Origin of the sequence: Providencia sp. wls1914, from assembly GCF_009706645.1 — a bacterium.
Classification (GTDB): domain Bacteria; phylum Pseudomonadota; class Gammaproteobacteria; order Enterobacterales; family Enterobacteriaceae; genus Providencia; species Providencia zhijiangensis.
The window spans coordinates 1,095,758-1,153,428 of sequence record NZ_WLUN01000016.1 but is presented as its reverse complement, the minus strand read 5'-3'; the positions used below and the strand labels follow the sequence as shown (position 1 = coordinate 1,153,428).

The window sequence follows — 57,671 nt, the reverse complement described above, 5'->3', positions numbered from 1 at the left end:
TGCGCCAGAGCGAGTCCATGCTTGCAGCATGTCGCTAAATGCAGGTAAATCAAAGAAAAAGTGTTCAGTTTCACGGATAACTGGCGTTGCACCTGAAACCACTGAGCGTGGGTTAATCAGGTCAGTTGGGCTATAGGTTGCGCTACAAACTTCACAGTTATCGCCGTATTGGTCTTCCGCTTTACATTTCGGGCAAGTACCTTTGACGAAACGGTCTGGCAGGAACATGCCTTTTTCTGGGTCGTAAAGCTGTGAAATGGTTTTGTTTTTAATAAAACCATTGCTTTTTAATTTGCCGTAAATCAGTTCAGATAACTGTTTGTTCTCTTCGCTATGGGTTGAGTGGTAGTTATCGTAGCTAATCTGGAAGCCTGCAAAATCGTCCTGATGCTCTTGGTTCATTGCAGCGATCATGTCTTCAGGCGTGATGCATAATTGCTGAGCTTTTAGCATGATCGGTGTTCCGTGCGCGTCGTCAGCACAGATGAAATGAACCTCTTTGCCGCGCATTCGCTGATAACGGACCCAAATATCAGCCTGAATGTGCTCCAGAATATGACCGAGATGGATTGAACCGTTAGCATATGGTAACGCACAGGTTACCAGTAATTTATTCGCGACTTGAGACATAGTAACTTTCTTACTTCCATTATTAATAAAGGGTCTTTGATGTTAACCGATCAATAAAAATGTCGCTAGGGCAATAAAATATTAATCGGCAATTATTAGGAAAAAACGCTAGGTGGAAACAAATTTTTACTGTTTGTGGTTTTTCATTCGCTAGGCGGTCACTATTTTTTTCGTTCTCTGCTATCATGCAACGTAGTCAAAAATGTGTAGTTACAAAAAAGAAAATAAAGGAGCCGGGATGAACGATAAATCCCCCGAGCAGAACAAACCAGAACTGCTGACTGAACAAGTCTCCACTGTTTTGGCTTCATTTACACACCCAACTCTCAAGCGCAATCTGATTTCAATCAAAGCATTGCATCGTTGTGCGCTGTTGGACAATGTGTTGCATGTCGAATTAGTTATGCCATTTGTCTGGAAAGGCCCATTCCAAACGCTGATCAGCGAAAAAACAGCTGAGTTAAAGCAATTGACGGGTGCTCACGCCGTAGAATGGAAATTACGCCACGATATTACCACTCTGAAGCGTGCCAATGATTTACCAGGCATCAACGGTGTACGTAATATTCTTGCGGTGAGTTCAGGTAAAGGCGGTGTGGGTAAATCCAGTACTTCCGTGAACTTAGCGTTAGCGTTAGCGCAAGAAGGCGCAAAAGTCGGTATCCTCGACGCGGATATCTACGGTCCTTCAATTCCGAATATGCTGGGAACGACACTGGAGCGCCCAACGTCTCCAGATGGTCAGCACATGGCACCGATTATGGCGTATGGCTTAGCTACTAACTCCATTGGTTACTTAGTCACTGACGACAACGCGATGGTATGGCGTGGTCCAATGGCGAGTAAAGCTTTGATGCAGATGCTGCAAGATACGCTATGGCCAGATCTGGACTATCTCGTTATCGATATGCCACCGGGAACGGGTGATATCCAACTGACTCTGTCACAAAATATTCCAGTGACAGGTGCAGTGGTTGTGACCACCCCGCAAGATATTGCCTTAGTAGATGCGATGAAAGGGATTGTCATGTTCAAAAAAGTGAACGTGCCAGTGCTGGGTGTTGTTGAAAACATGAGCGCACATATTTGTAGTAATTGTGGTCATGTGGAGCCTATTTTCGGTACCGGTGGTGCAGAAAAATTGGCTGAGAAATACAACACTAAACTGCTAGGTCAGGTTCCGCTGCATATTTCATTACGTGAAGACTTAGACCGTGGTCAGCCAACCGTAATGCGCGACCCTGAAGGCGAGTTCGCTGATATCTATCGCGAAATTGCGTCTAATATCTCTGCATTGATGTATTGGGAAGGGGATAAGATCCCGACGGAAATCTCTTTCCGCGCCGTGTAATTAAATGGCATCGATAAAGGCTATTTGGTCAGTAATGACTAAGTAGCCTTTTTTATTGCCATAAAATCCGATTCTTTGATTGTTCTGATTTATTCTCAAACTGTTCCTTTATTGTTGTAGGCTGCGTAGAATGACGCATAAGTGAATTTCCTAGCCTGAAAATTAACGATATAGAAAATTCAGTCTTTATTCCGTTGGCGAATGCCTAAAAGGTGATTATGAAATTTTTAATTTTTATTGTCGTATTGGTGCTGATTGTTATTTATTTTTATAACCGCATCGTTGCATTACGTGAAGCAGTCGTTTCTAGCGAAACTGAGATCTCTGTTCAATTAGATCGCCGCGGTAAAGTTTTTGATAGCTTACTGGCGACGGTCAAAAAATATTTAAGCCATGAAACAGAAGTCTTCACTAAAATTACAGAGCTCAGAAGCCAAGCACAAAATGCGACGGGGGATAAAGCTCGTGAAGCGGAAGATGCGCTGTCCAAAATGGTTAGTAGCGGTGCCATCAATGTGGCAGTTGAAGCGTATCCAGAGCTAAAATCTGATGCGATCATGGCAAATTTACAAGAAGAGATCGTCTCTTCTGAAAATAAACTCTCTTTTGCTAAACGTGGTTATAACCGTTCATTAGAAACTTATAATGCGTATATCGCTTCTATGCCTGCTGCATTAATTGTTGGCATTATTCCTAGCTTGAAAATTAATAAAGAATATTGGCGTTTAGACGAAGCAGACATCAAAACTGAAGAGTCTCGCCGTATTAATTTCGATTAAATGGATGTTGCCATTGGCAGGGTTTTATTATGGATTTTAGAAACGTTATACGTAAAAACAATATCCGTACTCGGTTAGTTGTGTTGAGTTATATTGTGTTGATGCTAGTGATAGGTTTGCTTGCGGATACCGCAACCCATCCAGATGAGAGAATGGATTTTACCTCGAACCTGATAGCATTTGCGACATTACAACAACTGCCTGTGGCAACCTTTATTATTCTTGGTCTGACATTTCTAGGTTTACTTTATATTCATTTCTTTGGGCATAAATTGATGCTTGCAGGAATGAATGCGAAGGAAATCACCCAAGAAGGGGCTTCAACCCCGGAAGAAAGACAGCTATTCAATATTTTGGAAGAGCTGAGCTTAAGTGCGACATTAGGTTATGTACCGCGCCTGTATATTTTAGATACTGACGAACCTAATGCATTTGCGGCTGGCTGGAATTCTCGTAATGCTTTAGTCGGCGTCACGCGTGGTTTATTACAAACGCTAAATCGCCAAGAAGTTCAAGCGGTAATGGCCCATGAAGTGGGGCATATTATCCATGGTGATTCAAAATTAACGCTGTATGTGGGGATTTTAGCGAATGTTATTTTGACGGTAACGAACGTTTTTGCTCAAGTGTTTATTCGCTCAGCAGGACGCAGCCGCAATAATTCAGCGAATAAAGCACAAACCATTTTATTATTGATGAATATCGTGTTGCCAATCATTACCAAAGTACTCTATTTTTATTTATCGCGTACCCGTGAATATATGGCGGATGCGGCAGCGGTGGATTTAACTTCTGATAACCAAGCAATGATAAGTGCCTTGAAGAAAATTTCAGGGGATCATCAAAAGCATGATTATGATGATGAAAGCACCGGACAGGCATACAGACAGGCGGCATATATTTTTAACAAGGGTGATTCTGTATTTTCAACGCATCCTTCCATAGAGAACCGAATTGCGGCTTTGGAAGGGCGTAAACAGTTTTAAACTTATTGCGAAGCTTGCGCTTTGAAGAATAAAAAATTGGGTGCGTTTTTTTATCAGTCTTTGACGAGATAGACTGGTACAGCGCACCATTACACCCTATAATTCCCGCCAACCATAACACTATGATGTTATGCACTTCATTTCTAAAATTTTTAACCAGGTTACCATTTTATGACTGACACATCGCATCACTGTACCATTGTAGGTATATCGGGCGCTTCTGCATCTGGCAAAAGCCTAATTGCAAGCACCTTATATCGGGAGTTAAGAGAAAAGGTTGGTGATCATAATATCGGTGTTATTCCAGAAGACTGTTACTATAAAGATCAAACAGATATTCCAATGGAAGAACGACTCAAAGTGAATTACGACCATCCAAATTCAATGGATCACAGTTTACTTTATGAACATCTCAAAGCACTGAAAAGTGGTCAAGCCGTCGAAATTCCTCAGTATGACTATGTCGCTCATACTCGCAAACAGCAAACCGTCAGTTTTAAACCAAAAAAGGTCATTATTATTGAAGGTATCCTATTATTAACAGATAAGCGTTTACGCGAAGAGATGGATTTTTCTATTTTTGTTGATACACCGCTGGATATCTGCTTAATGCGCCGTATCAAACGTGATGTTAATGAAAGAGGAAGAACATTAGACTCGGTTATTGAGCAGTACAATAAAACGGTTCGTCCAATGTTCTTACAATTTATTGAACCATCGAAGCAATATGCCGATATTATCGTACCTCGTGGCGGTAAAAACCGTGTGGCGATTGATATTTTGAAAGCGAAAATTGGTGAATTCTGTCAGGACTGATAGCATCAAATATCACCAGCGATAAGCTGCCATGAATATATAAAATAATGAAGGGGGAAAGTGATCATGCGTCTTTGTGACCGCGATATAATTCAGTGGATGGATGAAGGTCGACTTGTTATTAGCCCACGTCCACCGATTGAACGGATCAACGGAGCGACTGCGGATGTTCGTCTTGGGAACCAATTTCGTGTTTTTCGTGGACATACTGCAGCATTTATTGATCTCAGTGGACCAAAAAATGAAGTCAATGCGGCATTAGACCGTGTGATGAGCGATGAAATTGTTCTTAAAGATGACGAGCCTTTCTTCCTTCACCCTGGTGAATTGGCTCTGGCGGTTACGCTAGAATCCGTCACACTACCCGATAATTTAGTTGGTTGGTTAGATGGGCGTTCTTCACTGGCAAGGCTTGGACTAATGGTTCATGTCACAGCCCACCGGATTGATCCAGGCTGGCGTGGTCAAATTGTGTTAGAGTTTTATAACTCAGGTAAGTTACCTTTAGCATTACGTCCAGGCATGGTGATTGGTGCACTGAGCTTTGAACCGCTATCAGGCAGTGCAGACAGACCTTATAACAGCCGACAAGATGCAAAGTATAAAAACCAACAAGGTGCTGTTGGTAGCCGTATTAGTCAAGACTAATACAGCAAGATAGCGAACGGCCTCTTCTATGGAGTTTGAAGAGGTCTGCAATCGCTAGCGTCAAGGAATGACAGGCGAAAGATGTGACAAATAAAGTAAAAGAGAGGGATGCATGAAACGGTTTTTAACGACGCTGATTATTTTACTTGTGGTGGTAGTAGCGGGGCTAACAGCTTTAGTGATGTTAGTGAATCCGAATGATTTTAGAGGCTACCTCGTTCAACAAGTTGAGAAAAAAAGTGGTTACCAACTTGATTTCAAAGGTGATATGCGTTGGCATGTATGGCCAACACTGAGCATCATTACTGGCCCAGTCTCAGTCACAGCACCTAACGCCAGCCAGCCTGTTTTAAGTGCTGAAAATATGCGCTTAGATGTGGATTTATGGCCGTTAATCTCCCATCGATTATCTGTTGAACAAATTGTCATTGATGGCGCAGTCATTCGCAAAACACCTGAAAGTGAACCCATTGCGACGGTTAACACCCCAGTTGCCCCCGGCGGCAGCCAAGTACCTACTGACACAACAGATAAAAGCCAATGGTTACTCGATATCAGTAAAATTGATATCACGAATAGCTTAGTTATCTGGCAAACATCAAAAGATGAATACAACCTACGCAATATTAATCTATCACTGAAAAAAAGTGATAATAAACAAGTTGCGATGAAATTCAGCGGTAATTTAAATAAAAACCAACAAGAATTTAATTTTGATATTAAATCAGATATCGATTTATCTAAATTATCTCAGCAGGTAAGTGGAAAAATCACGCAATTTGATTACCAACTCAGTGGTGTTGATTTACCAGAAAATGGTATTAGTGGAAAAATCACCTCAGATTTCCTGTATACAAAAGCTAACTCAGGGGAGATTAGTCTTGAAAATCTCGCCATTCAGGCAAATGACAGCCAATTAGCAGGCACCATCAGTATCAATTTAACCGATATTCCTGATGTAACGGTGAATTTATCCTCGCCTACTTTGAATCTCGATACGTTAATTGGGCAAGCTCCCGCTCCCGGCAAATCAAATACAGTCAGTGCAGCTTCAGAAAATACCGTCAGTAATAATGAGCGTGTAGGAGTCAAACCAGTGATTTCTGGTTCCAACATGCAGAAGTATGATTTAACGGGGCTGAACGGGTTTACCGCCCAATTTAATGTCTCAATGGATACGCTGATTTACCGCGGTATGTCGATGACCGGGGTAAAAATTAAGGGTGATAACCAAACACCACGTTTAACCATTTCTCAGTTAGAGGGTAATGCGTTCGGTGGGCAATTCTCACTGCCTGTCACCATTAACTACAGCGCTATTCCTGCGCAGGTTTCGGCAAAACCTGTATTTAATAATATTAATCTTACTCCGGTATTAAAGGCATTTAGTATGCCTGAAAAACTGAGCGGGATTATCTCATTAAATGCCGCATTATCCGGTATTGGCTACGATGATTATGCGGTTAAAAATCAGTGGCAAGGGCCGGTTAATTTTGAACTACGCAGCGCTAAGTTGGCGGATTTAAATATTCCGCAATTGATCCAACAATCGGTGTCCCGTTTCACTAATAAAATCAATATGCCAACAGATACCAACAGCTTTACCGAAGTGGATTTATTCACTGTGTCGGGATATCTCAATAAAGGCAATATGAATATTTCCGCTCTTAAAGCAACGTCTTCACTGCTGAGTATTACTGGGCAGGGGCGTGTGAATATTCCAAAAGAAACCATCGATGTTAATTTAGGCGTAAATATTCTCGGTGGCTGGGCAGGGGATTCGCGCTTAGTTCAGCAGTTACGTAGTATGAGTATTCCACTACGTATTTATGGCGGTTGGAATAACTTACAGTACCAATTGGATGTGGAAAAATTACTGCGTAATGAGCTACGAACTCAAGCTAAAGAAGCTATTGGTAGCTTTTTGAAAAAAGAAGAAAATAAAGGGCTAAATGATTTATTGAATGCGCTTTAGTCATCATTAAAGAGCCGCCCATAGATGGATATAAACATGTGGGCGGTCTTTTAATCACTAATGGCGATAATTAGGTATAACCGTTCTCTATTCTGTCCTTCAGTGCTTGGTTTTTTTCTGTTATTTTCTCAAGATTACTTTTCACACCTTGTGTAGAGTTGGCGTCTTCCATCTTCTTATTGATGTATCCCAGTTTTCCTTCAGCTTTAACAATACTCGGTGCAGTCGCATTAATTTTGTTATTCAGTTCATTAATTGAAACTTGCTTAGATTTATGATGGTTGTAACTGGAAATATTTAACTTATCTTGATATTCAGTGACTTTATCTTGTAATTTGTAGAATTGAGAGCTTAGGTCACAGGGTGAGTTCCAGCGAGCGCTATTCGACATAATCGCCTTAATATTGGCACGGATCTCTTGTATGCCTGAATTGATCTCTTTCTTTAGGCTAGTGATATCTTTCAAATGAACGGTTTTTTGATCCGTGGTGATGATTCTTACATGTTTAGCCTTTTTAGGGGAAGAGGTATCACTGGTCGAGTTCGCCGTCTTCAAAATAGATTTAGGCATAGGGGTAGAGTCATTATTGACGCTTTTAGCCGAACGTGAAAATTCAGTGACATTGCCTTTAGGGTCGGTCGTACTCATACGGCGAAGTTGAACCGCCGGAGTATGATTAGTTGTGATCGCCTTCATGATGGATGCTCTCATTAAAAGTTAATTATTAAACTATTTAAATTATTCAATGAGCGAATGATTTTTTCTTTAAAAAAACGCGGTTACATTTGAGTAAGATGCATTTCCCCTCATTACGGGCAAAAAAATACCGGCTCAATATTAAGATAAAGGCCGGTATTTAGAATGTATTAATCGTGACTAGTTTTAGTCACACATTGTCTTAATCACACATTGTCTTAATCACACATTGTATTAAGCCAGATTAGTCATCCACATAATCGTAGCCATCGCCCACAGGTGCAGGTGGTGTAATCAAGACTTTATTAACGCGATGGCTATTTACCTCAAGAGGTTGGAAAATACAGCCATTGATTTCGACTTGCTCACCCACTTCAGGAACGCGTTGTAAATGTTCCATTAAAAGACCGGCAATCGTTTCATACTCACGCTTATCATCCAGCTCCATTGGGATATACATAATTAAATCTTCCAGTGGCATAAAGCCATTGGCAATCCATGTACCATCATCCAATTTTTGAATGTCATGGCGGGAGTCATTTTCTTCGTCGCCAACCGGTAAATTACCTGCGATAGTTTCCATTACGTCTGTTAATGTCACGATACCTTCGACTGAACCAAATTCGTCCACAACGAAAGCAAAGTGTGTATGAGCTTTTCGGAACTGTTCTAACGCTTTTAACAGTGATAAACCTTCAGGGAAGATAAGTGGCTGGGTGACCAGCGCACGTAAATTCAGTTGTTCACCACTAAGCTGCTGTTTGACGAGATCTAAGACATACACCACACCAATTGGGTCATCGCCGATACTTTCATCAACCACAACAAAACGTGAGTGTGGATTTTTCTCCATCAACTCAATCAGTTCAGATGAGGATTTATTAATATCCAGATAATCTACGTCATGGCGGGACGTCATAATACTTTCGACGTTGCGTTGCGCCATACCCAATACACGAGCAATCATTAAGCGCTCTTGTGGATCAAATACGGATTGATTATCGGAGATTAAATCAGAGGTTCTTGCGTCTAATTCACCACGCTCAGTTTTGCCACTTAAAATACGTAAGACAGCCTCTGCGGTACGTTCACGTAGAGGACGGCTACCTTTTAAGAATTTACGGCGGTTAAACTGCGCAAACTGGTTGAGCATCTCTATCATGATAGAGAAACCAATTGCCGCATACAGATAACCTTTTGGAATGGCGTAACCAAAACCTTCAGCCACAAGGCTGAAACCAATCATCAGCAAGAAGCTTAAACATAAAATGACGATGGTTGGGTGCGCATTAACGAAGCTAGTCAGTGGTTTACTTGCCCAGATCATTAACATCATGGCGATAGTCACCGCTGCAACCATAACGCCGATATGGTCAACCATACCGACCGCAGTGATCACGGAGTCCAATGAGAACACCGCATCTAATACGATAATTTGCGCGACAACCGCCCAGAAATTGGAGGTTTTACGTTGATTGTTGGTATGCTCGTCCTTTCCTTCTAACCGCTCATTTAGCTCCATAGTGGCTTTAAACAAGAGGAATATCCCCCCGATAAGCATTATCAGGTCTCTGGCGCTAAATGGATGCTCAAATAGAGTTAGGATAGGTTGGGTCAGCGTGATCAACCATGAAAGGCTGAATAATAGAATGATACGCATTACCAGGGCACACGTTAACCCTGTGATACGAGCTCTATCACGCAGTTTAGCTGGGAGTTTATCGGCCAGAATGGCGATAAAAACGAGGTTATCAATACCAAGAACGATTTCAAGAACGATTAGGGTAGCTAAACCCGCCCAAATCGAAGGATCTGCGATCCATTCCATACAGTTTGTTTTACCTTCTGATATGACGGCTTATACCGACTGGTGAATAATGAGGTTTGTTGACCTAAATATCAATAAAAATTCATTCAAGTAGCGTGATATTTGGCAAAAAATGATTCGATTAGTTTATCGATTGCATCAATAACTACCATGGAGCAGCATCCTGAGTTAACATGTGATCCCGTTAACAGAATGTCAGCACAATCGAGGCTGACTTGGTCCTAATCAGACAGGAGTTTTTCATGTCAAAGCAGCAGATTGGTGTTGTCGGAATGGCGGTCATGGGTCGCAACTTAGCCCTGAACATCGAAAGTCGCGGTTATTCAGTCTCTATTTTTAACCGTTCAAAAGATAAAACTGATGAAGTCATTGCCGAAAATCCAGGGAAAAAATTAGTTCCCAACTACACGATTGAAGAGTTTGTCGACTCTCTGGAAAAACCACGCCGCATCCTGTTGATGGTTAAAGCGGGTGAAGCAACGGACAAAACCATTGCTGCATTAACGCCACATTTAGACAAGGGCGACATTTTAATCGACGGTGGTAATACCCTGTATAAAGACACAATCCGTCGTAATCGCGAACTGTCAGAACAAGGATTCAACTTCATCGGTACAGGTGTTTCCGGTGGTGAAGAAGGCGCACTGAAAGGCCCTTCAATCATGCCTGGTGGACAAAAAGAAGCATACGAATTAGTTGCCCCAATCTTAAAAGAGATTGCAGCGAAAGCGGAAGGTGAACCGTGTGTAACTTACATCGGTCCAGACGGAGCTGGTCATTATGTGAAAATGGTTCACAACGGTATCGAATACGGTGACATGCAATTAATCGCTGAAGCTTACTCTTTATTAAAAGGTTCTCTGAACCTGAGCAATGAAGAGCTGGCGGAAACGTTCTCTGAGTGGAACCAAGGCGAACTGAGCAGCTACCTGATTGAAATTACAGCGGATATCTTCAAGAAAAAAGATGAAGAAGGTAAATATCTGGTAGATGTGATTTTAGATGAAGCGGCTAACAAAGGTACCGGTAAATGGACTAGCCAAAGTGCTTTAGATCTTGGCATCCCACTGACTTTGATCACTGAATCTGTCTTTGCGCGTTATATCTCTTTCCTGAAAGACCAACGTGTTGCTGCATCTAAAGTTTTAACTGGTCCAGTACTGAAAACGGTTGAAGGCGATAAAAAAGTCTTTATTGAGAAAGTACGCCGTGCACTTTACTTAGGTAAAATCGTTTCTTACGCTCAAGGCTTCCAGCAATTGAAAGCAGCGTCAGATGAGTACAACTGGGATCTGAACTACGGCGAAATCGCGAAAATCTTCCGTGCTGGCTGTATCATCCGTGCGCAGTTCCTGCAAAAAATCACTGATGCATACAATGATAACGCGCAGATCGCAAACTTACTGTTAGCACCTTACTTCAAGCAAATCGCAGATGAGTACCAACAAGCTCTGCGTGATGTAGTCTGCTACGGCGTTCAAAACGGTATCCCAACACCAACATTCTCAGCGGCTATTTCTTACTACGATAGCTACCGCTCAGCGGTACTGCCTGCGAACTTAATTCAAGCGCAGCGTGACTACTTTGGTGCTCATACTTATAAACGTACTGATAAAGAAGGCGTTTTCCACACTGAGTGGATGGAATAAAGATAAACCGTTAGGTTATCTTCCATAAGTGAAAAAAGGTGCTCAATTGAGCGCCTTTTTTATTTCTAGCTTTTTATACACTTTCAGACTTCGAGTATTTCTTTCCTCACGCTTTTCCCGTTGAATACTCTGACAAAAAATAGACTAAAAAAACAAAGTAGGTATTCCACAGCATGAAAGCCAAAATAATTATTCTTACAGTATTCGGCATTATTTTTATTTTATCTTGTGCATTTATATCCGGCATCGTGCTTTCTATGAACAAAGAGCCTAGTTCTGAGCTCCGCCATAATGGTGAGAAGCTCGGCTACAGTATTTACACCATTTATAATGATAAAGTGTATGCGAGTGTTCCAAGTAATGGCGATTATCTGATAGAGAATGCAGACCCTTCTAGCTTTACGTTATTACCTGAAAGTTCGCGTTATGAGCAGCAAGTGGCATTAGATAAAAATCATGTTTATTGTGGAAATTTAGCAATCCCTGCATTTAATCCTAACAGCGTGATAATCGTGGGGAATGACTATTTTACCGATGGAAATCAGACCGTATATTGCTCAATGGGCTCAGTAAGAAATTATGACCTTTCAACAATGGATGAATTATTTCAGTCTTGGTTATATGGTTGGGATTTAGGGAGTAAACCGCAAACCTATATTTATCCGATGAAGCCACTTCCCGCATCATCGACGCCATATCAAGCATTATTATCACGTTATTTGGCAACTGACGGGCAGCGTGTTTTTTATAAAGGCGAATATATGCCGGATGCTGATCCTGCGACCTTACAGGATATTGGTACGGTACAAGATGATAACTCTGTACGAGATAGCCTTCATTTTTACCGTGATAATCGGAACGTCTATTATGACCAATATAAATTGCCAATAAAGAGTCATTCTGGTTTATACAGCTTGATATTGGATGGGTTATTTCAAGAAGGTTATTTGATTGATCCGGAATCTGGCAATGTGGCGATGAATGATATTTTATTTCCTGAGCAGCATGCTCCTTACCAGCTAATAAGCCGTAATGGCCAGCATGTGAATCAAGCGTTATTTCTCTCTAAGGATGGCGTATTTTTCTATCATAGAGAAAAAGAAACTATTGTTCGCGCGGGAGCGAATCCATTTATTGACGGTGAATTAAAAGAAATTGCGCCTTTAGTGTTCACTCATAATAACCAAACGTATTATCTACAGGATTCCGAGATTTGGGGAACCAATAAAAATCCGGGGTTAATTTCACGGAGTACAAAAATTTATCGTTTCAATGAGACGAATAGCGCACCATGGGAAAAGGTGGGTGATTTAGATAATCGCAGATTTGGTCAGGTATGGAAAAAAGGGGATGAATATTATTATTTTGATAATTTAGGCTCCACTCAATTAATTCGATATACCATTTATCGGATTGATAACCAGCGTACCGTGTACCGTTTATTGAACGAAAAGTTATTACCAAGAGATATTCGTGTCTTGATTGATAATGATGATTTACAGCCGATAAGAGGCACCGAAGAGGTTCATGCAATTACCAAGTATCGATAAGATTCGATATCTATACAGAAATTCTGATATTATCGATAGCCATTTTCGAAATCGCTATCGATAACTCACCTGCTCAGAATCGGTCATATGCATAAATTTCTCGCTTTATTATTACTTTTAGTCCTATTAGGGCCTCTTGGGATAGATCTGTATTTACCGACTATTCCAGCTATCGCTAAAGATTTAGGGAGTAGCGAGTCTATAATCCAATCGACCATCGGATTATTTATTTTAGTCTTAGGGATTGGGCAGCTAATTTCTGGACCATTAGTCGATAGATTTGGTCGTAAGCCTATCGCTATCATTGGGTTAGCTATTTATCTAGCAGGCTCCATTGTGGCCGCATTTTCAACGACGGCAGGGTTATTTATTGCTTCCCGGCTGTTACAAGGAGTGGCTGTGTGCTGCACCTCTGTAGTGGCATTTAGTTGTGTCCGTGACCGTATGAATGGCACAGAAGCCGCGAGAGCATTTGGTTTTTTAAACGGAACACTCAATATTGTGCCCGCCTTGGCGCCTTTATTAGGGGGATTGCTGGCGGAAGCATGGGGATGGCGAGCGCCATTTTGGTTCTTGGCGATTTACGCTGTGGCAATTTTCTTGCTGATTCTATTTTTCCTACCAGAAACGCGCCCAGTCAGTTTACTGCAGGTTAAAAAGCTTCAATTTAAGAGCTATTTTCGAATTTTAACCAGCGAGCATTTTTTGATTTTTGCATTGGTAAATGCCGGCGCAATGGGCATGGCACTGACGTATGTCTCTCTAGCCCCTAGCGTATTAATGGGGGATGCAAAGCTATCGCCTCTCGCATTTTCGATTGTCTTTGGTGTTAATGGTTTCTGGATCATGCTGGCGAGTTATATCGCGAATTACTGCATTCGAAAAATGGGGCGTCCAGCGTGTTTATCAATCGGTAGTGTCATGATGGCACTTGGTTGCATCGGCTTATTATTCGGTTTGATGGTACTTTCACCTGAAATGCAAACCCATTGGTTAGTGTATATGTTGCCGGTTGCCTGCGCGTGTACAGGGCTTGCCTTTATGATGGGCACGGCGACAAGCTATGCGTTAGAGCCATTTGGCAATGAAGCTGGGGCGGCATCAGCCCTCGTGGGGTTTGTGCAAATGGCGGGTGGTGCTGTATTAGGGTTATGTGCAATTGCGTTACCGATAGCACCGAAATTGTCCCTTGCTCTAGTGATGCTAGCGGGATGTATTTTCGGATTAATTGCAAGAAAAACCAGTATAAAACGCGCTGCCATAATAGAGAAAATAGAGTAATCGTTATGGTTAATAATCCATTATTAAAGCAGCCGAGGATCGGTTAGCGGTGATGTAGTGTGAACGCAATTACATCGCCATAGAATGCGTTCTATGGTAATAAAATACTGATTTAAAGGTTATTTACCATGAAAAATAAACATTGGTCGAAAACGCAGTTATTACATGAAGTTGTTAAAAATCCCAATATCCATCTTAAAGGACGCCACAGTTATTATAGTGATTGTTGGGATGGCGGTTTTGAACAGTCTGTCGTGCGTTATTTACAAGGCGATGAACAGAGCCGAGATTGGCAATTAGCTTGGGATATCGACCAACTTTATATTGGCGATTATGTGTGTATTGGGGCGGAAGCCGTTATTTTGATGGGGGGAAATCATACCCATCGATTAGATTGGTTCTGTTTGTACCCTTTTCTTGAATATATTGAAGAGGCCTATATTGGTAAAGGTGATACCATTATTGGCGATGGCGTTTGGATTGGAATGCGGGCATTTATTATGCCGGGCGTTCAAATAGGGGAAGGTGCGGTGATTGCGGCAAACAGTGTCGTGGTTAAAGATGTGGCGCCTTACACCATTGTTGGTGGTAACCCTGCAAAGCCAATTAATACGCGCTTTTCCCCTGATGTAATCGAGCAATTATTAGCGTTGAAGATCTATGAATGGCATGAAGATAAATTCGAAGCATTGAAAGTGTTTATTTGCAATTCGGATTTTCAGGCCTTAAGAGAGGCTAGCGAGCAGTATGACGAAACTCATTAATCGGGAATAGTGCTTAAAATCTCTTTTTTCAATTTGAAGGGTTATCGCTCGATAGCCCTTTTTAGGATTAATTACCCATCATTTTGTGACTACCTTGGCTTATTTATTACCATAATACGAGTACGTTAATTAGGCAGTAAAGTGTTAGGTTTGCTCATGCAGTATCAAACTCATGCAGTTTTAATTTGAGTCAACGCCTATGAAAAAATTAACTTGTCGTATTTTTCATTTATTGGCTTCTCATCGTTGTATTTTGTTGTTTCCCATTATTAGTAGCTGTTTTTCCTCTTTTCTTTATGCTTCCTCGGAAAAAGCGGTCGCATATCCTGCACCGATTAATATTAGTCAGATTGAAATCAAATATAATGATCAACTGGATTACCCTGAGATAATTGGCAACATCACGAATGTTTCAAATGTTGTTTTATATCAGACCTATATTAGATTTGAGCTACTGAAGGATGGCGTGTTTATTGGGGAAACAAACCATAGAGTGACGAGTTCAATTAAGCCAAAACAAACGGTAAATTTTATTGTTACTATTCCAGATTATGATGTTATACCCAATGAGCAGATTGTTGTTGAAACCATCGCTGCCTATTATTTGGATAAACCGCGTTGAGTGTCATTTAGGAGCCAGCTGATGATGGAGGCTCCTAATCAATCAGTGTGATGAGTTATTCATCATTTGTGCGAATAAACTCGACTAAAGTGGGTGAAGCGATACGCTGGTAATCTTGGGTATTGAGAATAATTGAGCGTTCTAGGCTCCCCGCATTAAATGCGAGTTCATCAAAGCGGGTGAACAGGTAGGGATCCGCGATAAGCTTCAACGATGGATGAAAGCTAAATGGCGGGATAGCGCCGAAAACACAATGGGTGAGTTCATCGACTTCCTTTGGGCTAGCTAATGAGGCTCGAGTACCGCCAATGGCTTTGGCAATCTTACCTAAATCCGCTTGTTGATCAGCAGGTAAGATGGCTAAAACATGCTGGCGAATGCCATTTCCTTTCACATGACAGACTAACCCTTTAGCACCTTGACCTAGCTGTGTGCCGCGGATTTTTGCCACTTCTTCAGATTTCCCCGCAGTTGGATGCTCCATCACGCGATATTTTGCATTTTGGCTATTCAGTAATTGGGTTAACTGTGTAAAAACGTCATTGTCAGACACAATGAGCTCCTTCAAAAGTCCACATCAAATGAAGGGAATGATAGCAAGTTCAGAGAGAGAAACAATGACGAGAGAAGAAAGTAAGGGCAGCTATCATAAAATAGTTACCCTTAAGCAAGTTATTGATGACGTTCTTTCAAACGCTTGATAATAGCAGTTAAATCAAGGTCTTGATCTTGAAGTAAAACCATTAAGTGGTACATCAAATCGGCGGCTTCGTTGGTTAATTCTTCACGGTCATTAACCGTGGCAGCGAGTGCGGTTTCAACGCCTTCTTCACCCACTTTTTGTGCAATACGCTTGGTGCCGCTAGCATACAGGCGGGCAGTATATGAACTTTCTGGGGAGGCATTTTTGCGCTCTTTCAGTAAGGTTTCTAATTCATATAAAAAACCCCATTCGCTTTGAGCCGGCGCAAAGCAGCTGGTGGTACCGTTATGGCAGGTTGGGCCATCAGGCAGAGCCATGGCAAGCAGCGTATCGTTATCGCAGTCAGCAACAATATCCACCAAATTCAGAAAATTGTTGGAGGTTTCCCCTTTAGTCCACAAACGTTGTTTGGTGCGAGAGAAAAAGGTGACTTTACGGCTCTCTAAAGTCACTTTCAGCGCTTCTTGGTTCATATAACCCAACATGAGAACATCACCAGAAATAGCGTGCTGAACGATGACGGGCATCAGGTTATCGACTTTTTGCCATGCAAGCTGATTACATTGTTCTGTGGTTAACATACTCTTATTTGAACTCCATTTTCTGCTAAGTACTGCTTTAAGTCACCGATGTTAATAATCTGCTTGTGGAACACCGAAGCGGCTAAAGCGCCATCGACGCCAGCGTCAGTAAAGGCGTCTAGGAAGTGGATTTTTTCCCCTGCGCCGCCGGAGGCGATCAGTGGGACTTGGCACACTTCACGAACTTTTTTCAGTTGTACCAGATCGTAACCTTGGCGTACACCGTCTTGGTTCATCATATTGAGCACAATTTCTCCGGCGCCACGCTGCTGAACTTCTTTCACCCAATCAAGGGTTTTCCAGCGAGTTTGGGTGGTGCGTTTTTCATCGCCAGTGAATTGATAAACCAAATATTCATTGGTTTGGGCATCAAACCACGTGTCAATACCGACCACAATACACTGAACGCCAAAGCGATCAGCCAAGCGGCTAATCAGTGTAGGGTCGGACAGTGCAGGGGAGTTGATAGAAATTTTATCCGCCCCAAAAGAGAGGATTTGCGCGGCGTCCTCGACACTTTTGATCCCACCCGCAACGCAGAATGGAATATCAATCACTTCCGCCACTTTGGCGACCCAGCTTTTATCAACAACACGACCGTCAGACGAGGCGGTAATATCATAGAAAACTAATTCGTCGGCCCCTTCTTGGGCATAGCGTTGAGCCAGTGGGACGATATCACCGATGATTTCATGATTGCGAAATTGAACCCCTTTAACCACTTGTCCGTCACGGACATCCAAACAAGGAATTATGCGTTTTGCCAGCATTGGATTGCCTCCGTTACGGTAAATTTGCCTTCTAATAGCGCGCGACCCACAATTACGCCTGCTGCGCCAGAAGCTGGTAGTGCGGCGATATCGTTTAAATTACCAATTCCACCAGAAGCTTGTACCTCTATATCAGGGAATTTTTGGCTGATTTCGCGGTATAAATCCACATTGGAGCCCGCCAGCGTGCCATCTTTGGAAATATCGGTACACAGCACATGTTTTAGACCATAAGGGCGATACATTTCAATGGCTTGCTCAAGAGATAAGTTTGAGTTTTCTTGCCAACCACTAATGGCAATCTCTTTGATACCTTGAGCATTAATACGCACATCCAGCGCCAGTACGATAGCGTCGCCACCATAACGTTGGAACCATGTTTTGACTAACTCTGGTTGGGTCACTGCCGTCGAGCCAATCACCACGCGCGTTGCCCCTGCGTCTAATAGTGCTTTGACGTCGTCTTCGGTACGAATTCCGCCGCCCACTTGGACGGGAACTGTAACGCCTGCCAGCAGTTTTTTCAGCAGTGGGATTTGGCGTTTTTGCGGATCTTTCGCCCCAGTCAAATCCACTAAGTGCAGCAGTTTTGCCCCTTGTTTTTCATAATCTTGTAAGCGAGGAAGCGGGTCGGTGCCGTAGTCTGTCTGTTTGGCGTAATCCCCTTGATGTAAACGCACCACGGTGCCATCAATTAAATCTAATGCTGGAATAATCATGGTTTTTACATCTCCAAGAAGTTTTGGATCAAGCGAGCACCCGCAGCACCCGAACGTTCTGGGTGGAACTGCACGCCATAGTAATTATCTTTATTCACGGCACTACTAAACAGGTTGCCATATTGTGTTTGCGCGATGGTGTTGGCGGAAATAGGCATTGAATAGCTGTGTACGAAATAAAAATAGGCATCGTCGCTAATCCCCTTAAACAGAGGATTGCCCGCGAGTGCTTTCACTTGATTCCAGCCACTGTGAGGGACTGGTAAGCCGTTTGCATCCATTTTGCGAACGGGGCTGTCGATTAACCCCAACAGTGGAATTTCTGTTTGACCTTCTTCACTGATACTGCCGAGTAATTGCATCCCCAAGCAGATACCTAAAACGGGTTGAGTTAGCGCTTTAATTAAAGGGATAAGTTCACGCTCAGCCAGTTTTTCCATAGCGGCGCTGGCAGTGCCAACTCCCGGCAGAAAAACTTTGTCTGCTTGTAAAATGGTGTTGGTGTCGCGGCTCACAGTCGGCTCATAACCTAGGCGTTTAACGGCATAGGCGACGGACGCTAAGTTTGCGCAGCCAGTATCGAGGATCACAACCTTCATTACAGAACTCCTTTAGAACTTGGCAAGGTATCCCCTTCAACACGGATAGCTTGGCGTAAGGTACGACCAAAAACTTTGAACAGGCTTTCCGCTTTGTGGTGATCGTTTTTCCCTTTCGTTTTCAGGTGTAGCGTGCAGCCCATCGCGTAGGATAACGAACTGAAGAAGTGCTCGATCATTTCAGTGCTTAGGTCACCTACGCGCTGATATTTAAATTCTGCTTTATATTCAAGGTGTGGACGCCCCGAAATATCCAGTGCACAGCGTGCTTGGCATTCGTCCATCGGTAATACGAAACCGAAACGGGCAATGCCGCGTTTATCACCAAGTGCGACGCGCAGCGCTTCGCCGAGTGCTAGGCCTGTATCTTCCACAGTGTGGTGATCATCAATGAACAGGTCGCCATTAACTTCAATGCGTAAGCGGAAGCCGCCGTGAGTAGCGATTTGGTCTAGCATGTGGTCAAAGAAGCCAACGCCTGTATTGATTTTGCTGCCGCCTTCTTGGTCAAGCCACACTTCTACTTGGATGTTGGTCTCTTTGGTTACGCGTTCGACTAAGGCATAGCGGTTACGTTTAGTGAGTTGGTTGGTGATGGTATTCCAATCCAGTTCTTTGGCGCTGTAGCGTAGCCCTTTGATGCCCATATTTTGAGCGAGCTGAATATCTGTCTCGCGGTCGCCGATGACATAGCTGTTTTCGATATCGAGAACACCGTCGTTGAGGTAGCTTTCCACCAGCTTGGTTTTTGGCTTGCGACAGTTGCAATTGTCTGCAGGCATGTGTGGACAAATCAACACGTCATCAAAACGGATGCCTTGAGATTCAAACACCTGCATCATTAAATTGTGAGGCGGATCAAAATCTTCTGTCGGGAAGCTCTTGGTGCCTAAACCGTCTTGGTTGGTGATCATCACTAAGCGATAATTGGCTTTTTGCAGTGCTAATAGGCTTGGAATGACATCATTTTCAAAGGCGAGCTTACTGAGGCTATCCACTTGATAATCTGTCGGTGGTTCGGTAATTAATGTTCCATCACGGTCGATAAAAAGAATTTTCTGGCTCATGACTATTTCCTAATTAGCAAAGTGCTTTAATCGCTTCAATAACACGGACGTTTTCAATTTCGGTACCAATGGTGATACGCAGGCAGTTGATCAGCCCCGGCTGCTTGCTTTGATCGCGTAAAATAATGCCTTGATCCCACAGAGCTTTAAACACTTTAGCGCCGTCGGTAAAACGCACCAAAATATAGTTGGTTTCACTTGGGTAGACGGTTTCGACAACCGATAAGTCACGCAAAGCTTCTGAAAGCGCAATACGATTTTCGCGAATTTCTAACACGCGTTTTTTCATGGTGGCGATGCCATCAGCATTCAGGGCTTTTTCCGCTATCAGCGCCACAGGGGTAGAGAGCGGATAAGGGGCGATGACTTTTAGTAAGACTTCAATCACTTCAGGGGATGCCAAGGTAAATCCACAGCGTAACCCTGCTAGCGCAAATGCTTTTGATAAGGTTCTTAAAATCACTAGGTTCGGGTATTTGGCAAGCCAGCTCGCGACGCTGAATTCTGGGCAAAATTCAATATAAGCTTCATCGACCACCACCAGCGCGCGGCCTGCAGCCATTTCTAATACTTCCAGCAGCGCTTGGTTATCGATGATGTTGCCCGTTGGGTTATTTGGGCTACAGATGTAAATCAGTTTGGTATTCGATAAGTTTTCGCGGATAGCGGTGACATTCAGTGACCAGTCGGGTAACGACAGAATTTTTTTTTGTTCTACACCAAAGGTTTCCGCACTGACGCTGTACATGCCATAGGTTGGCGGGCAGAACATCACTGCGTCTTTACCGGGCTCGCAAAATGCACGAATTAATAATTCGATAGATTCATCAGCGCCACGGCACACTAAGACTTGTTCAGGTGATAACCCTGCATAGGCCGCATAGTTGTTAATCACGCCAGCAGGTTGCGCCTCTGGGTAACGATTAAGATTACGTTCAATAAACTGATAATCCGGTGCTGTTGGGTATTCGTTGGCATTGAGCCATACATCCCCATTTCCCCCAAGACGACGGGCGGACATATACGGGGTCATTACTTTTACATTTTCGCGTGCAAGGCTGGCTGCGTTAAACGTCTGGCTCATGGTTCACTCCTGATTTTGTTTTTTTAGTTCGGTGACTCGTAAGGTAACGGCGTTTTTGTGGGCAGTTAGCTGTTCTGCTTGCGCCAAGGTTTCTATGGTGTTGGCTAATCCTAATAACCCTTGAGCCGACAGTTTTTGTACCGTCATTCTTTTCATAAAATCGGCTAAGCCAAGGCTTGAATAGGTTGATGTGTAACCATAAGTTGGTAATACGTGGTTGGTGCCGGAAGCGTAATCCCCCGCGGATTCTGGCGACCAATCCCCAACAAACACCGATCCTGCACTGGTGATAGATTCCACCAAATCATCGGCATTGCGAGTTTGCAGAATTAAGTGTTCAGGCCCATAGCGGTTGCTGATTTCAACACATTGGTTGATAGAGTCCGCGATGATTACACGGCTTGCACTGAGGGCTTCACGCGCAATAGATGCACGAGATAACACCGCAAGTTGCTTTTCGGTCTCTTCAATGACGCGCTGAGCAAACTCTGCGTTATCGGTGAGCAAAATCACTTGAGAATCTGGCCCGTGTTCCGCTTGAGATAATAAATCCGATGCCGTAAACGCAGGGTTTGCTTGGCTATCGGCAATCACCAACACTTCAGATGGCCCTGCTGGCATATCAATGGCCGCACCTTGGTAGCTTTGGCTAACTTGGCGCTTGGCTTCAGTGACATAGGCATTGCCAGGGCCAAAAATTTTATCAACGCTCGGAATGCTTTGGGTACCAAATGCCATCGCAGCAATGGCTTGGGCACCACCGACTTGGAAAATGTCAGTGATACCGCACAGTTTGGCTGCATATAAAATTTCGTCTGCAATCGGTGGCGGTGAGCAGAGAATAATGTTGCGGCATCCGGCGATATTCGCAGGCGTTCCCAACATCATGACCGTAGAGAGCAACGGTGCGGAGCCACCGGGAATATACAGCCCGACAGAATCAATCGGGCGGGTCACTTGTTGGCACACCACGCCTGCTTGAGTTTCAACGGTGATCGGCGCAGGTTTTTGGGCTTCATGGAAGCGGCGAATATTGCCAATCGCTGTGTTCATTGCCGCTTTAATGTCATCGCCAAGGCGAGCTTGGGCTTCATCAACGGCTTCTTGTGAAACACGAACAGAGGCAATGTCTGTTTTATCAAAACGTTGGCTCAGGGCGATGAGGGCCGCATCTCCCTCTGTACGCACTTGGTCAATAATTTGACTGACTGCGGCGCTAATGTTGCCAGAGGCGGCAATAGCAGGGCGCATCAGTAAAGCTTCTTGCTGCTCTTCAAGGCAGTCTGACCAGCGAATTGGTTGATTGAATCCCAGTTCCATGGCGAATTACTCCATCATTTTTTCAATTGGTAAAACAAGAATTGAACTTGCGCCCAAGGATTTCAGTTTTTCCATGGTTTCCCAGAATAGAGTTTCTGAGCTGACCATGTGCATTGCAACACGGCTTTGGTCACCTGCTAATGGCAGAATAGTTGGGCGCTCGGCTCCCGGCAGCAGTGCGATGATCTCTTCGAGTTTTTCACCTGGAGCATGCAACATAATGTATTTTGATTCGCGCGCTTGGATAACCCCTTGAATACGGGTCATCATACGGTCAATTAACTGTTGTTTATCGGCGGACATTTCACCGTCACGCTGGATTAAGCATGCTTTTGAGCGGTAGATGACTTCCACTTCTTTTAAGCCGTTTGCTTCAAGGGTTGCGCCTGTAGAAACGAGGTCACAAATGGCATCGGCTAAACCAGCGCGTGGCGCGACTTCTACAGAACCGTTCAGTAAGCAAGATTTAAATGTCACGCCTTTTTCATCAAAATAACGTTTTAGTAGGTACGGGTAAGAGGTGGCGACACGGGAACCATTCAAGCATTCTGCCCCGGTATAATTGAAGTCTAATGGCGCAGCTAGAGAGAGGCGGCAGCCACCAAAATCAAGGCGACGTAATGTTGTAAATTGTGGATTTTCACCGCGAGCTTGGCGGCTTAATACTTCTTCTTCCAGTACGTTTTCACCAATAATACCGAGGTCAACAACACCGTCCATTACCAGCCCCGGGATATCGTCATCACGTACACGAAGTAAATCAATAGGCATATTTTCTGCATAAGCAATCAGTCGCTGCTGTTGTAAATTGATTTTAATGCCGCAGCGAGCAAGTAGCTCTCTTGACTCTTCGCTTAGACGTCCTGATTTCTGTATTGCGATACGTAAACGTGATTTGTCCAACATAATTTTGCTCCACATCCCTAAAATATCTTTTTGATTAATAATAAAAAAACCCTCGGAAGATAATCTTCCGAGGGTTTTCTCAATTCGCATTTCAGCCACCGGAAGAGTCGTTGATCGTCTTCCAGCACACATCGCCCGAAAGACTAATCAGGATGATGGTGATGATGATGGTTGCGTGAAATACGAGTCATAATAGCTTCCGTTTAGTTATTTGGATAATTGCTTAAACATTCAATACTAATCAAGCTATCCGATTTCATACTATGAATGCAACCCTTTTTTTCAAAATAACTCATAATAATTAGTTCCCGGTTTTTTATAGTGATTAATCCCTTGGAAAATAGCTTCGGAAGTTGAATGATTTTCAGCTAATCTATGAGGCAATGAAGTCATCACTTTCTCAGTATGCGGGACAGTAATATGAAAAAAATTGCCATTATTGGTTTAGGTTGGTTAGGCGTTCCTTTAGCGAGTCGTTTGATGGCGCAGGGAATGACGGTCGCGGGAACGAAAACGAGTTTGGATGGTGTTGAAGCTGCCAAAAGGGTTGGTATTGACTGTTATCAATTGCAACTGACGCCAGAATTACAATGCGATACTGATGATTTGAGCGAATTAATGGAGGGGGCGGATGTGATGGTAATTTTATTACCACCATCGAAAGTCAGTCTCTCAGAGTATATTGTCGCTATTGAGCAGTTAGTTGATAGCGCAATTAGTTATCAAATTCCTCGGGTTATCTTTACATCATCCACTTCTGTCTATGGTGATGTGGATGGTGTTATTGATGAAGGTGCGCCATTACTTGGCGAAACCGCCTCAGCACAAGCGTTAATTGCAGTTGAACAATGGCTTCATGACTTACCTAATATTCGAGTGGACGTGCTGCGATTAGCTGGTTTAGTGGGTGAAAAACGTCATGCAGGACGATTCTTAGCCGGGAAACAGCAAGTCAAAGGGGCTAATCAGCCAGTTAATATGGTGCACCAAGATGATGTGATCGCCGCAATTCTGTTGTTGATCCAGCAATCCAATGGTGGGCATACCTATAATTTATGTGCTCCTGACCACCCGACTCGTCAGCAGTTTTATACCCAATCTGCAACGACTTTAGGCTTAACTCCACCTGAATTTGCGGTTGAAGAGAATGAAGCTGAAGGGAAAACAATCGATGGAAATCGTATTTGCCAAGAAATGGGTTTTGAGTATGAGTTTACCCACCCACTTTATATGCCGATGAGTTAAATAAAAGCCGTGGCGCTCAATACGAACGCCACGCTAAATGCTTATTTGATAGGTAACATCACAATTTCTTGGAATGCAGGGCGTTTGGCCAATGTTTGATACCAGCGCTCTAAATGAGGAAATTCGGGGCGCTCTGTCACAATTTCATGCCATGGGTAGAACAGTGGCGCGATGGCGATATCCGCAATACCAAATTTATCTCCGCTAAAATAGGCCTGAGTCGCCAGAGCATCATCCGCAATTTTCAGCAGTTTTTCGATATTTTGATAAATGATTTTGGCTTGAGCTGGATCTCTATCCGCTTCAGGAACGCGAACGATTTTGTTCATCATCTGCTTGATATGGTCAAATAAATTAGCGCTACTCCAATCCATCCATTTATCTGCCGCCGCTTTTTCCTGTAAATCACGGGCTAACAATAGGTGAGAGTGATCATATTTTTCCGTAAGGTAACGTAAAATTGCATTGGATTCCCACAGGGTAAAGCCTTCATCCTGTAAAGTTGGAATTGTGCTGTTTGGATTCATTTTCTTATATTCAGGTGTATCAACACCACCGAATGGGCCACCAACATCTTTTTGATTATAAGGAATATTCAGCTCTTTCAAGCACCACAGTACTTTTTTTACGTTTGAAGAGTTAGTACGTCCCCAGACAGTTAACATTGGAATCTCCCATGACTATGTTTTAACTTAAAGACGGTATTTTTGACCTAAACAAGATAGATGAAATTAATGAATTGAGAAACTTTATTATTTATTAATTGCGGTGGTCATCATCACTTATTTTGTTTAGGGTATGGGGGGATTTTGATAAACGTAATATTTTGCAGTATCTCAATGAATTTGACTGCATTTTTGGTTTCTAGTGAATATTTTATTAAAAATGGTTTGATTGTGATGAACGCTTTGAATAGCAATACTAATAGTAAAGGAGTAACCAATGAATAAAACAACATTGTCCTCAGCAATTCGAGGAACAGGTATCGGGTTTAGTCTATTCGTTGTGATGAGCACCAGTAGTTATGCCGCTCAGACACCGGTTGCTCCACAAGTTGACGCAAAAGCGTTTGTATTAATGGATTATAACAGCGGTAAAATTTTGGCTTCAGGTAACCCTGATGAGCGTTTGGATCCTGCAAGTCTAACCAAGATCATGACTAGCTATGTGGTTGGGCAAGCGGTCAAAGCGGGAAAAATTACACCGCAAGATATGGTGACAGTCAGTGAAGCTGCCTGGGCGACAGGCAATCCAATTTTAAAGGGTTCTTCCTTGATGTTCTTGAAACCGAAAGACCGCGTTTCGGTGTTGGACTTAAATAAAGGCGTGGTAATTCAATCGGGGAATGATGCCAGTATTGCCTTGGCTGAACACGTTGCTGGCAGCCAAGAATCTTTTGTTGACCTGATGAATGGCTACGTCCAAAAAATTGGTTTAACTAATACGCATTTTAAAACCGTACATGGTTTAGATTCTGAAGGACAGTACAGTACTGCTCGGGATATGGCGGTGTTAGCCCAAGCGCTGATCCGTGATGTGCCTGATGAATATGTATTGCACAAAGAGAAAGAGTTTACCTTCAATAATATCCGCCAACCTAACCGTAACCGTCTATTGTGGAGCCAAAACCTCCATGTCGATGGCGTGAAAACAGGGCATACCAGTGGGGCAGGTCATAACCTAGTGGCATCAGCAACTGATGGTCCTATGCGCTTGATTTCAGTCGTTTTGGGGGCGCCGAGTGACCGCGTTCGTTTTTCCGAAAGCGAAAAGTTACTCACTTGGGGCTTTCGTTTCTTCGAAACAGTGACTCCGATTAAAGGGGATGCAGTTTTACAGAAACAACGTGTTTGGTTTGGTGACATTTCAGAAGTGCCTTTAGGGGTCGAAAAAGATGTGGCAGTGACCATTCCAAAAGGTCAGTTACAGAATCTGAAAGTGGATATCAAATTGGATAATGACTCTCTTGAAGCGCCTTTAGCATTGAACCAAAAGGTGGGCACGATTAACTTTATTCTTAATGGTGAAGTGATTGAGCAGCACCCATTAGTCGCCAAGCAAGCGGTTGAAGAAGCAGGATTCATTGGCCGAATTTGGGATTTCATTATGAAAACCATCACTGGCTGGTGGAATGCCATTTTTGGATGATTAAAACTTAAATATAAAATTAATATATGGAGACCTCTTTATGAGGTCTCTTTTTTTTGTAATGAATAACATTAAATAAATTTACAGATAAACTTCAATTGAAATATTTCTAATTCAATTTAATAATCATTTTAATTGTTTGAGAGCTAACTATTTTATTGTTATTTAAATATCAATGACTGAAATTATCTCATTCAATTTCATAATGTATTTATTAATTTAATTAATTAAAATGGAGAATTATCAATGGGCATTTCCATGGAAGAAAGAATGCAACAGCTACAAAATCGACAAAATACTAAAGGAATTGGTGATAACAGCGTTCATGGGGGGAGTGCGGATAACCGAGGTGATAATAAAGGTGTCATCAAGTCAGGGGATGCGACTGACTCGGGTAGCGGAGGTGGTTCAGTTGTTGGAGGAAAAACTGTAAACCTACACACCAATAACAATATTATGCAAGGTGGTACTGCGCGCAATGATGGCATTAATAATGGGGGAATGGAAGGGGGACATAGTACCAACTTTGGGTTAAATAACAACGACCTCCATGGTGGTGCGGCAACTAACGAATTTGGTGCTGTCAACCATGAGCATTCGTTTCTTAAAGGGGGTAATGCAATTCGTGAATTACAAAGTGGTATTGAAAAATATCAAGGAATGCAAAAACAATTGGTGGACGCAAATAAAGAAATTATTCGTAAAAATAATGAGTTGTCAGCGCTGCAAAAAGAAATCGCATCACAAAAAGTAGAATTGCAAAAACAGCAGCAAGTATTAGCAGATCAAGCTTTTCAATCGAAAGATATGCAAGATAAGCTGAATGCGGCGCAACAGCATCTTGCACAAAGTGAAAAAGAAAAACAGTCATTAAATAATGAACTGATGAAGGCTAAAGGGGATGTGAGCCAACTTCGCTCCGACATGAAAGCGCAACGTGGTGAAATAGACAAGCTCAAAGCTCAGGTGGATAAGGGCAAGCAAGAGATCCAAGAGCTGGAAATTAAATTAGATCAGACGAATGGTGACAAAGAAAAGCTCGAAGAACGCTTAAAAAATCAGCAAGTTCGTAATAAAAAACAAGAGGAAAAAATTAATGAAACTAAAGACAAGATTGAGGGCAAGCAAAAAGAAATTGATGTTTTAAATAACAAGCTTGCAGATGAAGGAAAAAATAAAGAGGATTTAAATACCAAAATCCAGCGTTTAGAAAATGACATCAAAAAACTAAACAGTATTTTAAACGAAAAAGTTGAAAAAGAGTCTAAGAGCAGCTCTAAAGTCTCTGAACTGCAAGAAAAAATTGGCGTCTTAGAAATGGAGAAAAAAGCGCTAGATTCCCTGTTACAAAACGAACTTCAATCTTATACCAAACTGGCTGAAGAATATCATCTCTATAAGATGTCCGTTAAAACAGACATGGAAACATTTAAACAGCTGAAACCGATGCTCACTAAAATAGGTGATTTAGCAAACCAAGGTGAAGATATCTTAAACGATCAATCTAAAGCGTCGACAGTGACATTTGAAGCAACCGTAAGCTCGCGTAAAACTGAACGCTCAGCAGGAAGCACATTAGGTGGTTCTGCACAAAATTCAGGGACTAATTTAGGTACAATTAATGGTGGAAATAGCACGAGCAACACTCAGATCACTGGCTTGGTTGTTGACGATAGTGCGGTTGAAGTTGCTGCAGATAAATTAATTGAAAATATGAGTAGTTTGATGGAAACCACCGAAGCCGTTATTAAAGATACGGGAGAGTCAGTAAAAGGAATGGTTGGAACGGCAGGGATGTTTGTTCAGACTCAAACGGCTCAACACATTAGCGGTATTGGTTTTTAAAATTTTGTATTAATTGATTCTTGATTTTATTAGGAATAATAAAAGGCCTACATAATATGTAGGCCTTTCTGGATAATGCTCACCAACGTTGCAATGTAAGCGATAAATTACTCGCAATGACCTAACTTAATCGCCAAACCGCCTTGAGAGGTTTCACGGTATTTTGCGTTGATATCTTTACCTGTTTCATACATGGTTTCGATCACTTTATCGAGACATACGCTTGGCGCACTCACACGGCGTAATGCCATACGAGCGGCGTTTACAGCCTTAACAGATGCAATCGCGTTACGTTCGATACAAGGTACTTGGACTTGTCCGCCAACAGGGTCACAGGTTAAGCCTAAGTTGTGCTCCATGGCGATTTCTGCCGCGACACACACTTGCTCTGGGCTACCACCCATTAATTCTGCCAAACCAGCAGCAGCCATTGAACAGGCTACACCGACTTCACCTTGGCAACCGACTTCTGCACCCGAGATAGACGCATTCATTTTGTACAGCGTACCAATCACGCCTGAAACTAAGAAATAGCGGGTATAAGAGTTTTCGTTGACTGGGCGAATAAACTTATCGTAGTAAGCCAATACCGCAGGAATAATTCCGCAAGCACCGTTAGTTGGTGCAGTGACAACACGACCACCCGCGGCGTTCTCTTCATTGACGGCAAGGGCGTACATGTTGATCCAGTCAATTACCGCCATTGGGTCAATGTTGTTATTGTCAGAAGTAACTAATTGGCGACGCAGTGCCGCTGCACGGCGAGGAACACGCAGTGGACCAGGTAATAAACCTTCGGTGCTGACACCGCGTTCAATGCCCGCTTTCATGACATCCCACACCGCCGCAAGATATTCAGAAATTTCTTCTTTGCTGTGGAGGGCTAATTCGTTTTGCATCACTAATGCAGATAAAGATAGTCCCGTTTCTTTACAGTGTTTTTGTAAATCAGCCGCATATTTGTATGGGTAAGGGACTTGAACTGCATTTTCAGTCTCTTGACCGAAATGCTCTTCATCAACGATAAAGCCACCGCCAATGGAGTAATAATTTTTGGTATACAGAATGTTATCGCCATCAAATGCGGTAATTGTCATTCCATTTTCATGTAATGGTAAGTTGGTTGAATGGAAATTCATCCCACCTTCAGTTGGGAAATCAACTTCATGTTGGCCATTTGCCAGCATCAGCTTGCCTGTTTGCTCAACATTGCGCATAAATGCTGGGATAGCATCAATATCAATCGTATCGGGCAGATTACCCGCTAAACCCATAATAATCGCCATATCAGTGGCGTGGCCTTTACCTGTCAACGATAAAGAACCATAAACATCGACGGAAATACGTGTGGTTTTAGTGAGAAGATTTTGCTGGATGAGGTCATCGACAAACTGCTTACCGGCTTTCATAGGGCCGACAGTGTGTGAGCTGGATGGTCCGATACCGATTTTAAAAATGTCGAATACGCTAATCATATTCTGTCTTCCTATATTGAAGGATCCCCATCAAACTGCCAATTACAGGGTATTTGTTGTCAGTAAGATGATTATAGAAGATCCCTCAATTAACCAGATTGATATAGGTTAATTGAGGGCTTAGATTTACTTAATTATTTGCTAATTTTTTTAATTAGAAGAATAACTTGTAAGTTGCGGCGGAGATAGCGACCAGACCCATGATGACAACGAAGATATTGCTGAGTTTACCGGAGTATTTACGCATTGCCGGGACTTTGCTGATTGCATACATTGGCATTAAGAACAGCAGGATTGCGATAACTGGGCCACCCAGACTTTCAATAATATCCAGTACACCAGGGTTCAGTGTTGCGACAATCCAAGTCGTCACTAACATGAACAGTGCAGTACCACGGTTTAATTTTTTAACATCAACAGTTTTGCCTTTTGCACGATATGCTCGTTCAACTAAACCATTGAAACCTTCACGAGCACCTAAGTAGTGACCTAAGAATGATTTGATGATAGCGATAAAGGCGATGATTGCGGCAGCATACTTGATGAACGGCTGATCAAAGTAACCAGACAGGTAGTCAAGGATACTGATGTTTTGCGCTTTAGCAGCAGCAAGGTCCGCTGAAGACAGCGTGAATACACAGCTGATGACGAAGAACATGACAGTCAGAACCATCAGGATGTGCGCAGAAGCCAGAATGCGTGAACATTTTTTCTCAGCCGCTTCATCATACTCTTCACGTTTTGCCACAGAGAATGCAGAGATGATTGGTGAGTGGTTAAACGCGAACACCATCACTGGGATTGTTAGCCAGATAGTGATCCAAATGCTTTGTCCACCGGATGCTTTAGCGGCTTCAGTTACGCTGTCTAAAGATAATGTGCTCAGAACATCGGTGCTCCAATGTGGAACCATGTACAGAGAGAAAGCGACCAGTACGGCGATGAATGGGAACACCAGCATACTCATGACTTTAACAATGTATTTTTCACCGAATGCCACGATTGCCATGACGCCACCGACTAAAATCAGCGCCAGCAACCAACGTGGTGGAGCGCCAACGCCTAAAAGTTCAGTCAGGAATTTGTTGACGTTGTTAGTGATAGAAACACCATAAACTAACAGAATAGGATAAATAGCAAAGAAATAGAGCAGGGTGATCCAGTTACCTGCTGTACGACCAAAGTGTTCTTCTACAACTTCAGTGATGTCACCGTCTTTCTTTGAACCGGAAAGTACAAAGCGTGTTAAACCACGGTGAGCAAAAAATGTCATTGGGAAAGCAAGTACTAACATCAGTAATACTGGCAGTAATCCACTCATACCCGCATTGATAGGTAAGAATAAAACACCCGCGCCGATGGCGGTACCATAAAGGCCGAGCATCCACACGGTGTCTGTTTTACGCCAAGCGGTAGCATTCCCTGTTTGCGAGGCTGTTTTGTTGATGGAACCAACTTTTGTTGTATCCATAATAGTCTCCAAAAATAAAAGTCAAAAATAAAAATTGGGTGCCTATTTCACTAGGCTCTTAATCTTTTTGTACGATTAATCGACGGTTTAATCAGTGGTTAGTAAATAAACAATCGGTTAATACACTGTCTAGCCATTAATAATGGTTTTATACGTAACAATCTGATTGGAAATAAAACTAAGATGAATATGAAATTCATTTTCAATCAGTTTTGTAATTTTATAAGTAATTTTTAAAAGTGGATTTTGAGTGTGAGAATCTACATTTTAGCAGAACAAAATGCCGTGATCATTATCTCAAAAGAGAAATATCCCCCATGTTTATCAGGTCACAGTGAATTTTGTAAAATTGTTAATGGAATTTAACTTAGTGCTAGTTTTCATAGATTTTCGGCAATGTTCATAAAATGATTATTCGACAAATTTATTTATATAAAAATACAAAACATTAAAACCGTTATCATGTTAATAAAAAAATTAACGTCAATCAGATGATCAATAACTTGAAAATACGGATGAAAAAACCGCTTTATTCTTTAGAGAAATACCCAGCTGAGTTTTATTTTAACATGTTGATATAAAAGGAATTTATATCTTTACGTTAATTGATTAATAACGTGATTAATTTTTTTGGTTAATTAATGTTCTTGCGGAATATGTTAATTGTTTTAGGGGATTTAAGATTAGAAATAGAATACTTATTTTTTGTCGCAAAAAATAATAAGAAATAGTTACAAAATATTTGTTAATTAATTGTTTTAATATTTATTTGATAAATTCAAATAAAGTTTTTGCTGCTAAAAATAAATGAAAACAAACTTTGATTTAGCTCAATATTTAATGATGAGGAAAATGAAGGGGAAAGTACTGACACTGATAATAGGTCAGTACTTTAAATCACCAATTAAGGTTGCATCCATCCTTTACGAATGAGAGAACCAAATACGAGGTGGTAAAGACGAGTGATTGGTTGCTGAATAACACTGCCGCCCACAGCCCAAATCAGCTGAGATAAACCGCAAGAAATAGCACCTAAGATAAATGCACCGACCATGTCTAACGGCCAGTGAACACCAAGATAAATTCGAGACCATGCAATAACGATGGCAGGAACCATAAACACGAAGCCAACCCATGTTCTTAGCCAGAATAAGAAAGCAAAAACGAAAGTGAAGACAATAGTTCCATGGTTACTCGGGAAAGACGGAGTTGCGTCGTGATCTAAGAAATTAGAGCCAATGCCCATCACGAAAGGACGCTCATGGGGTGCAAAATAACCAATCAACCAAGAAATTACTAAGCCAATGACAATGGCGTAAGCCGTTTTGCAGGCAAAGGTGCGTTGGCTAGTCATATTTGACTGCGCACCCCAAAACCAACACGCAACAGTAAATAGCGGGAAAATAAGGATCAAGCGTTTGGCGATCACCGTGGCTAACGCAATAGTACCACTTGCGGACTCAGGCGTTGCGTTGATCAGATTAAAAAGATCCAGATTTAGTTGTTCCAGCACGATCAGAGTACCTCGGACATTAGTTCTCAAGAAGACGGGACATAGCAATGGGAAGGGGTGAATTAAGACACGCTCTAGACCTTGCTACTCAAGCTGACAAATTTACTTTTTGTTAAACATTAACTCAATCAATATTTGCTCAATAACAGTGATTTATCAGGGCAATGCAAAAGTTCTAGACACAAAAAACCCGATAGCATGAAAGAATCAAATGGCTATCGGGCTCCTCAATATGGGGACATCAAAGAAAAGCAGTGGCACTAATTAAGACTACAGCAAAGGAGGAAAGTTCTCTCGGTGATCAGAAAAAGTGCAATTTTTGATGAAAACATTTTTGCATAGCACAAAAAGAAAAAATAAAGCCCCAAATGAGAGGCTCATCTGGGGCTTTATAAAAGAAAATGTCTTGTAAGATTGATTACTTATACAGACTCAGATTTTCTTTAGCGTATGCTTCAAAATCGGTGCAACCACCGATGTGTTTTTCATCGATAAAGATTTGAGGAACGGTTTCTACAGTTTTACCAACGGTTTTGGATAAGTCTTCTTTAGAGATACCTTCCGCTTGGATATCAACATAGCGATAATCGAAGTCGTCACGTTCATTCTTCAGTTTTTCTGCAAGTTCTTTAGCACGAACACAGTATGGGCAACCAGGGCGACCAAAAATAACAGTGTACATAATATCTCCTTAAATTTAGAACTCAGATTCTAATGACTATTCAGATACAAAATAATAATGCCCAATACTATGCCAACATCAGCTTCTAAATAAAAGTTGAATTTTCCTTTCATAGCTATAGGCAGTCTATATAATTTGCTAGTGGTGGTGACGATACTGTCAATATAAGGTAATAAAACGAAGGAAAACATCATGGAACAACAGCAAAAACCCATAAAAGAGACTAAAGGGACGATGCGCTCACTAGCGGATATGCCAAAACCCGTTCTATTTCTTGAGGGTATCGGAATATTATTACTAATCACCGTATTACTTGCCACTAATGACTATATTACGCTGCCGGAATGGCTAGCCAGCTCTGGCGCGATTGTCTCTATGGTGCTGGTTGGAATGGGGTGTTTAATCCCAGCGATGATCAATATTATCTGGCGAGCCGTTCATGGCCTTACTTTTTTGGGCATTGATAATAAATCGGGTGGTGCGAGTCGTGATCGTCGTAATCAACCAAAAGAGGCGACACGAGATGATGATAAACCAGACGAAAAGTAGAGCAGGGCATGGTTTTACTGGTGTTTAGACTGGCTATGTGTGAAAATTGTCCGCTTTCTATTTGTTAGAATGAATTATTAGTATGAGTGCTTGGTTGGCACGAATATGGTTATTTTTGGTATATCGCTATTTTGAGTTGAAGAAGGTTATTGATCATGGATTCTATTTGTTACCCAGATATCTCACAACTACGTGAGTGGCTCGACCAACTCAAAACCTCTTATTTCGAGTGTGATTCTTGTGCTGCTTTGCATCTCCCTCATATGCAAAATATTGATGGGATCTTTGATGCTAAATTAGACATTATTAATAATGTGTTAGTACTCTCAGCACTGGCGGAACTTAAACCTACCGCGATTATTACGTTGGTGGCAAATATTAGCCAAATTAACGCCAGCTCATTAACGGCAAAAGTTTTTCTCGAAATTAATAATGAAAACCTACCTAAATTGGTGGTTAGCCAATCATTTTCGTTAGAGGCTGGGATTACCTATCGCCAATTTAGCCATTTCTTACAGCAAGCCGAAGAGCAAATTTCCGGTATTGTGTTTGAAATTTTCAGTAATAATCTGCTTTATGCTAACCAAGATGAATATGAAGAGTTAGAGTCGGATGATAATGATGACGATACTGAATCCGACCTTGATGATAAACCTTCCGTGATTATTCACTAAATACCCTATGCATTGTGAAAAATATTTGGCAGGAGAATGTCGCTCCTGTCAGTGGCTAGAATTATCGCCAGAACAGCAAATTTCCCGTAAACAAGATAATCTGCAATCTTTATTGCCTTCTTTGGCGTCATCTTTATTTTTGACGCCAGTGACGGGGCCATTTGAAGGATTTCGCAATAAAGCCAAAATGGTTGTCAGTGGTAGTGTTGAAAAACCGATTTTGGGTATTGTTAACCGTGATGGAGATGCTGTTAGTTTAACGGAGTGCCCGTTATATCCCGCTGAATTTTCAGAAATCTTCGCGCAGCTTATGCCTTTTATCGCGAGAGCTGGGTTAACCCCCTATAACATTGAACGTAAGCGCGGTGAGCTAAAATATATTTTGCTGACTCAAAGCTGGCATACCAAACAATTTATGTTGCGTTTTGTCTTGCGCTCCGATAAAAAAATTGATCAATTACAAAAAGCATTACCTTGGTTACAAGAAAAATTGCCGCAATTGGCCGTGATCACTGCCAATATTCAGCCCGTACATATGGCTATTTTAGAAGGTGAGCAGGAAATTATGTTCACTGAGCAACATGTGCTGAGGGATGAGTTTAACCAAGTTCCTCTGTTTATTCGCCCGCAAAGTTTTTTCCAAACCAACCCTATTGTGGCTGCACAGCTATATCAAACAGCCAGAGAATGGGTCAAAGCGCTGAATATATCCAGCTTGTGGGATCTGTTTTGCGGTGTGGGTGGCTTTGGTTTGCATTGCGCGGATAAGACGACCAGGCTAACGGGTATTGAAATTAGTGCGCCCGCTATTGAGTGCGCTCGCCAGTCTGCTCAAGAGCTGGGTTTGCAGCATGTGGAATTCCAAGCATTAGATTCAACCAATTTTGCCACCAGTCGCCAAGATATTCCTGATTTAGTATTGGTGAATCCACCACGCCGCGGTATCGGTAAGAATTTATGCAACTATTTATCCGATATGCATCTGGAATATATTCTCTATTCGAGCTGCAATGCCCAAACCATGGCGCAAGACTTTGAGTTATTATCAGGATACGAAGTTTGCAAAGTTCAACTGTTTGATATGTTCCCGCATACCGCACACTATGAAGTATTGAGCTTATTGAAGCGAAAATAGTGATTAGAATAGATAGGCTTGCGCCTATCTATTATGAATTTCTCCATATTCATCAATAGACAAATTACCTTTTTTGTTTTTTATTAATGGGAGCTTTTCAGCAACGGTTAATATCATCTTTTCAACATCCGTTTCAGTTGTGTAGATGTTCCATTTCCTCTTCAACCCCACAATCGACAATTGGGTTTCACTGTTTATTGAGTCATGGTGTTTTAGCTTCATTTTGAAATTTTCTGATAATGTAATTTCTATTTTGTTTTTTATTAGAGATTTTTTTATATTGTCTTGGATTTCATTATTGGTCAGTGAGAATAATTTTATTCTATTGTGACTATCAGTTTTTTTCTGAATAAGTCTGACATTAAGCAGAGTGTGACCAGCATAAGAACGCTCAGTTTTCCCATTGATATTAAACTCATTGAAAATTTGGAACAATTGATTGAAAAATTCGTAGCTATCTTCTGAAATTAAAATTCCTTCATTAGGATCAAAAAATTTATATATTACTTTTTGATGGCAACGCTGCACGGATATGGCCATACAGTGATTTAGGCTAGCGAGAAGGCAGTAATAGTAGGCATTGTTTTTTATCGATTCATCGATATCAAGTTCAATTTGAGAGAGTGTTTTTAACTCGCCATCATGGTTAGTATTGTGTCTATCTTTTAGTGTATAGCTATTGTCATTGATTAATCCGGAATACACTTTCCTAGCCGCTGATATAAGGGTGATTCTGTCTACTTCATGTAGAAAAAACGAGGTTAGAATTAGCTTGGCGTCATTTATGGTTAATGGTTTTTTGTTCGATAATTTCTCGTTGATTTTTTCTACATTTTCACTGGATAAATATAAATGGTCAGTATTATCTTTATTCAATATTTTATTTATGTAATGCTCTATATTGGCAGGAAAATTATAGTCAGTGAGAAACGTATCGGGTTCATTTAATTTTTGAGTGATTTCGGGTATTTGAAGTAAGTTAACCAAATATTCAATATTTTCTTCCTGAGCACCTATCTCTCTAAGTGTGAAATTATTTATATCGAGTGATAGATTATTTAATTCAGTGGCATTCCCATAATCTATTTGCTCATTGATGGCTTGATGAATTAGAACGTTAAACTCTGCGAGTTTAATTTTTTTAGTTAAATTTAAAAGATACTCATCGAGTGTATCTTGAGGCTCTTCAGAATGGGTTAGAGTGTCCAAGGACTCATTTATCTTCTCTATATATTGCGTGCCACGGTTATTGTTCTCATGCATCAGAAAACAAGTGGAAAGACCACGGCAAATACCCGCTTGAATAGGACCAATATTTGAGACTTTGACAAGTTTATTTTCAAATAGACTGGGAATATTCGTTGCGATGTAATCAACAATAGGCGCTTGTTGAAAAGGAATGGAAAATTTAACCTGTGTAATCATATAGATAACCTTATTTAATCAGTATTATTTTGCAATAATTCATACTACCAATACAAAAAGGTTCTATCTTTCAAAAATCAATATATACAAAAATAATTGGCTATGTATATTTTTCATATAAAAAAAGCTTGGTGTTGAACCAAGCTTTTTTATGTGTAAAAACAATGAGTTTATGAACGCAATGGTAAGCTAAATTAGCTACGATGTTCAAATGCCAGTGCTTTACGCTCAATCAGACGCATAATTAACGTCAGAATCGCGTTTACCACAAGATAGATAATCCCTGCCGCGACGAACGCCATAACATCCCATGTTTGCCCAAATACTTGGCTACTGTAGCCCATAATATCCAGCATCGTAATGGTACTGGCGAGAGAGGTACTTTTGAAAATCAGTACCACTTCGTTGGAATAGGATGAAAGTGAACGTTTAAACGCATAAGGGAGAATAATCCGCATGGTTTGCAGCTTATTCATACCCAACGCTTGGCAAGATTGCCACTGACCCGACGGAATGGCTTTTACCGCTCCATGGAATAACAGCGTGGAATAGGCTGCGCTGTTTAATGCTAATGCCACCATCGCACAAACCCATGGCGTCGAAATAAATTCCCACAGCATTGGGTAATCTTGCAGTGACTTAAATTGGCTCGGGCCATTATAAATCAAGAAAAACTGCACCAATAAGGGCGTGCCGGTGAATAGGGTGATATACACCTTAACCGCTTGTGAAATGACGGGAGTTTTGAGGGATAAGATCAGCGTAAAGAAGATGGCTAAGATAAAAGCCACCAATAATGCACTGAAGGTCAGTGACAAGCTGGTCGGTAATCCCGGTAATATTTGTAGAATTAAATCGATCATTTCGCATCACTCCGTTCAAAACGTGTGGTGCGCAGTTCAATACGTTTTAGCACCAATTGGCTTAATAGGGTGATAGCAAGGTAAATCAGTCCCACAATGGCGTACCAAGTAAACGGTTCATGGGTACGGTTCACAATGGTTTTGGTCTGTAGCATTAAGTCGTTGACGCTAATTAAGGAGACTAACGCGGTATCTTTGAGTAACACTAGCCATTGGTTACCTAAGCCCGGCAGGGCATGACGCCACATTTGCGGCATGATATAGCGAAAGAAAATGGTACGTTTGCTTAATCCAAGAGCCAATCCCGCTTCCCATTGACCATAAGGCACCGCTTTCAAGGCACCACGCAAGGTCTGTGAGGCGTAAGAAGCATATAACAGTGCAAGCGCAACCACACCACAGAAGAATGGCGTGTAGTCAAATTCGCCGCTGTCAGCAAAGAAAATGCTCGGATCAATTTGGAATGTACCTTGCCAGAAACCTAAGTTAATGGCGATACCATCACCTAACAGGTTAATGAGCTGGAGCGTTCCAAAATAGACAAACAGCACCACCAGTAGTTCAGGTAAACCACGGATCAGCGTGACCCAGCAGGTTCCTAAAAAGGCGAGAGGTTTGAACCGAACAGATTCCCATGCGGTAAATAGCATTGCGAGAACCAATCCAAGGACTAGCGCTAAAACGGCAAGGCCGACGGTAATACCGGCGGCACTTGCTAAAAAGAATAAATCATTCATTAATTATATCGACTACTGTTGAAACCATTTTTTATGGATAGCATCGTAGGTGCCATCGGCTTTAACTTCAGATAAGGCTTTGTTCATCTTATCAAGCAACTCTTTGTTGCCTTTACGAACCGCGATACCTAAACCAATACCAAAGTATTGTGGATCGGTCACTTTGTCGCCCACAGCCGCTAAGTTTTCATTACCTTTCGCTTTTAACCACTCATCAGCAACGGCAGTGTCACCGAAGACCGCATTAATACGACCGTTTTGCAGATCTAAAATGGCAGATTGGTAGTTATCATATGGGACAACCGTCATATCTTTATGTTGTTCCAGAATGTATTTCTGGTGTGTGGTACCGTTTTGTACCCCGATTTTTTTACCTTTTAACTGGTCAACAGCAGTAACTTTATCTTTTACTGCAATAAATTCAGCGGAGTTCGGATAGTAAGTTTCGGTGAAATCCACTTGTTGTTGACGCTCAGGGGTAATATCGATACCCGCCATTAACGCTTCAAAGCGACGGAATTTCAGGCTTGGGATTAAGCTATCAAAAGATTGGTGCGTGAATGTGCAGGTTGCATTCATTTTTTCACACATTGCATTTGCCAGATCCACGTCAAAACCTACGATTTGGTTGTTTTTATCAAACATTTCAAATGGGGCATAAGTGGCTTCAGTTGCAAAACGGATAGTCTCTTTTTCCGCCGCCGCCGCAGATAGGGTTACAGCGCCTAATAATGTAGCTAATAATAATTTTTTCATTGCTTAATCCTATATCTATTAGTGGGACAGAATCTATTAATGGGATAGATAATTTGCAAATGCTTCGGTTTGAGGTGCAGCGAAGTGGCTAGCATCTCCTTGCTCTACAATATGACCGTTTTCCATATAGACCACACGGCTTGCGGTTTTACGGGCAATTTCAACTTCATGGGTCACGATAACCTGGGTGATCCCCGTTGCTGAAAGTTCACGAATAATGTCCACCACTTGCGCTGTGATTTCAGGGTCAAGTGCGGCTGTTGGCTCATCAAATAACAGAACTTGTGGTTCCATCATTAAGGCGCGAGCAATCGCGACACGCTGTTGTTGGCCGCCGGATAAATGCAGGGGATAGCGGTCAGCAAATTGCGATAAACGTAAACGCTCTAATAGCTTAGCGGCTTTTTCTTGGGCTTGCTGTTTGGATAACTTCAAAACGCGGCATGGCGCTTCAATTAGGTTATCCATCACACTTAAGTGAGGCCAAAGATTATATTGCTGGAAAACCATGCCTACGTTTTGGCGCAGATCGCGAATAGCTTTCGCATCTGGTGCTTTGGCAAAATCAAAAGTATGGTTGGCAACATTGAGTTGACCTGAACGTGGCATTTCTAGCAGGTTCAGTACGCGCAGTAAGGAGCTTTTCCCTGCGCCGCTTGGCCCGAGTAATACCATGGTTTCACCAGCAGAGCACTCTAAGTTGATATCAAAGAGTGCCTGATGGTTACCGTAGAAACAGTTTATGTTTTTTAATTGAATGCTCATGCTTACCAATAATATCTAAATTAACTACCCGCGATATTAATCCTGTAAGCATATTTATGCAATGTTTTATGCATAAAAATTTGGTTTTTTACGCTAAATTTATTCTGGCTTATTGGAGCTATCTTCCGCTATCGGCGCTGTCACAAGCTTTTTGTCCCGTTGAATCGCCAATTCACTAATACGCTTAGCCATTCCTTTAAAGATGAACAAATGAGCTGGCATCATCGCAAACCAATAGAGTAATCCGCTGAAACCCGCTGGGTGCCACCATGCACGAACATCAATTGAACGTAGATTTCCACTATCATGAATAGTGAAAGTCAATCGACCTAAACCGGGTGCTTTCATACCAAAAAGCAAGCTAAGTTGCTTATTTGGCTCCATATTAATGACTCGCCAGCCATCAACTTCATCACCAACCTGTAAGGTGTCACGATCAGGTCTGCCATATTTGACTTTATTCAACATCATATCGTCCATAATGGCGCGTGTTTTCCAAAGGATATTGGCGTAAAAATAACCTTCTTTTCCACCAATTTGCTGGACGGTATGCCAGAGCGATTCTGTGGTTGCAGTGGTACTAAAAGTAAAGCCCGCTTGTTTAGGGTAGTAGCCGTAACCCGGTCTCCAGCGTTTTCTTACCTCAGGATCGTAACCCCAATCTGAGTTATCAATGGCGCTGGCTTCTTCCGCTAATGTGGTTCTGACCGCGTCATCAAATGAAATCAGCGTTTGCGGGATAAGTTCGCGAATGAGTTTATCGTCCGCAGGCAGGTCGTGTTGTAAGCCTTGGATCAACTCTTTGGCAATCGTGGGCGGCACAGAAGTTATCAAACTAATAAAGTGCACGGAGATCATACTGACAGGGATCGGAATTGGAATTAACAAACGGCGCTTTCCAGAGACTTTAATAAAGCGTTTGAAGAGCTCTTGGTAGCTTATGTATTCAGGGCCACCCGCATCTAATACTCGGCTTTCTGTAACGGGGAGTTGGGCTAATTGCGTGAGGTAATACAGGATATTTTCAAGGGCAATTGGGGATGACTTTGAACGAACCCAACGCGGCGGCGTCAAAATGGCGAGGTTATACACCATATCCCGCATAATTTCGAAGGCCGCAGAGCCTGAACCAACGATAATGGATGCGCGGATCTCAGTCACAGGAATACCACTTTCGCGCAGAATTTCCCCTGTTAAGCGTCTGGCAATTAAATGCGGGGAATAAGTATGCCCGTGTTGCAGTGCGCTGAGATAAATCACCTGCTTGACGTTAGAGCCTTGCAGTGCATTTTGTACATTGCGCGCCGCTTCACGTTCACGTTCAATAAGGTTGGCTTGATCCGCCATGCTATGAACGAGGAAGTAAACAATATCCACCTCATCCATGATATTTTTCAGGGTTTCAGGCTGGTGTAAATCCACATAGATACAGCGAGTATCTGACCAACCTTGAGACAGCATCCAGTCTACACGTCGGGCAGCAGCAGTGACTTCATGACCTTCTTCCAATAATTTAGGAATTAAATTTTGCCCAATATAGCCACTGGCGCCTAGTACTAAAACTCGTTGTTTACCCGTCATGTTAATTTCCTGTGATACCTAAATTAACGGCTATTGTGACTGAAATTCTACTTATGTAAAGAAGGCCATAAGGATTGGCGTAATTAGACTTAAAACGAAGCCATGAACGATAGCGGCGGGGACAATCGACACGCCACCACTGCGCTGCAATACCGGTAAAGTAAAGTCCATAGACGTAGAGCCACAAATGCCCAATGCAGTAGAGCGATAGCGATTAATAATTAACGGAATCAACATGATGGCAGTCAATTCGCGCAATAGGTCATTAAAAAATGCAGCGCTGCCCATCACGGGGCCATAGGCATCGGTAATTAAGATACCGGTAAGTGAATACCAACCGAATCCAGAGGCGATAGCTAACCCCATTTTGATAGGAAGGCCAAGGAAAAAGGCTGCGGCTGCCCCACCGATAAGGGCGCTCACTCCCATGACTAAGGCAATAGTGGTTCCTCGGCGGTTAATTAAAATTTGTCGAATATGCATTCCACTATTACGCAGTTGTACCCCAACCAGTAACAGCAGCAACATTAGCGCCACTTGGCTGCCTTTATCCGCATAATGTAAGAATTTAAATCCAGTTAATCCCACCAAAAAGCCAATGAGCAAGACACCACACAGTTGCAAGGATTCAAACACCATTTTGATACGTGAAGGGGGCTTTTCTTGCTTGTGCTGTGGGACTTTCCACGGATCAAGTTTATCCAGGAGAATTAAAGAAAGCGCATTGAGGCCAAAAATGCAGGCGAAGAAGGTCAGGGCATAAATTAAGATGGACACTAAATGTGCGCTGAGGTTTTCAAGCAAAGCAAGGGTAATACCCATTAAAAATAAAATGACGTACACCATCGAATTTAAAGACTGATGAACTCGATGAAGCACATTTTTATTTTTTATGGGTATCAAGTAACCCAGAAACAGAGGTAAAAGAATAATCAGCAAGCCAGAATACATGTTAGTGCCCTTTTATTTCATTTTGTTTTACTGCATTAACTACACTAATTTATGCAAATATAAACTTATGCCAATATAAACAACAGATTATATTTAAATATTCATGAACATTGCTATCGAAACATGAATAAATTTAGCCTGTGATGCTAAATATCACGCAGGTGATAAATATTTTTCAATGGCTGATTAACTAAAAATAGGAGAAAAATGCTGGAAAATAAAGCATAAACATCCTATATCACCAAATAAATAAGCTCAATACAGGGACATGTATCGTAACGTGTTTTTTTTGTACTATGTTGACTCGTATAGTAATTAATCGGCTTAATGAGTAAGCTTTTATTTGCGATAGTTCAGGTTGTTTCACGGATCCTTGAGCGGTCAGGATGTTACAATCAAACTCAGTTTTCGATAGCAAGGAGAGAGATATGTATCTGGAACGTGTGGAAATATACGGATTTAGAGGGATCAACCGACTTTCTTTAGAACTCAATAATAATACCGTTCTGATCGGAGAAAACTCATGGGGTAAATCCAGTTTACTCGATGCTTTAGATATTTTGCTCTCTCCCGAACATCGCGAATACCAATTCACAGCTAATGATTTTCACCATCCAACAGGGGATGATGAAACACGTTTTCGTACTTTGCAGATTGTCTTAAAGTTCTGTGAGAGTCGCCCGGGTCGCCATCATTCATATCGTTTCCAAAATCTTGCTTCTGTTTGGGTTGATAATGGAGATGACTTAAAACATATTTTATTCCGAGTGAGTGCGGAACTAAAAGACGATAACAGTGTTGCGGTAGATAAATGCTTCTTAAATTCTGGGGGAAATAAGTTATCCCTCGATAATGTGGGTAAGTATATTAAAGAAATTGTCCGTTTATATCCCGTAATCCGCTTACGAGATGCGCGTTTCTTAAATAGTATAAACCCCGAGACGATAGTCAGCGGAAGTAACAATTTCCGTGAAAACTTTAATCATCAGATTAAAGAATTGACCATGGCGCTGGTGAATAATCCGGAACGCTTAAGTGATAATGATCTTGAAGATGGGGTGGACGCGATGCAGCAATTGCTGAGCCACTACTTTTCAGGGAAAAGTGGTCATATGGTGAAAACGGATAATCCAATGATTAGTATCGAGCCTCGTAAGCGAGGTTGGCAGGCATTGGATAATATTAACCGATTAATTGCGAAGCCGAACCAGCGTAATATTCGTCTGATTATCCTAGGGATGTTTTCGTCATTACTGCAATCTAAAGGGAATATTGAGCTGGATAAACATGCTCGCCCAATTATTATTGTGGAAGACCCTGAAACACGGTTACATCCTATTATGTTGTCTATTGCGTGGGGGCTGTTTAGCTTGTTCTCCTTGCAGCGGATCACCACAACCAATTCTGGCGATTTACTTTCCCAAGCGCCAATTGATAGCTTATGCCGACTCGTTCGTGATACGAATAAAGTATCTGCGTATCGTTTGAACCCGCAGGATTTAAGTGCTGAAGAGCTACGTAAAATCTCTTTCCATATTCGTTTTAATCGACCTTCCGCATTATTTGCCCGTTGTTGGCTACTGGTTGAGGGAGAAACGGAAATTTGGCTAATGAGTGAATTTGCGAGGCAGTGTAATTATTTCTTCGAAACAGAAGGAATTAAGGTAATTGCCTTTGCACAAAGTGGCTTAAAACCGTTATTAAAATTTGCCAATAAAATGGGCATTGAATGGCATGTATTAACTGATGGGGATGAAGCAGGGCGAAAATATGCCGCAACAGCGACGCATTATGCCAACAAAATTAATTCGCCAGATAGAGATCGGTTAACCATGTTACCAGCACCGGATATGGAACATTTTCTGTATCGCGAAGGGTTTCAAGGTTTGTATCATGAAATTGCAGAAATTCCTGAAAATGCCCGAGTATCCACTCGCCGTGTGATTTTAAAAGCGATTGCACGGACGTCAAAACCAGACTTAGCACTGGCGACCGTAAACCGTGCCGCTGAATTAGGCCCTGAAGCAGTACCATCGGCTCTGAGAAATATGTTCTCAAGAGTCGCATGGTTGGCGCGCGGTAAGGCGTATTGATATAAATTGCAGTTAATCTTAAATCTGTTTAGTGAAGAGTGATAATTATTCAGCTATCTTATTTTCAAGAGAGGGGCGGCCCTCTGATTGAAAATAGGAATAGAGTTAATGAAGGCAGTATCAAGAAAAAAATGGATTTATGGCATATTTGTCCTACTCGCGGCGCTGGTGACCGCATGGTTTTTTCTTGGTAACCAGCAGCCAGAGAGCTACCAAACAGTTGATGTGACTCGTGGTGACCTCGATAAGCGGGTTATGGCGACGGGTAAATTAGATGCTGTGCGTAAAGTGGATGTGGGGGCGCAGGTTAGCGGCCAGCTACAAACACTGTATGTCAAAGAAGGTGATACCGTTAAAAAAGGCGATCTGCTCGCCGTTATTGATCCGCAAAAAGCGCAAAACGAAGTCACTGAATCTCAAGAAACTATTCATGAGTTAGAATCCAATTTGGCATTGGCTCAGGCTGAACTAAAGCTTTCGCAAGTGACTTACCAACGTCATTTAAGCCTATCAAAAGTGCAAGCGGTGGCTCAGCAAGAGCTGGATAAAGCCAGAACTGATGTGGAAGTGAATAAAGCGAAAGTGGCTACGTATCAGTCGCAGATTAAACGTAATCGTGCCTCTTTAGATACCGCAAAAACGAATCTGAAATACACCCAAATTACAGCACCAATGGATGGTATTGTGACGTTTATCAAGACATTACAAGGGCAAACGGTGATTGCCGCTCAAGAGGCACCAACGATTTTGACGCTAGCTGATTTGGATACGATGTTGGTTAAAGCGGAAGTTTCCGAAGCGGATGTTATCTACCTCGAACCGGGACAAAGTGCGTCTTTTACCGTGTTAGGTGCCCCAGATAAAAAATTCGCGGGAAAACTGAAAGATATCCTCCCGACCCCTGAAAAAATTAACGATGCAATTTTCTACTATGCACGTTTTGAAGTGCCAAACCCTCAACATCTTTTAAAGCTACAAATGACCGCACAGGTGGTGATTGAGCTTGAATCCCATAAAAATGTGCTGCTCCTTCCATTATTGGCGTTAGGAAACGAAGTCACTCCACAAGTCTATGAAGTGGAAGTCTTGAATGACGGGATCCCGCAAAAGAGAAACGTTGAAATTGGCAGCCGCAATGATGTCTCTGTGGAAGTGATTAGCGGGTTAAAGGAAGGGGATAAGGTCATCGTCGGTCGCAGCAGCGAGACGGAATCGTAATGATGACGACTTTACTTGAGCTGCATAACATTACGCGGCGCTATCCTGCGGGTGAACAGGAGATCACGGTACTCAAAGATGTTTCGCTGAAAATAAATGCCGGTGAAATGGTGGCGATTATTGGGGCATCGGGGTCGGGAAAATCGACGCTGATGAATATTTTGGGATGCTTGGATAAACCCTCATCAGGGGAATATTTCGTTGCAGGGCAAAATATTGCGACCTTAGATAATGACCAGTTGGCACAATTACGACGTGAACATTTTGGTTTTATCTTTCAGCGTTACCATTTACTGAGCCATTTGAGTGCTGAGCAAAATGTCGAAATCCCCGCTATTTATGCGGGAGCAGGCAAGTCTCAGCGCCAGGAACGAGCGGAACAATTACTTCAGCGTTTAGGCTTAGGTGAGCGAGTCAATTATCGCCCAAGCCAATTATCGGGTGGACAGCAACAAAGAGTCAGTATTGCTCGCGCTCTGATGAATGGTGGACAGGTTATTTTGGCGGATGAGCCGACGGGTGCGCTGGATAGCCATTCGGGGGAAGAGGTCATGAAGATCTTAAAAGATCTTTGTGCCCAAGGGCATACGGTGATCATCGTTACCCATGACCCGAAAGTCGCGCAACAAGCAGAGCGGATCGTTGAAATCAAAGATGGCGAAATCATCAATGATTCTGGTGTGCTAGCAATGAAGAAAGTGGAGTTTCCGGCAAAAGTTGCGATGAAGAAAAATCCATTAGGGCAATGGATTAGTCGATTCAGTGAAGCCTTACTAATGGCGTGGCGCGCGATGGTGGTGAATAAAATGCGCACCTTGCTGACCATGCTGGGAATTGTGATTGGGATTGCCTCAGTGGTATCCATCATGGTGATTGGTGATGCGGCCAAAGGGATGGTATTGAATGATATTAAATCGATTGGTACCAATACAATTTCGGTGTATCCCGGAAAAGATTTTGGTAGTGATGACCCAGAAAATCGACAAGCGTTGAAAGCCTCTGATATTTCTGCCATTGCTCAGCAGCCTTATGTTCAGTCGGTGACGGGTTCCATTGATACCTCTGCTCGATTACGTAAAGGTAATTTAGATGCGGTGGCTCGAGTCGCAGGAGTGGGGGTAGGTTATTTCCAAGTTTATGGTAATAAATTCGCTGAAGGGATGGGATTTACTCAGGATATGCTTGATCGGCGTGCGCCTGTGGTGGTGATTGACGGTAATACGAAACGACGCTTTTTTCCGAACAAACAGAATGTCGTGGGTGAGATATTGCTTATCGGAAATATGCCCGCGACAGTAATTGGTGTCTTAGGGGAGCAAAAATCAATTTTTGGTTCCAGCAAAAGCCTAGAAGTGTTTTTACCCGATACAACCATTAACAGTAAGCTGATTAATCGTTCTTACTATGACAGTATTGTGGTGAGAGTGAAGGATGGTATTGATGCGAAAGTCGCTGAGCAGCAACTGACCCGCTTGCTGACATTGCGTCACGGTAAGAAGGATATTTTTACCTATAACATTGATACGTTGGTCAAAACAGCGGAAAAAACCACCCAAACTATGCAGCTCTTTTTGACTTTAGTCGCTGTCATTTCGCTTGTGGTTGGGGGGATTGGTGTGATGAATATTATGTTGGTGTCTGTCACGGAAAGAACTCGTGAAATTGGTATTCGTATGGCGGTAGGCGCCCGTACGATGGATGTGATGCAGCAATTTCTTATTGAAGCCGTGTTAGTGTGCCTTATTGGTGGCTTAATGGGAATTGGCTTATCTTATGGCGTCAGTTTGATTGCTCAAATGGCGCTGCCGGGTTGGACATTTGCCTTTGATCCTATTGCACTCGTCAGTGCATTTGCGTGTTCAACGGCGATTGGGATTATTTTTGGTTTCCTACCAGCAAGAAATGCGGCGAGATTAAACCCAATTGACGCATTAGCAAGAGAGTAATTTATCAATTCGTGATTATTTGAAAAGTTGTAGAGGGGATCTCTACAACTTTTTTCTCACCAAATACGCAATTTATTAAATAAAATAATCGGTGAATGGCTGTTTAGGTCGAATATTTTGTGCGATTAACTGCAATGAAAAGATAATTTACTCCATATTGGTGTGTCTAAATCAGAATTATCTATAGCTGATAACTCATTTTATGAAGTTTCTCTAATCAAATGCGGAATTTTTAACCTATTAATTTACAGCTTATTTTGTTTTTACTCCCTCCTATTTCTCCTCCTATTTAAATAACCGATAATAAAAAAGCTATCAAAAAGGTAAATTCTACTTGCGATTTGGTACCGATCGTGGATATTATTCGTCTTGTAGAATAAATGAAACCTAGTTCCATTAAATGGAACTTTAGCGAAAAGCCAAAAATCACAAGTAAAGACTCATACACAGCAGGCATAAAAAATGGCAAATAAAGCAGGTGAAGATTATTCTCTGGCGCGGGTACCGCAAAGTGCTCGTCGACCGTTTTATGAAGTGTTGATCCTCCGTATCGGTTCACTCGCTTGCGTTTCGCAAGTGATGCTAGGTGCAGCGCTTGGTTATGGATTAACGTTTTGGCAGGCGTTTTGGGCCACAATGCTCGGTTCTGTAATTTTACAGGTCGTCAGTTGGGGGCTCGGAGCGGCAGCTTGCCGTGAAGGAATGTCAATCAGTCTACTGTCTCGGTGGTCTGGTTTTGGAAAACTAGGATCCGCATTAATTGGAGGAGCCATTGCTATCTCCTTAATGGGTTGGTTCGGTGTCCAAAATGGTTTCTTCGCGGATGGTATGTATAAAGCGACTAACGTGCTAACACCAGGGACCTGGTCGCTTATTACAGGCATTGCGGTGACAATTATTACGGTATATGGGTATCGCTTTTTATCTATTACCGCGAATATTTCAACACCGCTATTTTTATTCGCACTAGGTTGGGCAACTTATAATTTATTATCGGGACAGGACATTAGTTTATTAATTAATGCCACTGAACCTGCCGGGCCTTTAATGACAATGCCAGCTGCAATTACGATGGTTGCGGGTGGTTTTATCATCTCTGCTGTAACAACACCAGACATCAGCCGCTTTATGCATAAGCCGAAAGATGTGTTCTGGATGACATTGATTGGAACATTCTGTGGCGAGCTTTTCGTCAACATGATTGCGGTATTAATGGCTTTAGCATTACGTACAAGCCAAGTTTTTGATTTGATGATGGCGTTAACTGGGTTGCTAGGTGCATCGATTGTTATCTTCTCAACAATTAAAATGAATGATATCAATCTCTACTCTTCATCACTCGGCTTCTCCACACTGTTGAACGCTATTTTTAATAAGCGTTTTGACCGCCGTTATTTAACATGGATTATTGGTATTTTTGGTACCGTAGCTTCCATGTTAGGCATCTTAGATAACTTTATTAGTTTCTTAATTTATCTTGGTATTTCGATTCCGCCTGTCGCGGGTATTATGGTTGTTGATTATTACTTGTTAAAACGTGACAGAAAAGAGCTGGATATCACCCGAGAACAAGGCATTTTACCAACTCGCTGTGAAGCGTATAACCCTGTGACTTTAGTTGCATGGTGTTGTGCGGTTGTCGTCGGTTGGGGCACCTCTGCTCTGGGGCCTTTTGGTGCAGATATTGGCGTTCCAGCGTTGAACTCTTTACTGGTTGGTGCAGTGGCTTATTGGGTTGGTATGCGCTTATTAGCGGCATTCCGAGGCGAGAAAGGCACTCACTTCCGCCAAGTTTCTCATTTAGATTGAGGACAGATAGATGACCGATAACCAAGTGAAAGTAGCTCTGGCTCAGTTTGATTCTGAACTAGGGAATAAAATAGGTAACTTGCAGCGTATGGCGCAACTGTGCGAGCAGGCGGCATCTCAAGGCGCTAAGTTAATCTGTTTCCCAGAGCTGTCGACAACGGGCTATCGGGGTGATCTACTCTCCACTCAGTTATGGGATCTTAGTGATTTTGATGGCAGTGAAACATACTGCCTATTTAGCCAATTAGCTTCCCGTCTAGATATCACTATTGTGGCGGGATTTGCTGAGCGCGGTGAACGTCTTGGTGAAGTATATAACTCTGTAGGCGTTTGGAATCCGGGTTGTGAGAATATCAGCGGCGTATTTCGTAAAGTACATGCGTTTGGTATTGAAAAGCAGTGGTTCAAAAGCGGGGATACTTTCCCCGTGTTTGATACGCCAATCGGCAAAATTGGTGTGATGATTTGCTACGACATGGGCTTCCCTGAAGTGGCGCGGATCCTCACTCTGCAAGGCGCTGAATTGCTAATTGCACCTTCTGCGTGGTGTATTCAAGACCGAGATATGTGGAATATCAATACAGCGTGTCGTGCTTTAGAGAATGGCACGCATCTTCTAGCGGTGAATCGCTGGGGGCATGAAGAAGATTTACACCTATTTGGTGGCAGTAAAATTATGGGCCCGCGTGGGCAAGTTTTGTGTGAGGCATCTTGCGAACAAGAACAGTTGTTAGTTGGTGAGATTGATTTTCGTCTTCAGGCGCATACGCGTTTAAATGTGCCTTATTTAAGGGATAGAAAGCCTCTGGATTATGGCTTGCTGGTGCAGGAAACTCAGGTATGAGTATTTTAACAAGTGTTGTCGACGTGTATCGCTTATTTTTACGCTCAGGTAATGAGTTAACGGTCACCACGTTGGTCAATGAATTATCGATGCCGAAAAGCTCTGCTTCACGTCTGCTAAAGCAGATGGCAGAACTTGGGTTGCTCGAAAAGAAAAATAACGCGCCGATTTATCGTCCAGGTTTGTTGATTATGGAGATTGCCCACCGAGCTCGTGGCATGAACCATTTAATTGATATGGCGTTAGAAGCGTTAGACAGTTTGACGAAAGATACTGGGTTTACCAGTTATGTCTCTGCGTTAGATGAAGACAAAGTCCGTGTTGTTCATGCCAGAATTGGTAACAGTATGCTGCAAGTGATTACGCAGCCTGGAACGCGTTTACCTATTGGCGGTACATCAACGGGACGCGCATTATTAGCACGATTGCCGATAAGTGAGCGCATAAACTTAATTAATTTAGAGCCTGAAGAGTCTCGAGCCAGTTTAAATGAGCGCATTAGCGTGATCAATGAACGCGGTTGGGAGTTTTCAGTCAATGAGTCAGTTGCCGGTGTCGCCTCTGTATCCAGTACAGTATATGACCCTTCACAAAATACATTATATGCGTTGTGTTTGAGTCTCCCAGAGTCACAAATGACCGATGAGATTATCGTGCAGCTGTCCCAAGATCTTTACCGTAAGGCTTCTTACCTAGGATGTATGGTTGGGGACCCTTACTGGTTAGAGCGTAGTACCAAGTAGTCAAAAAACCTTGTGATATAAAGCAGTATCAGCAGTAAAAGTTCAGTAATGAGTAGTTGCAGTAAATAATAATTAAATACCATTCAAAGTGCGTGAATACGCCTTCATCAGGAAATATACCCTTTGTCTTTAGTTAAGGGGTATTCAGAGTAAGCGGGTGCTCCTTTGGTGCCCGTTTACTCTAAAACTCTAAAAAAAATAATTAGAATTAAAGGAAGTACAATGACTCTAAAGCAAACTTTGTGCGTTTATGAGCTGCTCGATTGTGCGAATGTTAGTGGGCATGATGTTGTTCAGTTGTTCCAGGATTTCCCCGCAGTTCAAGTCATTTCAACGACTGTAGTCGATCAAAAAGGCCAAAGCGATTTCGTCAGAATCACCATTCCAGGCATACAAGGCAAGTCCCAAGGTAAGAATGCACCAACGCTAGGGATCATCGGGCGTTTAGGTGGTTTGGGTGCAAGACCTTCGCGCATTGGGGTTGTTTCTGATGCGGATGGCGCAATTGCTGCCATCACAACGGGATTAAAGTTGGCTCAAATGCAGCAAAGAGGGGACGCATTACAAGGGGATGTGATCATTACAACGCATATCTGCCCAAACGCGCCAACTCGTCCGCATACGCCAGTCGATTTTATGGATTCACCCCTTGAAGACGCTACGATGAATCTTCATGAAGGGATCCCAGAAGCGGATGCCATTTTATCGGTGGATACCACCAAAGGAAATCGCTTAATTAACCATAAAGGTTATGCGCTATCACCGACGGTTAAATCGGGATATATCCTACCTGTTTCTGAGGATCTATTGCGTTTAATGGAGTGGAGTAGCGGACAAAATGCGGTGACTTTCCCGTTATCTATCCAAGATATCACGCCTTATGGCAATGGGCTTCATCACCTCAATAGTATTATGCAGCCAGCGGTTTCAACAACAGTTCCGGTCGTTGGTGTCGCAATTTGCACTGAAACTGTTGTGCCGGGTTGCTCAACGGGAGCTAGCCATGAAGTGGACATTGCCGCGACTGTGAAATTCATGATTGAAGTCGCAAAAGCTTTCGGCGAAGGCCAATGCGCGTTCTATGATGAAGAGCAATATCAGCTATTAACTGAATTGTATGGTGATATGCATCATTTGCAGGCAACGGATGAGTAATAATATTTGTTGCAGACTGTCTTAATTTAGAGTGTTATTAACCTAAAATATCGCTAATTTGAAATAGCCACAGTTAATTATTTACCCCTTAAAAATAATTAACTGTGCTCTATTACCCTAACTTATTCTGCTTTTGCTTCACTACTTTCGATAATTGGAATAATGGCGGTAGCATGAGCGCCTTTAGGTCCATCAATCATAAGCGTGTAGTTGACCTTTTGACCCGCTTTGAGAGTCCGGTAACCATCCATTTGGATTGTGGAATAATGTGCAAATACATCATCTCCGCCATCTTCTGGACAAATAAAACCAAAACCTTTGGCATTATTGAACCACTTAACCGTACCTGTATTCATATTTCCGTCCTTCAAGTTTGCTACTGACTGTTTATATACATGCATAAAATACATATGTATACCAGAAGCGTTTTATCATTACACTTAAATTAAACTAATGTTTTATTTTGATTGATTTTTATTAATTAATCTAATGCATTGTATATATTATGAAATTTTATTTTCGATTTTCTTTATCTGACTAAACATATAAAGATTGGTGTTATGTTGTCGATTGTTTTATAAGCAATTATTTTCTTCCCCAAAACTCCACCAAAATAATTCCCCAAAACATTTAAAAATTTGAAATGTTAAATTACGACAGTTTTCCACTCTTTCCCTCGGTCATCATTGTAGTGGTCGGTCATTGTTTGTGACTTGTGACCAAGTAATCGCTGCGTGTCTAATCCTTGTTCTCTATATACTCTTTCGGAAAGAGATCTCTGTTCATGAAATGTTGGTTCAGCACCTTTCGACCAAGTTATTCCGCATTTATTACGTGCATTTTTAAACGCAGCCGTTAATGAGGTATTTGATATTGCCCCGCCTTTTTTACCTCTAGCAATAGAATGGCGATGGTGAAGTAGGTAAGGGCTAACAACAAGATCCCTACACATGGAGATCACATCACCAAGAGTCATTTCTATGGCATCACACCTCAGCGTTAATGGAATGGCAATTTTTGTCCCTGTTTTTTCTTGCTCAATATGCAGCATTCCATCCCAAACATCAGAGAATTTCATTTTTGTGATATCACCAAGGCGTTGACCTGTAATTAGGGCTAACAGCATCCCATGTTGTAAGTAATGAGGGTGCATAGCTGCTTGTTGATAGATGGCTTTCCATTCATCCAGTGATAAGCGCTCACGCTTCACTTTGCTCCTAGGTTTCTTAGTTGCAAGGGCAGGGTTATAACCAGGAGGAACATGGCCGACATGCTGGGCTTCTTTAAAAACATCAACAATCACGGATCTGACTACTTGAGCCATTCGATTATGTCCAAGCGCTTTTACTTCGTCTGTAATTTTAACAACCTCAAGCGCGGTTATATCTTTTAAGGACATCATCCCGCAGTGCTGTTTAAATAAATTTAGCGGCTTAATTTTTTGCTTGTATGAGTTTAGTTTTAATTCGTCTTGGTCCATGCGTTCTTGCTGTATTTCTAAATATTTATCAATCCAATTAGACACGCTAATGCCGATCTTCTTATTTTTAATATTCGAAAGCCGGTCATTGATGCTGAGTATTTGCTTTGTTTGCTGTTCAGCTATGATCACATTTGCTTGAGTAGCTACTTGTTCTGCTTCCTCGGCGTCCGTGCCGAGGCTATGAAACTTACCAGTTAACGGGTGTTTATATTGCCAATAAACCTTTCCGTTTCGTTTATCTAATTTCCGATACAAATTTGGAATAGTGATTTTATGAGCGCGGGGTCTAGCTGCCATCAGATAATATCCTTTGAAGTTTATCGTTTGAGCAATTCGGTAATTGAGGTTTTGAAACAATACCCACCCAGCGGGAATCACGATCGACCATCCATTTTTTACCAACTTTTAAGGCTGGTGGTACCATCATGTTCGCTTTCGCATACTTCAATAACACTTGCTTGCTGGGCGCATCATCACCGAATTCCAGTTTTGCCCATGCTTCTAGAGATACCATTCTAGACATAATTACCTCCACATCTGCCGCATACAGATTTAATAGTTCAACCACAGACACTCGGTACGCTTTACTGAACCTGCGTGGCCATTTGCTGCAGTTGTCTTTACTTCTTTTCGCCAGCTCGAGAGTTGGCCGTTATATAGATCGTTGTCATAACCACAAATAATAACTTTCCCTTGAAGCTGGCCAGCGACTGTAATTAATTGCTGGTGGCCCCATTCATCCATTTCATACCGATATGTTTCGCTTCTCATGCTCCTTGTTTCATGTAGATAAGGCGGATCAATAAAATGTAAGGTGCTGGTGGTATCATGGTCTTTCATGCATTGAACAGCATCACGATTTTCAATTAATACCCCTTGCAATCTATCAACTACAGCGAGTAGGTTTTCAGGTGCACGTGTCCATATTTTTTGTGCTGTCGCGGAATTACGTTTAGTGTCTAATCTAAAACCGGTTTTACCTTTCGTTGCACCGGCGCTACCAAACCCCATAGTGGCGCGAACAATAGTTTTACGTGCTCGCTCAATAGAGCAATCAGAAACCTCATAAGCACAATTAAATTCAGTTCGTGAGTAGGGCGTTAATAAGCAAGCATCGATAAGTTTTTCAGCCTGATCTTTATCACGTAGAACGCGAAACAGATTCACTATTTCATCATCCAAATCGTTATAAACTTCAGCTTCCGATCGAGGTTTACGCAAAAGAACTGACGCAGCCCCGCCAAATGGCTCAACATAACAACGATGATCTGGAAAGTGACTAATCACCCAAGGGGCAAGTCGATACTTGCCGCCATGGTAGCGAATGAGTGGGTGCTTAATGGTTGCCATTATTAATTTTCCTTCATTGCATCCCTGCGAGTTAAATTAGAACTGCTTGCCGCCTTCTTTTGCTCTGTTTTCACGTTTATGGTCAGCACGATGTTTGTTGTATTCGAGCTTTTCAGTGATGGCGCTTTCAATGTCATAGCCGAACGCATGTGCGTAATCCAAAATACGAATAACAGCATCAGCAAGTTCAACTTCAGCCATCCTTCGATGTGGCAAATGGTCGTCCATTAAATCCTTGCGCTCACCTTCCATCGCTTCGCTGATTTCAGAGTGAATAAGGCAGAGTAGCGTCCCTTTTTCACGTGGGTTGTCCCACCATCCAGCATCTTTATTTTGCTTATGAATTTGTTGCTGTAATTGCTTAATGCTCATATCGCTATCCTCAAACAACAATTCTGTAAACTGAATTAACTGTCTGGATATATCCATCAGCAAGATAGGTATCAATATTGATTACTGGAGATGTTGTAATTCGATACCCATTAGGAAAGCGTCTTTTTTTATCAGAATAAACTTTCCCGGATGCACGATTTTCATGTATCTCTTCCAGTTCCAAATCGGCATCAAATTCGGGTTTAATAGACATAATTAAATACCTTTGCTTGCTTCAATAGAGTTATAGGCAGACTTCATTTCTTGATAAAGTTTATTGCTATTGCGATCTTTATAGAGCTCGCTCCATTTATCCCAGTTGTCCACTACAGCAGACCATTGTGGTGAACATGCTTTCATTTTATGTAATTCACTTTCTAGTTCAGGCACCGCTTCCAGTAATCGAATACAGCGACCAAAATCAGACGGATCCCAAGGATAGTTATGAGAAACACTAAACTGACCTGAAAGAATAGAAGCCATGTATTTTGAACTAGCCCCAGTATCATCACTCGATAACCAAGCGGTAAGGCCCATGCCACTGGATGTTTTAACAATAGGTTTTCTGAATTCATCACAAATCAAATTAGCAGCATTAATAATGGCATTCATATAACGAGGTTCTGAAGGGGTGCCGGGTATTTGTTTTTCTATTTCAGTAGATATAGCGGAAATTAATCCAATTTGGTTAAGTTGCATATTAATACTCCACAAAATTTAGATAATAAGAGTCTGTCTCTTAATAAAGAGAATTAAATTCCTAGGTGTTGACTAAATAGTTATTCTGTTTTTTCTTTGTATTTTAATAATTCAATTAATAGCTCAATGGTATTGACCATATGAAACATAAATACTGCATTGGTATGTCTGTATCGATATGCCTTATCACCGACACATTCGATTTTTGCTAGTGGATTAATATTCTTAAAGTCAAAGTTATCTGTAAGTTTGAAAATCAAATCAAATGTGCTTAATTCAATTAGACTAACTTTGAAATGATTGTCTAATGAATCTTTAACTTGTTCACGAATTAGATTAAGTTCAGCATCGTATTTTACAGTTTCAAGCTTTTTATCAACTTTACGTTGTAGCAAAATGAAATTACCAGGATGAAGGTCATGACCAAAACACTCTTCAGGTGGTAAATTATCAATGTGGTTTGATAGTCGAGTTGTAATGCCGTTTTTTGCATCATCGATGTTAAATGTTTCAGTTTTTACGGTTCCACAAACCTTAACTAAGCTACCAACCAGTGCTTGATAATCTGGTTTTCTTGTTGTTGATATGAAGAGGAATCCTTTGGAAACATGGTATAGCGCTGTGATAACCTTTGTCTTTGTTAATGCGATTTTTAGAAGTTCATCTATAGCCATACGTTTTATTTCAGGTACAAGATAATCGGTAATGCCTTGTTCTTTCAGTTTTTCAATGCGTTTGTTTATTTCGAACGCGATAGCCGCTTTAGGTAGTATCTTTTCATCAATACGGAAATTGATGATATAGCCACCTTCAATTGGT

General features: G+C 41.9%; 48 protein-coding genes, 8 pseudogenes and 1 other annotated feature (2 of these 57 running past the window's edge). Of the genes and pseudogenes, 24 read left to right on the top strand and 32 right to left on the bottom strand.

Translation table 11 applies throughout. The annotated features are described in order from the left end of the window. Positions 1–630: the start of a methionine--tRNA ligase gene (gene metG / locus GKR74_RS16195; protein ID WP_154604355.1), read on the bottom strand. The gene continues 1,398 nt to the left of window position 1, outside the view; only the first 630 of its 2,028 coding nucleotides appear in the window; its start codon is at positions 628–630; its stop codon lies off the left edge, out of view. 238 nt (positions 631–868) lie between these two features. On the opposite strand from metG, the gene apbC reads away from it, so the two are divergent. The 6 genes and pseudogenes from apbC to asmA all read left to right on the top strand — a co-directional run bounded on the left by apbC (position 869) and on the right by asmA (position 7,185). Next, positions 869–1,981: an iron-sulfur cluster carrier protein ApbC gene (gene apbC / locus GKR74_RS16190; protein WP_006662269.1), complete on the top strand. Its 1,113-nt coding sequence runs from the start codon at positions 869–871 to the stop codon at positions 1,979–1,981. A gap of 218 nt (positions 1,982–2,199) precedes the next feature. Further along, positions 2,200–2,760, top strand: a complete 561-nt coding sequence (locus tag GKR74_RS16185) for a LemA family protein (RefSeq protein ID WP_006660137.1) — start codon at positions 2,200–2,202, stop codon at positions 2,758–2,760. Between the two features lie 29 nt (positions 2,761–2,789). Further along, positions 2,790–3,746, top strand: a complete 957-nt coding sequence (gene htpX / locus GKR74_RS16180) for a zinc metalloprotease HtpX (RefSeq protein ID WP_154604354.1) — start codon at positions 2,790–2,792, stop codon at positions 3,744–3,746. A gap of 171 nt (positions 3,747–3,917) precedes the next feature. Beyond that, positions 3,918–4,565: pseudogene (udk, locus tag GKR74_RS16175) on the top strand (uridine kinase). 63 nt (positions 4,566–4,628) lie between these two features. After that, entirely contained in the window at positions 4,629–5,210 is a 582-nt protein-coding gene (gene dcd, locus GKR74_RS16170; protein ID WP_154604352.1) for a dCTP deaminase, read from the top strand. Between the two features lie 112 nt (positions 5,211–5,322). Then, positions 5,323–7,185, top strand: coding sequence for an outer membrane assembly protein AsmA (gene asmA / locus GKR74_RS16165; RefSeq protein ID WP_154604351.1), 1,863 nt, complete (start codon positions 5,323–5,325; stop codon positions 7,183–7,185). A 70-nt stretch (positions 7,186–7,255) separates the two neighbouring features. Here asmA and GKR74_RS16160 read toward each other — a convergent pair whose 3' ends face one another. Beyond that, a complete protein-coding gene (locus GKR74_RS16160) occupies positions 7,256–7,882 on the bottom strand; it encodes a hypothetical protein (protein ID WP_154604350.1) in 627 nt (208 codons plus the stop codon). Positions 7,883–8,126: 244 nt separating this feature from the next. Next, positions 8,127–9,710: a TerC family protein gene (locus GKR74_RS16155; RefSeq protein WP_154604349.1), complete on the bottom strand. Its 1,584-nt coding sequence runs from the start codon at positions 9,708–9,710 to the stop codon at positions 8,127–8,129. A gap of 242 nt (positions 9,711–9,952) precedes the next feature. Here GKR74_RS16155 and gndA point away from each other — a divergent pair, with 242 nt between their 5' ends. The 5 genes and pseudogenes from gndA to GKR74_RS16130 all read left to right on the top strand — a co-directional run bounded on the left by gndA (position 9,953) and on the right by GKR74_RS16130 (position 15,654). Then, a complete protein-coding gene (gndA, locus tag GKR74_RS16150; protein WP_108478980.1) occupies positions 9,953–11,359 on the top strand; it encodes an NADP-dependent phosphogluconate dehydrogenase in 1,407 nt (468 codons plus the stop codon). A 173-nt stretch (positions 11,360–11,532) separates the two neighbouring features. Continuing rightward, positions 11,533–12,909 (top strand): DKNYY domain-containing protein, encoded by a 1,377-nt coding sequence (locus GKR74_RS16145; protein ID WP_154604348.1) that lies wholly within the window; start codon positions 11,533–11,535, stop codon positions 12,907–12,909. A gap of 87 nt (positions 12,910–12,996) precedes the next feature. Continuing rightward, complete coding sequence (locus GKR74_RS16140; RefSeq protein ID WP_154604347.1) at positions 12,997–14,190, top strand: multidrug effflux MFS transporter; 1,194 nt, start codon at positions 12,997–12,999, stop codon at positions 14,188–14,190. 128 nt (positions 14,191–14,318) lie between these two features. Continuing rightward, entirely contained in the window at positions 14,319–14,954 is a 636-nt protein-coding gene (locus tag GKR74_RS16135; RefSeq protein WP_154604346.1) for a CatB-related O-acetyltransferase, read from the top strand. 199 nt (positions 14,955–15,153) lie between these two features. Continuing rightward, positions 15,154–15,654 (top strand): annotated as a pseudogene (locus tag GKR74_RS16130) (FxLYD domain-containing protein). Here the strand turns inward: GKR74_RS16130 and GKR74_RS16125 are convergent. The 9 genes and pseudogenes from GKR74_RS16125 to hisG form a co-directional block, all read right to left on the bottom strand. Further along, entirely contained in the window at positions 15,632–16,060 is a 429-nt protein-coding gene (locus tag GKR74_RS16125; RefSeq protein ID WP_230089182.1) for a YbaK/prolyl-tRNA synthetase associated domain-containing protein, read from the bottom strand. The pseudogene GKR74_RS16130 and the gene GKR74_RS16125 sit on opposite strands and share 23 nt — an antisense overlap. A gap of 188 nt (positions 16,061–16,248) precedes the next feature. Then, positions 16,249–16,860 (bottom strand): bifunctional phosphoribosyl-AMP cyclohydrolase/phosphoribosyl-ATP diphosphatase HisIE, encoded by a 612-nt coding sequence (gene hisIE, locus GKR74_RS16120; protein ID WP_154604343.1) that lies wholly within the window; start codon positions 16,858–16,860, stop codon positions 16,249–16,251. Then, entirely contained in the window at positions 16,854–17,630 is a 777-nt protein-coding gene (hisF, locus tag GKR74_RS16115) for an imidazole glycerol phosphate synthase subunit HisF (RefSeq protein WP_154604342.1), read from the bottom strand. The genes hisIE and hisF overlap by 7 nt, the downstream gene beginning before the upstream one ends. Beyond that, a complete protein-coding gene (gene hisA / locus GKR74_RS16110; RefSeq protein ID WP_154604341.1) occupies positions 17,612–18,349 on the bottom strand; it encodes a 1-(5-phosphoribosyl)-5-[(5-phosphoribosylamino)methylideneamino]imidazole-4-carboxamide isomerase in 738 nt (245 codons plus the stop codon). Before hisA ends, hisF begins: the two co-directional genes overlap by 19 nt. A 5-nt stretch (positions 18,350–18,354) precedes the next feature. Continuing rightward, positions 18,355–18,948, bottom strand: a complete 594-nt coding sequence (hisH, locus tag GKR74_RS16105; protein WP_154604340.1) for an imidazole glycerol phosphate synthase subunit HisH — start codon at positions 18,946–18,948, stop codon at positions 18,355–18,357. Beyond that, positions 18,948–20,015, bottom strand: coding sequence for a bifunctional histidinol-phosphatase/imidazoleglycerol-phosphate dehydratase HisB (gene hisB / locus GKR74_RS16100; RefSeq protein ID WP_154604339.1), 1,068 nt, complete (start codon positions 20,013–20,015; stop codon positions 18,948–18,950). The genes hisH and hisB overlap by 1 nt, the downstream gene beginning before the upstream one ends. A gap of 13 nt (positions 20,016–20,028) precedes the next feature. Beyond that, positions 20,029–21,099: a histidinol-phosphate transaminase gene (gene hisC / locus GKR74_RS16095; protein ID WP_154604338.1), complete on the bottom strand. Its 1,071-nt coding sequence runs from the start codon at positions 21,097–21,099 to the stop codon at positions 20,029–20,031. A 6-nt stretch (positions 21,100–21,105) separates the two neighbouring features. Beyond that, positions 21,106–22,419: pseudogene (gene hisD, locus GKR74_RS16090) on the bottom strand (histidinol dehydrogenase); the annotation flags it as partial. Between the two features lie 6 nt (positions 22,420–22,425). Next, entirely contained in the window at positions 22,426–23,325 is a 900-nt protein-coding gene (hisG, locus tag GKR74_RS16085) for an ATP phosphoribosyltransferase (RefSeq protein WP_036952018.1), read from the bottom strand. Positions 23,326–23,365: 40 nt separating this feature from the next. Further along, positions 23,366–23,493: a sequence feature (His leader region), on the bottom strand. Positions 23,494–23,745: 252 nt separating this feature from the next. On the opposite strand from hisG, the gene GKR74_RS16080 reads away from it, so the two are divergent. After that, entirely contained in the window at positions 23,746–24,570 is an 825-nt protein-coding gene (locus GKR74_RS16080; protein WP_154604336.1) for an SDR family oxidoreductase, read from the top strand. A gap of 41 nt (positions 24,571–24,611) precedes the next feature. Here the strand turns inward: GKR74_RS16080 and GKR74_RS16075 are convergent, their stop codons facing one another. Beyond that, a complete protein-coding gene (locus tag GKR74_RS16075) occupies positions 24,612–25,235 on the bottom strand; it encodes a glutathione S-transferase family protein (RefSeq protein ID WP_154604335.1) in 624 nt (207 codons plus the stop codon). A gap of 277 nt (positions 25,236–25,512) precedes the next feature. On the opposite strand from GKR74_RS16075, the pseudogene GKR74_RS16070 reads away from it, so the two are divergent. Both GKR74_RS16070 and GKR74_RS16065 read left to right on the top strand, forming a co-directional pair. Then, a pseudogene (locus GKR74_RS16070) lies at positions 25,513–26,715 on the top strand (serine hydrolase); the annotation flags it as partial. Positions 26,716–26,964: 249 nt separating this feature from the next. Then, a complete protein-coding gene (locus GKR74_RS16065) occupies positions 26,965–28,563 on the top strand; it encodes a hypothetical protein (protein ID WP_154604333.1) in 1,599 nt (532 codons plus the stop codon). 107 nt (positions 28,564–28,670) lie between these two features. Here GKR74_RS16065 and GKR74_RS16060 read toward each other — a convergent pair whose 3' ends face one another. The 4 genes from GKR74_RS16060 to GKR74_RS16045 form a co-directional block, all read right to left on the bottom strand. After that, entirely contained in the window at positions 28,671–30,038 is a 1,368-nt protein-coding gene (locus GKR74_RS16060) for an L-serine ammonia-lyase (protein ID WP_154604332.1), read from the bottom strand. Positions 30,039–30,192: 154 nt separating this feature from the next. Next, on the bottom strand, positions 30,193–31,509 hold the full coding sequence (locus GKR74_RS16055) for a serine/threonine transporter (protein ID WP_154604331.1): 1,317 nt from the start codon (positions 31,507–31,509) through the stop codon (positions 30,193–30,195). A 904-nt stretch (positions 31,510–32,413) separates the two neighbouring features. Then, entirely contained in the window at positions 32,414–33,022 is a 609-nt protein-coding gene (gene ybjG, locus GKR74_RS16050; RefSeq protein WP_336431346.1) for an undecaprenyl-diphosphate phosphatase, read from the bottom strand. Positions 33,023–33,440: 418 nt separating this feature from the next. Next, on the bottom strand, positions 33,441–33,704 hold the full coding sequence (locus tag GKR74_RS16045) for a GrxA family glutaredoxin (protein WP_006657693.1): 264 nt from the start codon (positions 33,702–33,704) through the stop codon (positions 33,441–33,443). Positions 33,705–33,896: 192 nt separating this feature from the next. On the opposite strand from GKR74_RS16045, the gene GKR74_RS16040 reads away from it, so the two are divergent. The 3 genes from GKR74_RS16040 to rlmC all read left to right on the top strand — a co-directional run bounded on the left by GKR74_RS16040 (position 33,897) and on the right by rlmC (position 36,062). Continuing rightward, complete coding sequence (locus GKR74_RS16040; protein WP_154604330.1) at positions 33,897–34,253, top strand: YbjC family protein; 357 nt, start codon at positions 33,897–33,899, stop codon at positions 34,251–34,253. Positions 34,254–34,408: 155 nt separating this feature from the next. Continuing rightward, positions 34,409–34,927 (top strand): YbjN domain-containing protein, encoded by a 519-nt coding sequence (locus GKR74_RS16035; protein WP_036951887.1) that lies wholly within the window; start codon positions 34,409–34,411, stop codon positions 34,925–34,927. A 7-nt stretch (positions 34,928–34,934) separates the two neighbouring features. Next, positions 34,935–36,062 carry a 23S rRNA (uracil(747)-C(5))-methyltransferase RlmC gene (gene rlmC, locus GKR74_RS16030; protein ID WP_154604329.1) on the top strand — a complete coding sequence of 376 codons (1,128 nt, stop codon included), beginning with the start codon at positions 34,935–34,937 and terminating at the stop codon, positions 36,060–36,062. A 24-nt stretch (positions 36,063–36,086) separates the two neighbouring features. Here the strand turns inward: rlmC and GKR74_RS16025 are convergent, their stop codons facing one another. The 7 genes and pseudogenes from GKR74_RS16025 to GKR74_RS15995 all read right to left on the bottom strand — a co-directional run bounded on the left by GKR74_RS16025 (position 36,087) and on the right by GKR74_RS15995 (position 43,140). Further along, positions 36,087–37,487, bottom strand: a complete 1,401-nt coding sequence (locus GKR74_RS16025; protein ID WP_154604328.1) for a hypothetical protein — start codon at positions 37,485–37,487, stop codon at positions 36,087–36,089. A 194-nt stretch (positions 37,488–37,681) separates the two neighbouring features. Next, positions 37,682–38,350, bottom strand: coding sequence for an arginine ABC transporter permease ArtM (artM, locus tag GKR74_RS16020; RefSeq protein WP_036951879.1), 669 nt, complete (start codon positions 38,348–38,350; stop codon positions 37,682–37,684). Beyond that, positions 38,338–39,087: pseudogene (gene artQ, locus GKR74_RS16015) on the bottom strand (arginine ABC transporter permease ArtQ). The gene artM and the pseudogene artQ overlap by 13 nt, the downstream one beginning before the upstream one ends. Positions 39,088–39,099: 12 nt before the next feature. After that, on the bottom strand, positions 39,100–39,843 hold the full coding sequence (gene artJ, locus GKR74_RS16010; protein WP_132494435.1) for an arginine ABC transporter substrate-binding protein: 744 nt from the start codon (positions 39,841–39,843) through the stop codon (positions 39,100–39,102). A 36-nt stretch (positions 39,844–39,879) separates the two neighbouring features. Beyond that, positions 39,880–40,608 (bottom strand): arginine ABC transporter ATP-binding protein ArtP, encoded by a 729-nt coding sequence (gene artP / locus GKR74_RS16005; RefSeq protein WP_154604327.1) that lies wholly within the window; start codon positions 40,606–40,608, stop codon positions 39,880–39,882. A gap of 99 nt (positions 40,609–40,707) precedes the next feature. After that, entirely contained in the window at positions 40,708–42,189 is a 1,482-nt protein-coding gene (locus tag GKR74_RS16000; RefSeq protein WP_154604326.1) for a DUF2867 domain-containing protein, read from the bottom strand. A 51-nt stretch (positions 42,190–42,240) separates the two neighbouring features. Then, the gene (locus tag GKR74_RS15995) at positions 42,241–43,140 is read right to left on the bottom strand and encodes a lysine exporter LysO family protein (RefSeq protein ID WP_036951864.1); all 900 of its coding nucleotides are present in this window, start codon (positions 43,138–43,140) and stop codon (positions 42,241–42,243) included. Between the two features lie 428 nt (positions 43,141–43,568). Between GKR74_RS15995 and GKR74_RS15990 the strand changes: the two are divergent. From GKR74_RS15990 to GKR74_RS15960, 7 genes and pseudogenes are all read left to right on the top strand, one after another. Then, a pseudogene (locus GKR74_RS15990) lies at positions 43,569–45,278 on the top strand (DUF2813 domain-containing protein). A 63-nt stretch (positions 45,279–45,341) separates the two neighbouring features. Beyond that, on the top strand, positions 45,342–46,451 hold the full coding sequence (gene macA, locus GKR74_RS15985) for a macrolide transporter subunit MacA (RefSeq protein ID WP_154604324.1): 1,110 nt from the start codon (positions 45,342–45,344) through the stop codon (positions 46,449–46,451). 2 nt (positions 46,452–46,453) lie between these two features. Continuing rightward, complete coding sequence (gene macB / locus GKR74_RS15980; protein ID WP_154604453.1) at positions 46,454–48,397, top strand: macrolide ABC transporter ATP-binding protein/permease MacB; 1,944 nt, start codon at positions 46,454–46,456, stop codon at positions 48,395–48,397. A gap of 462 nt (positions 48,398–48,859) precedes the next feature. Next, positions 48,860–50,227: pseudogene (locus GKR74_RS15975) on the top strand (purine-cytosine permease family protein). Continuing rightward, positions 50,217–51,059: pseudogene (locus GKR74_RS15970) on the top strand (nitrilase-related carbon-nitrogen hydrolase). The pseudogenes GKR74_RS15975 and GKR74_RS15970 overlap by 11 nt, the downstream one beginning before the upstream one ends. After that, a complete protein-coding gene (locus tag GKR74_RS15965) occupies positions 51,047–51,793 on the top strand; it encodes an IclR family transcriptional regulator (protein WP_154604321.1) in 747 nt (248 codons plus the stop codon). The pseudogene GKR74_RS15970 and the gene GKR74_RS15965 overlap by 13 nt, the downstream one beginning before the upstream one ends. Positions 51,794–52,015: 222 nt before the next feature. After that, positions 52,016–52,948 (top strand): DUF1177 domain-containing protein, encoded by a 933-nt coding sequence (locus GKR74_RS15960; RefSeq protein WP_154604320.1) that lies wholly within the window; start codon positions 52,016–52,018, stop codon positions 52,946–52,948. A gap of 122 nt (positions 52,949–53,070) precedes the next feature. Here the strand turns inward: GKR74_RS15960 and cspD are convergent, their stop codons facing one another. The 8 genes from cspD to rdgC form a co-directional block, all read right to left on the bottom strand. After that, positions 53,071–53,304, bottom strand: a complete 234-nt coding sequence (gene cspD, locus GKR74_RS15955) for a cold shock domain-containing protein CspD (protein ID WP_154604319.1) — start codon at positions 53,302–53,304, stop codon at positions 53,071–53,073. Positions 53,305–53,594: 290 nt separating this feature from the next. Further along, the gene (locus tag GKR74_RS15950; RefSeq protein WP_154604318.1) at positions 53,595–54,728 is read right to left on the bottom strand and encodes a site-specific integrase; all 1,134 of its coding nucleotides are present in this window, start codon (positions 54,726–54,728) and stop codon (positions 53,595–53,597) included. After that, positions 54,718–54,954: a hypothetical protein gene (locus tag GKR74_RS15945; RefSeq protein WP_006662242.1), complete on the bottom strand. Its 237-nt coding sequence runs from the start codon at positions 54,952–54,954 to the stop codon at positions 54,718–54,720. The genes GKR74_RS15950 and GKR74_RS15945 overlap by 11 nt, the downstream gene beginning before the upstream one ends. Positions 54,955–54,983: 29 nt before the next feature. Next, positions 54,984–55,781, bottom strand: coding sequence for a DNA adenine methylase (locus tag GKR74_RS15940; protein ID WP_154604317.1), 798 nt, complete (start codon positions 55,779–55,781; stop codon positions 54,984–54,986). A 36-nt stretch (positions 55,782–55,817) separates the two neighbouring features. Then, positions 55,818–56,153 (bottom strand): hypothetical protein, encoded by a 336-nt coding sequence (locus GKR74_RS15935; protein ID WP_154604316.1) that lies wholly within the window; start codon positions 56,151–56,153, stop codon positions 55,818–55,820. A gap of 10 nt (positions 56,154–56,163) precedes the next feature. After that, entirely contained in the window at positions 56,164–56,367 is a 204-nt protein-coding gene (locus tag GKR74_RS15930) for a hypothetical protein (RefSeq protein WP_230086469.1), read from the bottom strand. 2 nt (positions 56,368–56,369) lie between these two features. Next, a complete protein-coding gene (locus GKR74_RS15925; RefSeq protein WP_154604315.1) occupies positions 56,370–56,852 on the bottom strand; it encodes a hypothetical protein in 483 nt (160 codons plus the stop codon). 80 nt (positions 56,853–56,932) lie between these two features. Further along, on the bottom strand, positions 56,933–57,671 hold the 3' portion of the coding sequence (rdgC, locus tag GKR74_RS15920; RefSeq protein ID WP_154604314.1) for a recombination-associated protein RdgC. The gene runs 164 nt beyond the window's last position; only the last 739 of its 903 coding nucleotides appear in the window; the start codon falls outside the window, past its right edge — the gene reads right to left on this strand; its stop codon occupies positions 56,933–56,935.

What these genes read in the sequence shown, in the direction of transcription:
- apbC (WP_006662269.1), top strand. Translation starts at nt 869, where the DNA reads ATGAACGATAAATCCCCCGAGCAGAACAAACCAGAACTGCTGACTGAA.
- GKR74_RS16185 (WP_006660137.1), top strand. Translation starts at nt 2,200, where the DNA reads ATGAAATTTTTAATTTTTATTGTCGTATTGGTGCTGATTGTTATTTAT.
- htpX (WP_154604354.1), top strand. Translation starts at nt 2,790, where the DNA reads ATGGATTTTAGAAACGTTATACGTAAAAACAATATCCGTACTCGGTTA.
- dcd (WP_154604352.1), top strand. Translation starts at nt 4,629, where the DNA reads ATGCGTCTTTGTGACCGCGATATAATTCAGTGGATGGATGAAGGTCGA.
- asmA (WP_154604351.1), top strand. Translation starts at nt 5,323, where the DNA reads ATGAAACGGTTTTTAACGACGCTGATTATTTTACTTGTGGTGGTAGTA.
- GKR74_RS16160 (WP_154604350.1), bottom strand. Translation starts at nt 7,882, where the DNA reads ATGAAGGCGATCACAACTAATCATACTCCGGCGGTTCAACTTCGCCGT.
- GKR74_RS16155 (WP_154604349.1), bottom strand. Translation starts at nt 9,710, where the DNA reads ATGGAATGGATCGCAGATCCTTCGATTTGGGCGGGTTTAGCTACCCTA.
- gndA (WP_108478980.1), top strand. Translation starts at nt 9,953, where the DNA reads ATGTCAAAGCAGCAGATTGGTGTTGTCGGAATGGCGGTCATGGGTCGC.
- GKR74_RS16145 (WP_154604348.1), top strand. Translation starts at nt 11,533, where the DNA reads ATGAAAGCCAAAATAATTATTCTTACAGTATTCGGCATTATTTTTATT.
- GKR74_RS16140 (WP_154604347.1), top strand. Translation starts at nt 12,997, where the DNA reads ATGCATAAATTTCTCGCTTTATTATTACTTTTAGTCCTATTAGGGCCT.
- GKR74_RS16135 (WP_154604346.1), top strand. Translation starts at nt 14,319, where the DNA reads ATGAAAAATAAACATTGGTCGAAAACGCAGTTATTACATGAAGTTGTT.
- GKR74_RS16125 (WP_230089182.1), bottom strand. Translation starts at nt 16,060, where the DNA reads ATGGAGCATCCAACTGCGGGGAAATCTGAAGAAGTGGCAAAAATCCGC.
- hisIE (WP_154604343.1), bottom strand. Translation starts at nt 16,860, where the DNA reads ATGTTAACCACAGAACAATGTAATCAGCTTGCATGGCAAAAAGTCGAT.
- hisF (WP_154604342.1), bottom strand. Translation starts at nt 17,630, where the DNA reads ATGCTGGCAAAACGCATAATTCCTTGTTTGGATGTCCGTGACGGACAA.
- hisA (WP_154604341.1), bottom strand. Translation starts at nt 18,349, where the DNA reads ATGATTATTCCAGCATTAGATTTAATTGATGGCACCGTGGTGCGTTTA.
- hisH (WP_154604340.1), bottom strand. Translation starts at nt 18,948, where the DNA reads ATGAAGGTTGTGATCCTCGATACTGGCTGCGCAAACTTAGCGTCCGTC.
- hisB (WP_154604339.1), bottom strand. Translation starts at nt 20,015, where the DNA reads ATGAGCCAGAAAATTCTTTTTATCGACCGTGATGGAACATTAATTACC.
- hisC (WP_154604338.1), bottom strand. Translation starts at nt 21,099, where the DNA reads ATGAGCCAGACGTTTAACGCAGCCAGCCTTGCACGCGAAAATGTAAAA.
- hisG (WP_036952018.1), bottom strand. Translation starts at nt 23,325, where the DNA reads ATGTTGGACAAATCACGTTTACGTATCGCAATACAGAAATCAGGACGT.
- GKR74_RS16080 (WP_154604336.1), top strand. Translation starts at nt 23,746, where the DNA reads ATGAAAAAAATTGCCATTATTGGTTTAGGTTGGTTAGGCGTTCCTTTA.
- GKR74_RS16075 (WP_154604335.1), bottom strand. Translation starts at nt 25,235, where the DNA reads ATGTTAACTGTCTGGGGACGTACTAACTCTTCAAACGTAAAAAAAGTA.
- GKR74_RS16065 (WP_154604333.1), top strand. Translation starts at nt 26,965, where the DNA reads ATGGGCATTTCCATGGAAGAAAGAATGCAACAGCTACAAAATCGACAA.
- GKR74_RS16060 (WP_154604332.1), bottom strand. Translation starts at nt 30,038, where the DNA reads ATGATTAGCGTATTCGACATTTTTAAAATCGGTATCGGACCATCCAGC.
- GKR74_RS16055 (WP_154604331.1), bottom strand. Translation starts at nt 31,509, where the DNA reads ATGGATACAACAAAAGTTGGTTCCATCAACAAAACAGCCTCGCAAACA.
- GKR74_RS16045 (WP_006657693.1), bottom strand. Translation starts at nt 33,704, where the DNA reads ATGTACACTGTTATTTTTGGTCGCCCTGGTTGCCCATACTGTGTTCGT.
- GKR74_RS16040 (WP_154604330.1), top strand. Translation starts at nt 33,897, where the DNA reads ATGGAACAACAGCAAAAACCCATAAAAGAGACTAAAGGGACGATGCGC.
- GKR74_RS16035 (WP_036951887.1), top strand. Translation starts at nt 34,409, where the DNA reads ATGGATTCTATTTGTTACCCAGATATCTCACAACTACGTGAGTGGCTC.
- rlmC (WP_154604329.1), top strand. Translation starts at nt 34,935, where the DNA reads ATGCATTGTGAAAAATATTTGGCAGGAGAATGTCGCTCCTGTCAGTGG.
- GKR74_RS16025 (WP_154604328.1), bottom strand. Translation starts at nt 37,487, where the DNA reads ATGATTACACAGGTTAAATTTTCCATTCCTTTTCAACAAGCGCCTATT.
- artM (WP_036951879.1), bottom strand. Translation starts at nt 38,350, where the DNA reads ATGATCGATTTAATTCTACAAATATTACCGGGATTACCGACCAGCTTG.
- artJ (WP_132494435.1), bottom strand. Translation starts at nt 39,843, where the DNA reads ATGAAAAAATTATTATTAGCTACATTATTAGGCGCTGTAACCCTATCT.
- artP (WP_154604327.1), bottom strand. Translation starts at nt 40,608, where the DNA reads ATGAGCATTCAATTAAAAAACATAAACTGTTTCTACGGTAACCATCAG.
- GKR74_RS16000 (WP_154604326.1), bottom strand. Translation starts at nt 42,189, where the DNA reads ATGACGGGTAAACAACGAGTTTTAGTACTAGGCGCCAGTGGCTATATT.
- GKR74_RS15995 (WP_036951864.1), bottom strand. Translation starts at nt 43,140, where the DNA reads ATGTATTCTGGCTTGCTGATTATTCTTTTACCTCTGTTTCTGGGTTAC.
- macA (WP_154604324.1), top strand. Translation starts at nt 45,342, where the DNA reads ATGAAGGCAGTATCAAGAAAAAAATGGATTTATGGCATATTTGTCCTA.
- macB (WP_154604453.1), top strand. Translation starts at nt 46,454, where the DNA reads ATGACGACTTTACTTGAGCTGCATAACATTACGCGGCGCTATCCTGCG.
- GKR74_RS15965 (WP_154604321.1), top strand. Translation starts at nt 51,047, where the DNA reads ATGAGTATTTTAACAAGTGTTGTCGACGTGTATCGCTTATTTTTACGC.
- GKR74_RS15960 (WP_154604320.1), top strand. Translation starts at nt 52,016, where the DNA reads ATGACTCTAAAGCAAACTTTGTGCGTTTATGAGCTGCTCGATTGTGCG.
- cspD (WP_154604319.1), bottom strand. Translation starts at nt 53,304, where the DNA reads ATGAATACAGGTACGGTTAAGTGGTTCAATAATGCCAAAGGTTTTGGT.
- GKR74_RS15950 (WP_154604318.1), bottom strand. Translation starts at nt 54,728, where the DNA reads ATGGCAGCTAGACCCCGCGCTCATAAAATCACTATTCCAAATTTGTAT.
- GKR74_RS15945 (WP_006662242.1), bottom strand. Translation starts at nt 54,954, where the DNA reads ATGTCTAGAATGGTATCTCTAGAAGCATGGGCAAAACTGGAATTCGGT.
- GKR74_RS15940 (WP_154604317.1), bottom strand. Translation starts at nt 55,781, where the DNA reads ATGGCAACCATTAAGCACCCACTCATTCGCTACCATGGCGGCAAGTAT.
- GKR74_RS15935 (WP_154604316.1), bottom strand. Translation starts at nt 56,153, where the DNA reads ATGAGCATTAAGCAATTACAGCAACAAATTCATAAGCAAAATAAAGAT.
- GKR74_RS15930 (WP_230086469.1), bottom strand. Translation starts at nt 56,367, where the DNA reads ATGTCTATTAAACCCGAATTTGATGCCGATTTGGAACTGGAAGAGATA.
- GKR74_RS15925 (WP_154604315.1), bottom strand. Translation starts at nt 56,852, where the DNA reads ATGCAACTTAACCAAATTGGATTAATTTCCGCTATATCTACTGAAATA.